The sequence below is a fragment of the Streptomyces sp. SD31 genome, from assembly GCF_052068475.1.
Taxonomy (GTDB): Bacteria; Actinomycetota; Actinomycetes; order Streptomycetales; family Streptomycetaceae; genus Streptomyces.
This window is the reverse complement of sequence record NZ_JBQHCX010000010.1, coordinates 229612-285403: the sequence shown is the minus strand read 5'-3', so window position 1 is coordinate 285403 and position 55792 is coordinate 229612. Positions and strand designations below refer to the sequence as shown.

Sequence of the window (55792 nt, the reverse complement as noted above, 5' to 3'; positions counted from 1 at the left end):
CGTCGTTCAGCTCGCGCGCGACTCCCTCCGTGCTGAACCTGCCGAGGTGCCGTACGGATCCGCCGCGGCGCAGCGGGCCGAGGATGCCGAGGACCAGGCCGTGGACGTGGAACAGGGGCAGCCCGTGCACGAGGACGTCCTCGCCGGTCCACTGCCAGGCGTCGGCGAGCGCGTCCAGGGTGTGCGTGACGGCCCGGCGCGGGATCACGGCGCCCTTGGGCGGGCCGGTGGTGCCGGAGGTGTAGACGATCAGGGCGGGGTCCTCGTCGGACACCGACGGGGCGGACACCGAAGGGGCGGGGAGCGGGCCGGTGGCGTGCGCGTCGACGTCGATGCGCACCAAGTCGCCCAGCGGAGAAGGGAGTTCGTCCCCCGCCGCGGCCAGCACCAGCTGCGGCGCACAGTCGGACAGGATGTGCCCGAGCTCCTTCTCCCCGGACTTGGGGTTGAGCGGCACGGCGGCGACACCGGCCTCCAGCGCCGCCACCACGGCCACGGCCGTCTCCAGCGCCGGGGTCGCCCAGACGGCCACTCTGCCCGCCCCGCCGATCCGCGCCGCGAGGGCACCGGCGGCGGCGCCGAGCTCGCCGTACGTCAGGGAGCGGTCGCCGAACCGCAGGGCGGGCCGGTCGGGCCGGCTGCCTGTCAGGGCGGGGAAGAGAGAGGACACGCGTCGTACTCCTTAACTGTTCAAGGGACACCCGGCTGCTGTCGTCTGTCGGCCTACCCCCAGCCCGGCACGACCATCACCAGCCACACCACCGCGGGCACCACCGCCACCACGATCCCTCCGTACACCATCAGCTGCCGGAAGAAACGCTCACGGTCCACGTCCGGTGCCGCGGCCAGCACCAGCGCACCATTCGTCGAGAAGGGGCTCACGTCCACGACCGTCGCCGACACCGCCAGCGCCGCCACCATCCCGACGGCCCCGATCTCGCCCTGCGCCAGGAACGGCACGGCCAGCGGAATGAGCGCGCCCATGATCCCGACGGACGAGGCGAACGCCGAGACGATGGCGCCGATGTAGCAGAGCAGTACGGCGGCCAGCAGCGGGACGCCGATTCCGCCGACGCCCTCGCCGGCCCAGGTGATGGTGCCCATCTCGTCCAGGACGCCGACGTACGTCAGCACACCGCAGATCAGCAGCACCGTCGGCCAGGCGATCTCGCCGACCGCCTTCCGGCTGTCCTCCGGCCACGCGGTGCTCAGGAGGACGGCGAGGGTGATCGCGGTCAGACCGGCATCCAGGTCGAAGGCGAGGACGGCGACGACGAGGGCGACCAGGGAGAGGAGGGTGGCGGTGCGGGCGGGGGTGAGGGGGGTGGTGGCGACCGGGGTGGCGGTGGGGGCGGGGCGGGTGACGGTGGTGGCGGCCTCGGCCGCGCCCCCGCCGCCGGAGGGGGACTCGCCCGGAGTGTCCGTGGCGGCGTCGGTGGCGCCCTTGCTGTGTCCGTCCGGTGCCGTGTCCGCCGAGGTGTCCACCGCCCCCTGCGCCCACAGCTTCAGCCCGCCGAAGAGGACGAACACGACCGCCGCGATGAGGATGTTGACGATCAGGGAGGCCAGGAAGAGCGCGATCTCGTTGCCCGGCAGCTTCTCCCGCTCGACGATGCCGTTGACGATCGAGCCGTAGATGCTGATCGGCGAGAAGCCGCCGCCCTGCGCGCCGTGCACGACCATCGCGCCCATCAGCAGCGGGCTGATCCCGTAGCGGGCGGCGAAGCTCAGCGCGATCGGCGCGACGATCGCGACCGCGGCCGGACTGACGGCGCCGATCGCCGTGAGTGCGCCGGTGAGCGCGAACATCACCCAGGGGATCAGCGCCACGCGCCCCCGGACGAGCCGGATGGAGGCGTGCACCAGCCAGTCGGTGGTGCCGTTGGCCCGCGCGATGGCGAAGAGGTACGTGACGCCGACGAGGACGACGAACAGGTCGCCGGGGAAGCCGGCGAAGATGCCGTCCGCGTCGAGGTCGGCGACCAGGGTGCCGACTGCGAAGGCGGCGGCGAAGGCGAGCGCGCCCATGTTGATCGAGCGGGTGGTGGCGATGACGAACACCACGGCGAGGACGAGGATCGAGATGAGTTCGGGGGACATACGGGCTCCCGTCTCTGGGTCCCGGAGCGGTTGCGGGTAGACGCCCCTGAGTGGCCGAGTGGCTGAGCCAATTCCGGGGCGCTGGCTGGAAAGCGTGGGCTCGCGAGGGCGGGACGTCAAGGGGTCGCGCCAGAATTGGCTCAGCCACTCGGCCACTCGGCCACCGAGCGGCCCGGTGTTACGCTCCCGGCGAGAGGGGGACCCCGTGACCGACGCCCTGCGCCCCATGACCAAGCAGCGCCTCTACGAGCAGGTGCTCGACCGGCTGCGCGCGTACGTCGCCGAGGGCGGCCTCGGCGCCGGGGACCGGCTGCCGACCGAGCGCGACCTGGCCCAGCGGCTGGGGGTCAGCCGGGCGTCCGTGAAGCAGGCGATCGTGGTCCTGGAGGTGCAGGGCCTGGTGGAGGTGCGGCACGGCGGCGGCACCTACCTCGTGCGCGACAGCCTCGACGTGGAGCCGGTGGAGCGGATGGTCGAGCGCCGCCGACGCCTCCCCGACGTCCTGGAGGCCCGCGAGGCGCTGGAGACGAAACTCGCCGAACTGGCCGCCGAGCGCCGTACGGAGGAGGACCTCGCGGCGATGAGGTCGGCCCTCGCGCACATGGCCGAGGAGATCGAGGGCAACGGCCACGGAGTGGAGGGCGACCGCCTCTTCCACGCCGCGGTCACCGCCGCCGCGCACAGCAGCATCCTCGCGGAGTTCATGCGCTCCATCGCCGGCCAGATCGCCGAGAGCCGCACCGAGTCCCTCCGCCAGCCCCACCGCCCGGGCCGCTCCCTCGCCCAGCACCAGGCCATCCTCGACGCGATCGCGGAAGGCCGCCCCGCCCAGGCGGCCGCGGCGATGCGCCGCCACGTCCGCACGGTCGCGAAGGTGCGGCTGCTGGACTGGGAGCCGGACGGGGAGAACTGACCGCGCGGGTGCGCGCCTCAGTTCGGTGTGCATGTATGTGGGTCCAATCCTGTTCGGATGTGGGGGGGGAGGACCTTTTGTCGTACGTGTGCCGTAGGTCGCCACAAGGCCACGTCCGATGGGGCGTTACGAGGTTGGTGCCCGGGTAGCCGCCGTCGGCGATCGTCACGGTGTTGCCGACGGCGGCCTTGGCGCCGGATTCCTCCCATGCCTTGCAGTCATTGCGGTTGCCGGGCACTGGCTGGCCGACCACCACGACCCGGCGGCTGCCTCACCCTCGCCGGATAGACGGGCAAGCAGGACAACGACCGACCTCGCCCAACCCCATTCGAAGATCAGTTACGGGACAAGCCTTAGCCTCCGCCTTTCACCTGCCGCGGCGTAAGGAAACGGCCTAGGGCCACGGGCACAGTCACGTCCCTGACGGTCGCGGTTGTTCCGGTGGTACCGAGCTCTCGGCGACCGCCATCCACTGGTCCAGGTCGGCCTGGGTGAACTCTGCCCACGGGGGGATCTCGGGGAGCTGGCGGAGGAGGTCGTAGGCCTCGGAGATCTTGGGGCCGCGGAGGACCGGGGAATGGCAGCCGGCGATGACCTCGGCGTTCAGGCGTTGGAAGTCGTCCACGACCGTCCGGAACTTCTGGGTGTCCAGCAACGCGACCCAGGGAGAGACCAGCCGTCCGCCGAAGAATTGGCCGTCGCGGAACTCGTCCGCGGACAACGCCGCTATGTCCGGCATCGGGGTGGGTACGTTCGTGGCGAAGGTGTCGACGGCCCACAGGACGTTGGTCTTCGAGTCGAAGAGGGCGCGGGTTGTGGGATTGTCGTACAGGGGCGGTCGTTTGGCGACCAGGGTGCGGTCGCCCGCCTCGATCGTGTCGCCGTCGGTCATGAAGCGGCACCGGTTGATGGGGGTCTCCCACTCCTCGGCCATGCGGCCGATGGAGAACCATGTCGTCAGCAGGGTCGCGTTCGGGCATTCGGCGAGGACCGCCAGGAGGTTGCCGGCGTGGTCGCGGTCGTCGTGGGTGAGGAAGATCCACCGTACGTCCAGGGGATCTACGACGGACCAGGCTGCCTCCAGCCACTGGGAGCGCACTGCAGGCGCCCCGGTATCCACGAGGACCGGTTCGGCTCCCCGGATCACCATCGAGTTCATCGGGAAGTGACCGAGCGGCGGGGCCTCAAGGGCCCACGGGATGACGAACGTCTCCTCGGCGATCTTGTACGGCTGCAGAAGGTTGAACGTTTCCATGGTTGTCATCGCTGCTCTCCCTAGGACGGAGTCGCCGCAGCATCCATGAATCCAGTGCAGCCCCGTGGCGGGCCATCGTCAAACGCAGAACGTTCATGAGTCCTCGTTGCTGTGCCGACGGGGACTCTGCGTTTGCGAGGTGCGGTCTTTTCGGGGCTGGGGCAGGTTGACGGCCCGGTTGTCGCGTCGGGTGGGCGCCGGATTCCACTTTCCCGGTGTGGTGGTGCGGATCGTTGGGGCGGTCGGTGTGGCTGGTCAGCCGGGGCTCGGCAAGGCGTTGAGCCGGTCGACTGCCCGGGTGATCTCGTCGGTCCAGGGCCACCGGGTCGTGAAGCGGAGCCAGCGGCGGCGGCCGGTGGTGACGAGCTGGGCGGCGGCGAAGAACAGCCGCAGGCGGAGCTTCTTGGGTTCCCAGCGGCGGGTCTTGCCGGTCAGGGCGAGCATTGGCATCCAGGCGAGGAGGTCGAGTGCGAGTGAGACGATCTCCAGCCAGATGCGGTTCTGTGCGGTGTCGTGCAGGGGCAGGTTGCGCAGGCCGGTGTCGCGGGCGCCTCGGATGCGGTCCTCGCAGCGGGCCCGCCTGCGGTGACGCAGTTCGAGATCGGCGAGCTGGCCGCCCTTGGTGTTGGTGGCGAAGCAGGTCAGCCGCAGCCCGTCGAGGTCGGTGAAGCGCAACTGGGCGCCGGGGTGCGGGCGTTCCTTGCGGACGATCATCCTCATGCCCTTGGGCCAGGTGTTCAGGTCGGGGATGTCGGTGATCTCCGCGACCCAGGCGCCGGGTCGCTCGGTGCCGTCGGCGTCGTAGGTGGCCGCCCTGCTGCGGCCCCTGGGCGAAGTCCTCGTAGCCCTACGACCGGTAAAGGGCGTGGATGTCGATGAGGGCTGCTTCCTTACGCAGGGTGGCCCCCTGCACTGCTTCTCGCGGGCCGGGCAGCCGCTGGCACCTAGAAGTCTCCGGCAAGGCGCAGGCGTCACGGCCCCCGGCCTCCGTCGTTCCTCAGGCCCCCCGTTCCACCACGTCCGCCACCACGCAGCTGACGTTGTCCGGGCCGCCGGCGTCGTTCGCCGCGGCGATCAGGGTGTGTACGGCGGTGTCGGGGGCCGGGGCGGAGGTGAGGAGGTGGCGGATGTGGGGGTCGGGGACGACGCCGGAGAGGCCGTCGGAGCAGAGGAGGTAGCGGTCGCCGGGGGCGGCGTCCTGGAGGCGGAGGTCCGGGGTCGCGGGGGTGGTGGGGGAGAGGGCTTTGAGGAGCAGGGCGCGCTGGGGGTGGGTCTTGGCCTCCTCCGGGGACAGGCGGCCCTCGTCGATCAGTGACTGGACCACCGTGTGGTCGTCGGTGATGCGGAAGAGCGCGCCGTCGCGCAGCAGGTACGCGCGCGAGTCCCCGATGTGCACCAGGGCCAGCCGCGAGCCCGTCCACAGCAGCGCCGTCAGTGTCGTGCCGGTGTCCTCGCCGGTACCGTCCGCCGCGTCCCGGATCGCCTCCTTGGCGCCCTGCACCGCCTCCTCCAGCAGGTTGAGGACGTTGCCCGCCGGAAGCTCGGCCGTGTCCAGGAAGCGCAGCGCCTCCACGGCCGCGCTGCTCGCCGCCGCGCCCTCGGGGCCGCAGCCGTCGGCCACCGCGAGCAGCCGGGTGCCCGCGTAGGCGGTGTCCTGGTTGGCGGGGCGGACCCGGCCTCGGTCCGAGTGGGCGGAGTAGTGAAGTTCCAGCATGTTGGTGTCCTTCCTGTCGTTCCTCGACGCTGTGGTCAGCTGGTCGATCAGGAACTCGGCCAGGTCCCGCCGTACCGCCGTGTCCGCCTCCACCCGCGCCCAGTACGCGCGGATCTCCGCGGCCGCCTCCTCGGGCGCGAGCGCACACACCTCACGGATCCGCGCCAGCGGCATGCCCAAGCGGCGCAGCCACGCGACCAGACGTGCCTGCTCCAGCTGGGCGGGCGCGTAGTAGCGGTAACCCGTGTCGGGGTCGACGCGCGCCGGGCGCAGCAGGTTCAGCTCGTCGTAGAGACGCAGTGCCTTCGGCGACAGTCGGCACGCCTTCGCGAAGACGCCGATCGTGAGCATTTCCGGCCGCATGCGCACCCCCGTACCTGTCCGGTTCCGCCACCGATGCTGTGGCTTCACCGAAGGTGAAGGTCAAGCGGGCTGTTTCGGTTCCGGCGCTGGTTGTTAGCCTGCGATCCGCCTGACCGATCCGCCTGACCGATCCGCTTGACCGATCCGCTTGACCGATCCGCCCGCCCCGACCGGTCCGCCCGACCGATTCGTCCGAAGGAGCCCACCGTGCCCCGCATAGCCCTCGTCACCTGCCGTCCCGGCCCCGAGGTCGCCGTCGACCGCGACCTCCCCGTGCTGGTGCGGGCGCTGCGGGAGGCCGGGGCCGAGGCGGAGTCCGTGGTGTGGGACGACGAGCGGGCCGACTGGGGTGGGTACGACCTCGCCGTGATCCGTTCCACCTGGGACTACAGCTGGCGGGCGGCGGAGTTCCTGGCCTGGGCGGAGCGGTGCGGCAAGGTCACCCGGCTCGCGAACCCGGCCGAGGTGGTGCGGTGGAACGCCGACAAGCGGTATCTCGGCCACCTCGCCGAGGCGGGGGTGCCGGTCGTGCCCACCCGGTACATCGCGCCCGGTGACGGCATCAACGGCATCAACGGCGGCAACGGCATCGACCGCATCGACGGGCTCCCCGTCGATCACGAGTACGTCGTCAAGCCCACCTCCGGCGCCGGCGCGCGATTCGCCGCCCGCTACACGCCCGACGACCACGACACCGCCGTACGCCAGCTGTCGCGCATGCACGCGGAGGGGTTCACCGCGATGGTGCAGCCCTACCTCAAGAACATCGACGTCAGCGGGGAGCGGGCCCTGCAGTTCTACGGCGGCCGCCTGCTGCACGCCAGCCGCAAGGGCGCCGTCCTCACCCCCGGGACGCCCTACGACGAGCGCAAGGTCGCCCACCCCGGCCTCGAACCCTGGACCCCCACCCCGGCCGAACTCGCCGTCGCCGAACGCGCCCTGGCCGCCGTACCGGAGGCCCCCGAGCTGCTGTACGCGCGCGTGGACCTCGTCGACGGGGAGGACGGGCAGCCGCGGGTCATGGAACTGGAGCTCGTCGAACCGAACCTGTTCCTGTCGCTGCACCCCGGGTCCGTGCCGCGGGTGGTGGAGGCGATCCTGGCGGCGGCGGAGCAGCGGTAGCTTCTCCGGTCAGTCGCCGGAAGTCTCTCCGGTCAGTGGTCTCTCCCGTCAGTCGCCGGACTGCTGCTCGTGCCGGTGGGTGCCGCGGGCCAGCTCCTGCAGGATCTCGTGCTCCGTCTTCCCGGTCTCCCGGGCGATCTTGCGCAGCAGCAGGGCGCACAGGGCCGCGCTGCCGTCCATCAGTGCCTCGGCCGCCATCGGGTCCTCGCGGCGCCGCTCCGCCACGTACGCCGACAGAAGGTCGTTCCCGGACACGTAGGCGGTCATCAACTCGATGCCGGTACGGATGCGGTCGTAGTCGCTACTCATGTGCCGAACGATTGCACACGCCCGTCGCGCCACGTGGTTCAGCCACCGACGGCCACCGCCACCCGCTGCAACAGCCCCCACGTGAACTCGGCCACCACCTCCCGCCGCACCCCCTCCCCGTCCGGCGCCGTGAACGCCAGCCCCCAGCGCGTCGGGGCCGTGCCCTCCAGGGGGCGGGCGGGGGCGAAGGCGCGGGCGGCCTCGTCGACCGTGCAGGACCAGGGGGTGAGGTCGGCGAGGGTGCGCAGGGGCGGGCTCTCGGCGTCGGGGGCGCGGACCAGCCACTCGTTCCACACCGCGCCGTTCGGGGCGAGCAGCACCTCGAAGCGCAGGTCGGGCCAGAGCGGGACCGGCCACAGCCAGGCCTCGCACTCCAGGTCGCCGACCTTGCGGGAGATCACCGACTCGGGCTTGCCGAACACCGAGCGGTACCGGGAGGCGGCGGCGCGGGAACGGGGCGAGCGGACCATCGCCTGCCAGCGCTTGTTCGCCGCGCGCATGTCGGCGAGGGAGACGCCCAGTTCCCGGCGGGCGTCCTCCACCAGGTCCGGGGTGTGGTCGGCCATGCGGCGCAGCAGCACCAACTGGAAGTCCAGGGGAGTGAAAGGGCTGGGACTAGCGGGGCGCTTTCCGGAGGGCATGCGCTCCATCGTCGCCGATCGGGCGGCGGCCGTCGGGGAGGAAGAGGACCGAGTTGACGTATCGCGGGCCGCGGAAGGGCAGCACTCGGCGCAGCAGGCCCTGGGTGACGACGTACGAGGTCTCCGCCTGGTGGGTCTCCAGCGGGAAGCGGCTCAGGGGCACCCAGTCGCGGCCGGGCAGGACCCAGCCGTCGTAGCCGAGCAGCGACAGATACGTCACCACTGGGGCGATCGGCTGGATGCGGGACTCCAGCTCGATGAACAGGGCGGGCCGGTCGCGCGCCAGGATAGCGGTCGCGCCGCGCAGCACCGCGAGTTCGCTGCCGTCCACGTCGACCTTGATGAACCCGACGTCCTTGAGGCCGAGTTCGTCGAGGGTGACACAGCTGACCGGCAGTGCCGTGGCGTGGATGTTCCGGCGGACCAGGGAGGACACCCCCCGGTCGCCGGCGTCGTGCGGCGGCAGCCAGAGCCGGGCCGCGCCGGGGCGCTCGGCCGCCGCGGCCTGCACGACCCGGACGTTGGGCGGAGCCGTCGCCGCCAGGAGCCGCGCCAGATGAGGGACCGGTTCCACGGTCACCACCCGGCGGGCCCGCCGCGACAGCCGCCGCGTCCACGGGCCGTACCAACCGCCGACGTCCACGGCCGTGCCGCACTCGGCGGGACACAGCTCCGCCAGCCGGGCCAGCTCCGGCTCGAAGCGCGGGTACACGGCCCGGGCGACGGCGGCGACCAGGCGGGTGGGCAACAGAGGGGCGAGGTGCGCGGCCAGGGTCATGGGGCCATCCGTTTGAGGAGTTCCTCGTGCTCGTCGTCGGAGACCTGCTCCCCGGAGGCCGGCAGCAGCTGAGGGATGCCGTCGACGATCGGGTAGCGGCGGCGCAGACGGGGGTTGTACAGCGCCTCGGCCGCTTCTTCCGTCTCTTCCGCTTCCTGCGCTTCTTCCGTATCGGCGGGGCCGCTCGGTACGACGAGGTGCAGCTGCCCCTTGTCGAGGGGACACGCCAGGATCTGGAGCAGGGGGTCGTCGGGTTTCATGGTGGCGTCAACTCCTTTGCGCCGATGGGGGGTTGGGGAGACGGCGGTGGTGCCGGCGGGTCGTGCCTCGGCATCGACAGCAGTACGGCGAGCGCGAGCGCCGTACCCGCGATCCGCAGCGCCAGCCGCAGTGGGTCCTCGGGCAGTGCCTCGCCGAACGACAGCGTGCCGAGCACGGCCGTGTACAGGCACGTCACCGTCGTGCACACCGGCACGATCAGCGAGGCCCGGCAGCGTTGCAGCGCGGCCTGCGACATGACCAGCCCGAAGGCGCCGGTGAACAGGAGCAGATACGGGTACGGGGAGCGCAGCAGGTCAAGGAGCGCGCCGCCGATCCCGGTCGCCGTCAGGTAGCTCGACACCCCCTTGATGGCCAGCGAACTGACCCCGTACAGCAGCCCCACCGCCACGCCGTACTCGACGCCGGTCGTCGGCAGCCGGTGCCGGTGCCGGGCCCTGCGCTCGGCGGAGTTGTACAGCCACACGCCCGCCGCCAGCGAGGGCACGCACACCAGCAGGATCAGCGGATACGGCGCCTCTTGGCTGACGGTCTCCGAGCCCTCCCGCAGCGACAGCACCACCATCAGCAGCGCGGCGAGGATCGCGCCGATCGCGTACCGCTCCCGCCCGCTGGTCTCCTCGCCCAGCAGCCGCGCCGACAGCAGCACGAGGAGGACCAGCCCGGAGACGAAGATGCCCTGCGCGGCGGCGATCGGCAGGGTGCGGTAGACGACGAGCTGCGCCCCGAAACCGGCGGCGAGGGCGAGCGAGCCGCCGATCCACAGCGGGCTGCCGAGCACCAGCCGCAGCAGCCGGGCGGGTTGCCGGATGCTCACCTGCGGAAGTGCGGTGAGCGCCCGTTTCTCCAGGACGAAACCGAGGCTGTACAGGGTGTTCGCCATCAGGGCCGCGGCCACTCCCCACCACATGGTCCAGCCCCCCCTTACGTCCTTCGCGCGTGCAGCAGCAGGATCGAGGCCAGCGACGGTCTCGCGCAGGCCAGCCGGTCGAAGGGCCGGAGCGGACGCGGTACGCCGTGGAAGGGCGCGCCCGCGAGGCGTACGACCTCGAAGCCGGACGCGGCCACGAACTCCCGTAGCGCACGGGCGGTGTAGAGCCGCAGATGCCCCACGACCTCCTGCCCCGGCCGGCCGTGGATGGCCCGCAGGCTGACCTCCGAGAACACCGGCTGCACCCCGGCCAGCAGCAGGGCGCGGTTGTACCAGGCGGCCAGGTTCGGCGTGGAGAGCATGAGGTGGCCGCCGGGGCGCAGCACGCGGCGGATCTCGTCCAGCGCGGCGTCCGGGTCGACGAGGTGCTCGATGACCTCGCTGAACAGCACGGCGTCGGCGGAGGCGGACCTGAACGGCAGCCCGCCGTCGGTGAGTTCACCGCGGACGGCGTACGGGATCCGGGTGCGGGCCCGGCGCAGGGCGTCCTGGGACCAGTCGATGCCGATGATGCGGTGGCCGGGGAGGAAGGGGGCGGCGGTGGCCGCGGCGGTGCCGTCGCCGCAGCCGATGTCGAGGATCGTGCGGGTACGGCCGTCGGTGGTCGCCGGTCCCAGGGCTTCGGCGAGCATGCGGGCCTGGCGGCGGCTGCGGGGGGTGCCGGAGGCGACGGGGACGGCGGGGTTCTCGTAGAAGTCGCGCAGTTCCGGGGGCTTCACGGGGGAGGCCGTGGTCATGGGGTCACCTCCGTGGTGTGCAGGTGGTGCTCGAAGAGGTCCCGGAGATGGGCGCCGTCGCCCTGGCCGAGCAGGGCCCGCGACCAGCGCAGGGCGAGGTGGAGGCGGCCCGCGGTGGAGGCGGTGGTGACGGTGAGGCCGCGGGGCATCCGGGCCGGCGCCGAGAACCACACGGCGTGCGCGCGGCCGGCCTCCTCGCCGAAGTCCAGGGGGTACGGGATACGGCCGATGTTGCTCAGGAGGGTGGTCGAGGTCCAGGGCGCGGCGGCCCTGCGCAGGCCGCGGGTGAGGGCGGCGCGGACGGCGACGGGGGCCCACGGGGCGGTGAGGAGGGAGGCGCCGTGGCCGAGTTGGGGGCGGGGGAGGGATCTGAGGGCGCGGGTGCGCAGTGCCGTGCGGCGCAGCAGGCCGGGCATGTCGTCGTCAGCCTGCTGCAATTCGTCGGGGCTGAAGGGGACTTCGACCAGTCGGGTGCCGTTGCCGATGGGCATGGTGGCGTCGCGGGGGCGGTCGTCCACGGGCATGGTGATGCGCAGGGGGCGGGGGTGGGCGCCGTGTTCTCTGTTCCAGTGGGCGATGGTCAGGGCGGTGGTGACCATGAGCTGGTCGTTGACGGTGTAGGGGGAGCCCTTGGGGCGGTGGGGGAGGGGGAGTTCGGTGACGAGCATGCCGTTGCCGGGGGAGGGTTCGGGGGTGCCTTGCGCTACCCGCGCGGGGTGGGACCAGTTGGAGGGGAGTTCCTCGGTGGGGGGTTGGGGTTCGATCGTGCGGGTGGGCGGGGCCGCGGGGGAGTTGTCCTGGCCGCCGTACAGCTCCGCGGCGGTGGCGAGGACGCGGAGGCAGGCGGGGCCGTCGAGGGCGGTGTGGTTGATGGTGAGGAAGAGAACGGTCCCTTGGGCCGGGCGTGGCGGCGGACCGTCGGCTCCGCGCGGCTGGACACCTACGGCATCCGTAGCCTCGCTCCCCTCGACCGGCCCGCTCCCCTCCACCACCTCCAGCCGTATCGGCGGCGACAGGGTCAGCGGCGGTGCCTCCGTCAGTGCCCGCGTGCGCGCGTCCCGCAGCGCGTCCCGCCCCGGCACCGGGAAGCTCACCACCTCCACGTCCGGCTCCGCCGTCAGCTCCCACTCGTACCGGCGCCGATACCACGGCCCCGGCGCCTCCCGCATGAGGATGCGGGGATGCCGACGCAGCGCCTGAGCGAAGGCCGCACGCAGGCGCCCCGCGTCCAGCCGTCCCGGCAGGTGCACCTCGATGTGCACCGTCTCCGGCTCCTCCTCCTGGAGGCAGTGCCGGGCGACCTCGTCCACGACCGGGAACGGGACGCGTACCGGCGGACGCAGTGGCCCCTCGGCGCGTGCGGGCTGCTGCAGTGCGGTCATGTGGCTTCGCCCTTCCCGGTGTCGTCGGGCTCCGGAGTGTCGTCGGGGCGGCTCGGTCGGAACCTCGGCTTGCCGAACCCGATGCGCGCCGTCGGCGGATCAGGGTCCGGCCCGCCGGGGCCGCGTGCGGAGACGGTCGGCCCCGACTCGGGCCGGGGTGGTTCCGTCGGACCCTGGCCGTAGGGCTCGGTCCCCAGTGGACTACGCCCCCGCTCCCGCTGCGGCAACGGCCGCGTCGGCGCTTCCGGGACGCCCGCCGGAACACCGCCTCCAGCGCCCGCCGGGACACCTCCTCCGGCGACAGCCGGCACCCCGGCCGCCCCTTCCCGCCCCCGCTCCCGCACACCCACCACACCCGCGAACAGTCCGATCAGCGCCAGCAGTTGAGCCACCGGACCGAAGGCGCCCTCTTCCGCCCCCACCGGCTCCCCGGCCCCCATCGCGGCGGCGACTCCCGCCCCGGCGAGCGCCGCCACCGCGATCGGCACCAGCAGCGCATGCCGCCGCCATGCCACCACGGCCAGCGCGGGCACCAGCAGTGCGAACCATCCGGCGATGAACACGCCCACCACCGTCACGGCCACCGTGCCCAGCCACAGCCCGGGCAGCGGCGCAGCGGCCTGCGGCTCGTCGGGATTCGGCGCCCGCCGACGCCACAGCGCCAGCCCGGCCAGCAGCGCGAGCGCCACCGCACTGCCGATCAGCCCGCCCTCGTACAGCACCGCCGGCTCGTACGACAGCTCGACCGTGCCACCGGCGCCCGCCGGGATCCGCCAGCCCTGCTGCCAGCCGTCCAGCCGTACCGGCGACAGTTCCTTGCCGTCCAGCGTGGCGCGCCAGCCGTCGTTGAAGTTCTCGTACATCGTCAGGTAGCTCGCCGCCCCCGTGCCGACCGTCACCGCGCGCCGGTCGCCGAGCCAGTCCCGTATCTCCAGCTCCCGCCCTGCCGTCGCGGCCTCGGCGACCGTGCCGCGGGTCAGTGTCACGTCGGTGAGCGTGAGGGGCCCGCCGTCCCCGGCCTCGACCCGATGGTCACCGGCCGACAGCGACAACTCGGCGTCACCCCGGCCTTGCTGACAGAGCGTCACATCGATCTGCCGCCGCTCCATCAGATCCCGTACGGTCCCCCGCGCGCTCGTCTCGTACAGCTTCCCGTCCACCGACACCACCGGCCCCTTCCCGCACGGCAGCGAGAACGGCCGGGATTCGCGCGGCTGTGGGGTGCGGTACTGGTCGAGGGCCGGGATGTAGGCCTCCGTCAGGCCCGCCGGCAGCTGCAGGTCCTCGTCCACCATCGGGTTGTAGAGGGTCAGCGGCGCGGTCTGCGTGATCGTGATGTCCAGGCGGTCGGTGGTGATGGGAGGGAAGCGGACCCAGCCGTTCTCATCGACTCCGGCGATCACCGCACCGTCCGGGGAGCTGATGTGCACCTCGGTCGGACGCGTGGTGAGGCCGCCCGCCGGCGCGAGCACGATCTCTCCCACCGCCTGCTTTCCGGGCCAGCGCAGATGGATCGTGGGCCGGTCGCCCGCGATCCACGCCGTGGTCAGGTCGCCGTCGGTGAGGTTGCGGGGGGACAGGCCCGTCCCCAGTCGCGCCGTGGAGTCGGCGGTCGCGACGATCCGGTTCTGCTGGTCCGGCGCCACCTCGTACAGCAGCCGGTCCAACTCCTCGCCCGCCACCGGCACCGCGCTCGCCCGCATCTCGTACGTGCCCGTGGTGGACGTGGTGAAGCTGCGGTGCAGGCCGGCCTCCGTGCCCGTCGGCGACAGCCCGGTGGGGTCGGCCGTACGGGACAGGGAGACGATCTCGGCGGCGGTCGAGGAGTCCTCGGCGTCGGTGGGCAGCCGCAGCAGGCGGGTCACCTGCACGTCCGGCAGGGCGATCTCGGAGAAGCCGGCCCCGGTCAGCCCGCCCCGCCGTGACACCGAGTCCGTGATCGTCAGCTTCATCCAACTCGTCGCGCCCGCAGGCGCCTTGACCGGCTGCGTCGAGCCGTCCGGCCGGAGGAAGGAGTTCACCGCCCCCTTCTCCGTCTCCACCCGCACCCGCGTCGGCGCCTCCCGCACACCCTCCTGCGGCAGCGGCGTCACCTTGAACGACGTCGGCATGTCGTACGACCCGCCCGCGAAGGCGATCCGCAGCCACTCCCCGTCCGGCGACCCCTCCGAGCCCTCGGTCCATGCCGTGTCCGGGTTGCCGTCGAAGGCGTTGACCGGGTCGAACTGCGGGAGATGGAAGAGCCAGCTGCCGTACGAGGACGCGGTCACCGACCGTGCGCCGCGCAGCTCGGCCACCGTCTGGTGGTCGAGGCCTGTCGTCGGCAGGATCTGGTGCGGTTTCTCGCCCGCGTCCTGGGCGGCGTCCGGCGCATTGCGCTCATCGCGCGTGTACGTGTACGACGTGTTGGCGTTGATCAGCCCGAACCGCGTGTCCGCGCGCCGCAGCCCGTCGCCGACCACCTGTACCTGCGGTGAGCCGAGCCCGGGATGGTTGTCGCCGGTCAACACCGTTGCCCGGCCCCGTAGTTCGGACGCCAGCGGCAGCAGCGCCTCCGGACCGCCGGACACCACGGCCGTGTCCGCGACCGGCTGCAGCCCCGCCTGATGGGGGCGCGGCACGTCCTCGCTCACCGGCTTGTAGATCTCCACCGCCCGCTGCCGTGGATACAGCCCCTCCACCTGGAGCGGGGTGCCCGGGGCGATCGTCCCGCCGGTCATGACCGGCCCGAGGCCGGTCACCCGCTCGTACCCGGACTGCTCCAGGGTCCGCTTCACCGTCGTGGTCGGCACCTGACCGATCTGGTCGGGGTCGAGGTCGTTGCGGACGACGACGTAATGGACACCCGCCCGGCTCAAGTAGTCGGCCAGCCCAGGCACTTCGGCACCGCTCGTCAGCGCCTGCTCGACGGCGTCCATGGCGCGCCGGTTGCCGGGGGTGCCGAAGGGGACGTAATCCCGTTGCGCCCAGCGCGAGTTGGCGACGACGTCCAGGGGCTGGTCGATGGTGGAGCCCCAGGTGTAGATGCCGTGCGCGGTGGCCGGGACGACGAGGGCGCGGGCGTCGGGGGAGTACTTCTCCATCCAGTCGGCCGTGGCCTGCCAGTACTTGGGGATCTCCTTGAAGGAGCCGGGGTTGAGGATCGAGCCGTTGAGATACGGCCACATCAGCCCCGGCAGCACCAGCACGGCGGCGATCAGCGGCGCGAACCGCCGCCACCGCACCGGCCGCGCCCCGCGCGCCTCGGCGGCCACGCCCACCAGATGGGCGAGCCCCAGTACCAGCGCCAGGGCCAGCCCCGGCTGGAACTTGTAGATGTTCCGGAAGGGGACAAGACCGCCGTCCAGCCAGTCCTGCACGACCCCGTGGAAGGGTGCGCCGAACGCACCGCCGTACCCGGCGAGCAGGATCAGCGCGACCGTCACCACGGTCAGCACCAGCCACCGCCGCTCCGGCATGTCCCGCCGGGCCAGCCCGGCGAGCCCCAGCCCGGCCGCGAGCGCCGAGCAGACGATCACGACGACGGAGGCGGCCACGGTCCAGCCGGCCGGCAGCCAGGACTCCCCGAAGTGCAGATAGGCGACCCAGTTCCCGGCGCCGCGCAGCGCCTCCGTCGCCGACATGGTCTCGGTGGTGGTCTGCGAACTCTCCACATACGGAAGGAAGTTCTCGCCGTACGTGCCGAGCAGCAGAAGCGGGATCACCCACCAGGCGGTCGCCAGTACGACACCCGGCACCCACCACGCGATCAGCTTCCGCTGCCGTGGCCCGGGCGGGCGGGAGAGCAGATACAGCCCGACGGGCAGCAGCGAGGCCAGCGTCGAGGCGGCGTTGACGCCCCCCATGAAGGGGATGATCAACGCCGACCGCAGGGCGGCGACGCGCGCGGCATACCGCTCATTGGTCAGCGGAAGCAGCACCCACGGCAGAAAGGCACCCGGCAGCGCGGCGGCGGACGTGGACCCGACCACGATGGTGAAGACGGGCCACAGCGCATACACGACGGCGCCGAGGAGCCGCGACGCCCCGCTGCCCACCCCCAGTCGCTCGGCCAGCCGCAGGGCACCCCAGAAGGCCACCGACACGATCAGCGACAGCCACAACCGCTCCGCCAGCCACACCGGCAGCCGTACGGCGTCGGCCAGCCAGTAGAACGGCAGCATCGGCCACAGATAGCCCGAGTACTGATTCTGGATCCCGCCGAAGCTGCCCTGGTCGGACCAGAGTTGCCCGAGGTCGGACAGGAACCGGCCCGGATCGACGGTCACACCCAGCTTGGTGTCGAACGTCTGCCGCCCCGGCTGCACCGCCAGCAACAGCACGAACACCACGGCCCAGAACCCCAGCAGCCAGCGCCGCGAGCGCGGCCCCTCCGGCGGCCCCGAGGCGGGCGCGGAGGTGGGCACGGCTGCCGGGGGAGGAGCCTGGACCGTGGTCGTCGTCATGGTGGACACCGCCTGAGGATGAGGAGGAGGTTCCAGGTGGCGAACTCGCGCAGGCCGGGCACCTTCACGACGCCCTCCGCGAGGAACGGCCAGTAGCGGGAGCGCGCCGAGACGATCTCCACGTCGTCCCGGGCGCGGACCTGCCGCAGGGTGGCGCCGATGTGCACGGCGAAGAGGTTCTCGCCGAGGGTGTGCTTGGCGGGCCGCCCGGTACGGCGCTGGTAACGGGCGCGGGCCCGCTCGGCGCCGAGGTAGTGCCAGGGCGCCCACTCATGGCCGCCCCAAGGGGACAGCCAGTTGGTGAACGACACATAGATCAGTCCACCGGGCCGGGTCACGCGCGCCAGCTCACTGAGGAACGTCTGCGGATCGGCGACATGCTCCAGCACATTGGAGGAGAAGGTGACGTCGGCGACCCCGTCCCGCAGGGGCAAGAGATAGCCGTCGGCGACAACGGCCCCGTCGGGAGGCTTCTCCCCGAGCTCGCGCATGTCCGGTTCGAAGAGGTAGGCCTGCGCACCTCGCCGCCGGAACTCCTCGGTGAAGTACCCCCCGCCCCCACCGACGTCGACGACGGTACGCCCGGCGACGGGGCCGTCGTAGGCCTCGACTTGATCGGCGGCGTCACGGGCGAGGAGCGAGTAGCAGGCTTCGGGGTCGTCCTGCTCATGCAGGAAGGCCCGAAAGAGAGCGAGGGACCGCTGAAGAGAGGGATCCTTCATATCGCCGGGTGGTGGGGCGCCCCTAAAGGGGCGCGGGGCTGTTGTCGATTTGCGGCTACCGCCGCGTGGGCGCGACCAGCCACGACGGACCGCCACTCGCGAGACGGCCTCACCAATACGGCGTTTAGGCGTCACGGCGCCGCACCGCCTCCGCGGCCACGGCACGGAACTGCGTAACCGTCCGATCCCAGCGATAGCGCGCCGCCCGATCCCGCGCAGCCTTCCCCATCAACTCCCGCCGATGCCCGGACAGCGCAAGCGTGCACCAGGCAGCCGCGAACGACGACTCCCCGCCCGCGAGCACCCCGGTCTCCCCGTCCACGACGGAATCCCGCAGTCCAGGCACATCAAAGGCAATGGTCGGCGTCTCACGCGTCGCGGCCTCGGTGACGACGAGCCCCCACCCCTCCACGGCGGAGGGATGAAGCAGCAGCCACGCCGCGCACAGCAGCCGATGCTTCTCCGCCTCCGAGACATGGCCCACGAACTCGACGCCAGGACCGGCGAGTTGCTCGAGAGACGGCCGCTCAGGCCCGTCTCCGACGATGACCAGCCGCCCGCCGGTGACGGGCCGCACCCGCTCCCACAGCCGCAGCAGCAGATCGATCCGCTTGTACTCGACGAGCCGTCCGACGGCCACGAACAGCGGCTCCGGCGAGCGGTCACCCAGCGGGCCCGGCTCCTCGACCCCGTTGTGCACCACACGGATACGCTCCCGCTCGACGCCGATCCCGCGGAGCGCCTGCGCCGTGGACGGGGACACGGCGACCATCAGGCTCCGATGCTGCGCACCGGTCAACGCCCAGTGCTCAAGTCTTCGGCCGAGCCGAGCCGCAGGCGCCAGCGCCCCGCCGAACCGCATCTTCCACAGATCGGTATGCACATGGTTGACCAGGCACAAGGTCGGCCCGCGATGCCAGAGCGGGGCGAAGTACGGCATCCCGTTGCAGACCTCGACCAGCAGATCGCAGTCGCCGACCTGACGGGCGAAGGCAGATCTGGCGCGCAGGTAGTGGCCGTAGGAACCACCGGCTGACACGACCCGGTAGTCCCGGTACGCCGCCGGGCCCCCGCACAGCAGGGTGACCTGGTGGCCGAGCCGGGTGAGCCCGTCAGCGAGGCGGTCCACCAGCAGCTCGGAGCCGCCGGCGGCCTCGTTGCCCAGGTCACGGTGGGCGAGAAAAACGATTCGGCGCGGATGTGGGGGGAGCGCCGGGGGGTGCTGCTGCGACGCCCAGGGGAGGGTGGCGCGCAGCGGGGAAGGCACGTGCTGGGGCATGGGTGCTCCAACTCGTCTCAGGGTGCGGAACTCAGCGTGGGGGTGGGGGAGGGTTCGGGTACCCGGAGGGTTTGGGTTCCCGTGGGGGAATTCAGGGCTTCTCGGTCACTTAGGGTCGTTGTGCGTGGGGTGTGGACAGGCTGTGTCCGGGTGGGGTTGGACAGTTTTCGCCCAGCCGTTCGCCACGGCTACTCACCGGCGTGACAATTTCGGGCTTTATTAGAGCTGACGTCACGTCACATTGTGAGCGAGGGCTGGGGCATCTCGACCGTAGCCGGTGATTCCGGGCGCCTGCGCCCCCGTACCACCAAAACGCCACCCACCACCGCAAGCACGAATCCCGCCCCAGCGGCCCCGATCGGCAACGTCTCGCCCACCATGCGCAGCTGACCGCTGTCCCGCTTCGCCTGCCGCACGGCCTCCTTCTGTGTGGCCGTGGTGAACGAGATCTTCTCGCTGTCCAGCAGCACCGCCGCGTCCTTGTCGCCGCCCGGCGCCCGCAGGGTGCGGCGCGGGCCGGTCTGGGCGTAGATCACCCGGCCGGTGCGCTGGTCCACGACCAGTTCGAACCCATGGTTGGAGTACCACTCCTCGGCCAGCACCTGCGGGCGCTTCGGCTCGTCGACGAGGCTGCCGGGGACGAGCCGCGTGCCGACCTTGCGGGGCGCGACCGTGGCGGTGAACCGGTAACCCGTGTACCCCTGGATCTTCTCGGTGCCGTCGTAGCGCATGGTGACCGTCGTGCCACCGGTGTTGTCCCACCACTGGTAGGAGCGCTTCTCGACGTCGAACGGGAACTTCAGATAGGCCTCGCCCTCGATGTACGGCGTCTCCTTGCAGCAGTGCACCGGTTTCGTCGTCTTCCGGTCCATCACCCAGCGGTGCGGGGTGAAGTCCAGCGCGTCGTGCGGATCGGCGGCCGGCAGCGACTTGTCGGTGTCGACGGTGGTGATCACGTCCCATACGGCATTGCCGCTGCGCTCACTTTCGGCCACATTGCCGCGCACCCGCTGGGTGACGGTGATTTTCTGGTCCGGCACGGTCTCGATCTTGTCGGTGTCGAAGACACTGCCGGTGCCTTCGTAAACGGCGGTGGTGTCGATGTCGATGGGGTTCACGGCGGCACGCGGGGCCACGTACCAGGCCAGCATCGGCGCCAGTACCAGCAGAAACGTGCCGATGCCCAGCAAAATCAACGAGAGGGGTGAGGCTGTACGGCGCATCCGGCACTCCTGGGGGATTGGCGCATGGTCGATGCACGCTCAGTGCACAGTCGGTGCACGGTCGTTGCCTGGCCGTTCTTGGGCCGGGAACCGTAGGCGTCCCTTGACGGAGTGTCAATGTCTTGACGTGCTGACCCGGCTTGTCGAGACTGAACCGACAGGCAGGGGTCGGATCAGGCTGGCACCACCGGGGTGGGGACGACCTCCGGATGCAGAGAGGCTGACCCTGCGATGTCCAGACTGCTCGCCGCCACGCTGACCGTCGCGCTCGCCGCCGTACTCGCGGTGGGTGCCGCGCTCGGCGTGGTCGCGCTGCTGGAAGCGACGCCCGACCAGCCGAACACACCCTTGATCACATACGAGCAGGCGGGCCAGGGGAGTTGACCGTGGCAGCCATCCGCTCCACGACCTCGACGGCTTCTGCGGACGCTACGCATGCGACGGCCGCTACGCCCGCCACGGCCTCCACACCTGGGACGGCCGCCACGGCCTCCCCGGCCGGCACCACGCGCTCGGCCTGGCGCGACGTGCCCCGCTTACAGGTGCGCCGTTTCGCGGAGCTGGCTCTGGCCGAGGCCCCGGCCCTCGCCGAGGAGATCCTGCGCGAGATCCGCCGTGAGTACCCGCATCTGCCGGTCGTCCTGGACGAGTCGGGCGAGCCGATGGCCATGGTCGGCATCCGGCGTGCGATCGAGGTCTTCGTCCAGCACCTGGAGACCTCGGAGGGCCGCCCGACCGTCCCGCCGGGCGTCTTCCAGGAGTTCGGCCGCGGTGAGGGCCTGCACGGCCGCTCCCTGGACTCGCTCCAGGCGATCTACCGGATGGGCGTACGCCTCGCCTGGCGTCGTTTCGCCGAGATCGGCCAGCGCGTCGACATTCCGCCGCCCGCGATGTACGAGCTGGTGGACGCGGGCTACGAGTACCTGGACGGCCTCGTCGACCAGTCGGTGCGCGGCTACGCGGAGGCGGCGGCACGCCAGGCCGGCGAGCGGTTACGCCTCCAACGCCGCCTGATGGAGCTGCTGTTGGCCGAACACCACCGTGGCGATCCGGCGGACGCCCTGTCCGAGCGGGCGGCCCGGATCGGCTGGCCGCTGCCGGAGAAGGTCGCGGTGGGCGTGCTGCTGCGCCCGGCGCGGGAGGCCGTGGCCCCCGCGGTGGGGCAGGGCGTCCTGCTCGACATGGAGTACGAGCAGCCGCGCATGGTCGTCCCCGAACCGGACGCCGCCGGCCGCCCCGAACTGCTGCACCGGGCCCTGACCGGCTGGGCGGGCGCGATCGGCCCCCCGGTCCCGCCGGCCGACGCGGCGAAGTCGCTGCGCTGGGCCGAGGCCGCCGTACGCCTCATGGAACGGCGGCTGCTGCCGGCCGGCGAGGTCCTCTACTGCACCGAGCACACGGAAGCCCTGGTCCTCCTGCAGCCGGAGGAACTGATCGACGACCTGGCCCTGCGGTGTCTGGCCCCGCTGGAGCACTGCGGGCCCACGCACGGCCGGCGGCTGGCGGAGACGTTACTGGCGTGGCTGGAGACCAGGGGCGGGGCGCCGGAGGTGGCGGCCCGTCTGGGCGTCCACCCCCAGACGGTCCGGTACCGGCTCCGTCAGATCCGGGAGTTGTGGGGCGACGAGATGGACGACCCGGACCGGCGGTTCGAGTTGGAGCTGGTGTTGCGGGCGCAGCGGTTGAAGGGGGTGTTGGGGGAGACGCGTCGGTAGGAGGCCCAGCTGTGCGCCTCAGTGGCCGAGTCAAAGGGGCTGAGATCAGCGGGCGGCGCGCTCCCGGGTGGTGCGGCGCAGCCCGATGAGTTCGGCGACCGCCTCCAGCCAGCGGGCCACGACCTCGTCGCCCTCCACGGGCCGGGCCACCGACGCGGCCGCATCCAGCCAGCCGCGCACCAGGTCCGAGGCCGCCGGCTTGGGCAGCAGCTCCGGCAGCCGGGCGGTGTAGCCGGTGCCACCGCTGCGGACGGTCCTGCCGAGGAACGCCACCGAGCGGGGCTGCACCCCGAGGCGGTCGAGCGTGACCGCGGCGCCCACGGCTCCGTCGCCGAACAGGGCGCTGCGACGCGGGCCCTGGGCGCCGACCCCGTAGCGCAGGAGCATGACGACGTCGGCCCGCGCCGACTCTTCGTCGGTCTTGCTCGGGTTCATCGGTACCTCCGTTCCGGTCATCGCACGGTGACCGTGTAGATGAAGTACGCCGGGTCGTTGCCGGGGCTGCCCGTCGCGGTGCGGTCGTCGCCGTCGGGGCAGACGCCCAGGACGCAGTAGCTCATTTTGATCTTCGCGGTGCCCGCGGCAATGGCCTCGAAGGTGAAGGTCTGCGTACCGTCACCACCCCCGTCGACACCGCTGTCGCCCCCGAAGTCCTCCTCCCGGCCGCCCTCCTGGCGCACCGTGGCACGGTCGGGACCGGGTTCCACGATGCTCCAGTCCTGGCCCATCGAGGGGTTGGCCGGGAGCGTCAGCTCGAACGTGTCACCCGCGTCCACTTCGATGGACCGGTCGTCGGCCTCGAACGTCTCGGGGCCGAAGAGGCCGCAGCCGGACAGCATCACGGCCGTCAGCGGCAGGGCCAGGGCGGTGGACAGGCGGTGGCTGGACTTCACGGGGATCGGCCTTCCGTTCACTGGGCGGGCAGGTGGACGCCGTAGGCGTCGGGCAGGTCCTTGTCGGAGGCCTTGCCCATGTTGCCGTTGACGAAGTCGTCCTCGCTGACCCACGTGGTCGTCCCCCAGGGGTTGTAGACCTGCAGCATGTCGCCCTCCTGACCGATGATCATCATGGAGTGGCCGACCCGGTCGCCGTTCTCGTCCTTGCCCTCGACGCCGATCGGCACCGGTCTGCCCTCGGCGACGGCCCGCTCGATGTCGGGCAGCGCGTCCCGGCGGTCGTCCGCGCTCCGGATCTCCTGGAACTCGTACTCGCCGCCCGTGTGCGGACTGATCTCCTTGTTGGAGATCTCGGTCTTGCCGTCGTTGTCCATGCCGTCGGGTGTCGAGCCGAAGGGGAAGTCGTACTCGTCGTTGCCGTCGCCTTCGTCGTGCATCCGCAGCTGCTCGTCGCGCAGCCGCTCACGGAAGGCGTCAGGGTCGTCCTCCTGCCCGGACGGGCCACCGGTGAGTTCGAGGGCGTACACCGGATCGACCATGGCGCGCCCGGTGACGACGGTCGAGGGCACGCAGGTGTTGCCTTCCTGCGACCACCTCTCGCCGTTGAACGTCTGCTGGTCCGTGTTGTGGTTGGAACCCTTGTTGGGGCCGCTGGTGTTGATCCCCTCGTCCTTCATGCTGTCCCCGGCCGTGGTGACCGGCGTCAAGTGCCGCTGCAGCCAGTCCGGGTCCTTGCCGTGGATCTTGTCGCGGAACTCGCCGACCTCCTTGACGTCGTACCCGGCGGCCAGCGCCTTCACCAGGTACGCCCGTTCCTGCGGGGTCTTCGCCTCGGCGAGCATCCGCTCGAACTCGGCCTCCTCGCGGGCATTGAGGCGCTCCATCGCGCGGCCCGAGCGCTCCAGGTCGTTCGCGGTCAGCAGCTCGTTCATCTCCGCCGGACCGCCGGGGCCCGCGATGTCGGCGAGCACGAGGCGGTCGGCGGCGGAGATGTTGTCGGTCTTCATCTGGCCCGCCCGGGCCTCGGACGCCAGCTTGTTGAGGTCGCGCGCCGCGGCCCGCGCCGCGTCGTCGGCCACCTCTGCCGCGGTGTGCATCGCCTTGGCGCCCGCGGCCGCGATGTTGCGGGCCCGCAGCCGCTCCGCCTCCTCGGCGTCCTTCTCCACCATGTCGTCGAAGAAGCCGTCCTCACCGCCGAGCATGCCGAGCGCCTCGCGCAACTGCTCGCGGCCGCCCGCGTCCTGGGCCTTGGCATTGGTCAGCGCGTCGGCCAGGCGGAACAGGGCGCCGGCCGCGCCGATGAACGCCTGCTCCATCTGCTCGGCGGAGCGCGCCGCCGCCATCACCACCTCGGACGCCCGCGCCCCGGTGCTGCCCACCCAGGCGTCGGGCAGGCCCTCGCCCGCGACCTTCTGCACCCGTCGCTGCACGTCGGCGACTTCGTCGATCTGGTTGCGGTAGGTCTTGGCGAGACCCTCGATGATCCCGGGTTCACCGACCGGCGCCGAGACGCCCAGGGCGTTGTTGATGGCCCCGATGAGATCGTTCTTGCTGTCGGCCGAGGAAATGGAGTCGTGGTACTCGGCGAGCTTCTGGCGGCGGTCGGTGGTGGATTCGCCTGCGTCGGGCATGACGGTGCGGCCTTCTGTCGTGGTGAGGGCAGGAGTGTGGACTCGTACGCGGTACGAGGGTCGCTCAGCCGAAGTCGGACAGGCCGCGCGGCGGCGTGCCGGGCGCGGGCATGGTGCGGTGGCCCGGCGCGGGAACATCCCCCGCGGGCGCGGGCATCGTCGTCACGCCCTCCCCGCCGGCCGCGCTCATGCCCCGGATGGAGGCGTGCTCGGCGCCCTGGTAGTTCGCCTTGGACACCCGCACCTTGTCGGCCAGTTCGTGCAGGGCGCTCTCCAGGACCTTGGCCTCTGCCTGCCAGTCACCGGCGAAGTTGTTGTAGGCGGGGCCCGCGTCGGAGCCGCCGAGTGCGTCCGAGGTGTAGCAGGCGGTGTCCTTGACCGCCCTGGCGATGGCACCGACGTCGTCACCCGCCGTGTCGAGTGTCTGCGCCTCGCTGTTCATCGCGCTCGTCTGGACGCGATAGCCCCCGGCGTGCCCTTGCACGGTCATGTCCGGCCCCCGTTTTTTCTGATCTTGAGGGCGCAATCTAGCAAGGGGACGGTGGCATGACCACAACGACCTTCACCGCCGCCATCTGCTCGACATGGCACCACAAGCGCAGCGGTTGGGGTGGGGAACAGAGGGGACTCACGGTGCGGGAAACCGGGCTTGAAAGCAGGTCATGCCTCGACGGACTGTGGCCGGGCGTGGGGCCGGCGGCGTCCCCGGCGGTTCACGGTCGCTTCAGGCTGTCTGACGTGCGCGTTCGGCACTCATCGGCCTGTGCGCGGCCGACCGCTGCCTTCGGCCGCGTCGCGTCAGCCCCCACGGCTTCAGGACCGAGATCACCGTCATGAAGACGTACGCGGACAGCGACACGATCGGCCCCATCATGAGGTCCCCGGCGTCGGGCAGTGCGCCGCCCGCGGCGACCGCGTCGACCGTGGAGCTCAGGCCGGGGCGCAGGGCGAAGGCGGTGGCGGTGGTCGTGGCGAGGGTCAGCCAGAACTTGGTGTACACCCACCGGTGCCGGGCCAGCCCCCACTGCGTACCCAGGGACAGCACCAGCCCACTGACCAGCGTGAGGAAAGCGACGGGCAGCAGGAGCCAGTCCGCGAACAGCTTCATGGCCCGCACCGACGCCTCCACGGTCACCGCGGACCCGGTGGTGGCCGCGGTGACCGCGAGCGCGAGCAGCCCGAGCGTGAGCCCGAGCCAGCTCGCGGCGGCGACGACATGGACGACGAGGGAGGCCCGGCGGGCGGGCCGGCTCAGTTTCACGGGGGACGTGGAGGACATGGAGGACGTGGAAGACATGGAAAACACCGTGCCGGGCGCGAGCGGCGAGGACGTCTGACAGGGGGAGTAACCCCTTGTACTTGCGTGGGCGTACCCGGCGACGCTCCGGCTGCTCCGTCCGAGCCGGATACCCGGAGACACTGAGCTTCACAACAGAGGAGACCCGATGCGGCAACCGACCCCTCACCCCGCCCTGCGGCAGCTGGACGTGTTCGTCGGCGAGTGGGACATGTGGGCCGCCGGCCACAGCGTCGGCCCCGTCCGGACGGAGTTCGCCTGGCTGGAGGGCGGCGCGTTCCTCGTCCAGCGCGCGGATGTCGCCCCCGAGGCGTCCCTCCCCGGCGAGTGGGCCCAGCACGCCCCCTTCCCCACCGTCGCCCTGACCGGCTACGACGACACCACCGAGGAATTCACCGTCCTCTACGCCGACGGCCGCGGCGTCGCCCGCGTCTACCGAGGCAGCATGATCGACCGCACCTGGCGCCAGTGGCGCAGCGCCCCCGCCTTCCACCAGCGCCTCACCGCCACCGTCAGCCCCGACGGCAACACGATCGAAGGCCGCTGGGAGCAGTCACCGGACGGCGAACAGTGGACGACGGACTTCGATATGACGTACACACGTGTGGGGGGACCGCAGCGCTGACGGAGACTGGCCGGTCCCGGAGAGCTTTCGAGCCGGTTCCGCCTGCCCATTGCCCGGGCAAACGCACTTTGAGTAATGTGTTCGTTATTCCGATCGACTGTTGAAATCTCGAACACAGTCACCGACACTCAAGGGAGGGGGCCGGACGTGGGACGCCTCGTACCAGCCGTGACCCGAGCTCTCGACATTCTCGAGCTCTTTCTCGACGGGGACGGCACGCTCTCCGCCCCCGACATCGTGCGCAAGCTCCAGCTGCCGCGCACCACCGTGCACGAGTTGGTCACCACGCTCGCCGCCCGGTCGTACATCGTCCAGGTTCCGGGTCAGCCAGGACGGTACCGCCTCGGCGTACGGCCTTACCAGCTCGGCAGCCGCTACGCCGAGCAGCTCGACCTCGCGGCCGAGGGGCAGCAGGTCGCCCGGTCCGTCGCCGAGACCTGTGACGAGACCGTGCACGTGGCGATCCTTGAGGGCACTGACGTCATCTACATCGCCAAGGTGGACTCCACGCACGCCGTGCGCATGGTGTCCGCCGCCGGTCGCCGGCTGCCCGCGCACTGCACGTCGGTCGGCAAGATGCTGCTGGCCTCCCTTCCCGAGCCCGAGCTCACCGCCCGGGTCCCGGACGGGGCCGAGCTCGTCGGCATGACACCGAACAGCATCACCGACCCGGTCGCCCTGCGCGAGGCCCTTGCGGAGATTCGGGAGCGGGGGATCGCCGTCGAGAGGCGGGAGTCCAACCCGGACGTGTCGTGCGTGGCCGCTCCCGTGCGGGACCGTACCGGGCAGGTCGTCGCCGCCCTGTCCATCTCCGTCCCCATGATCCGCTGGAGCGACGACCGGCGCGCCGAACTGGAGCAGCTCGCCGCCAAGGGGGCCGCCGAGCTGTCGGAGCGTCTCGGACACCGGAGCGTGGCATGACGGAGCGGGGCATGGCCAAGCGTGGTGGCACCGCGTACGAGGTCGCCATTCAGGCGGAGGCCGAGCTCGGTGAGGGGCCGACCTGGGATCCGGGCAGCGGGCGGCTGATCTGGATCGACATCCTGGGGTCCCGGATCCACACCTACGACCCCGTCTCCGGGCGGCGCTCGGTCCGTACCACCCCGCAGCACATCGGCGCCGTCAAGCCGCGCGCCGGCGGCGGCCTGGTCCTCAATCTCCGGGACGGCGTGGGACTGCTGGACCCGGACGACACCTTCCGCTGGCTGCACCACGAGCCCGTCCCCGGCCGCCGTGCCAACGACGCCGCCGTCGCCCCCGACGGCTCCCTGTGGGCGGGCACCATGCGCTACGACGAGGCACCGGGCGGCGGCACCCTGTCCCGGGTCACCGGTGACGGTTCGGTCGAGGTGGTCCTCGACGACGTGGCCGTGAGCAACGGCACCGGCTGGAGCCCGGACGGCAGCCTCATGTACTACATCGACTCGCCGACCCGGCGCGTCGACGTCTTCGACCATGAGGACGGGACCGTCGTCAATCGGCGGCCGTTCGTCGAGATCGAGGACGGCGCCGGGTTCCCCGACGGGCTGACCGTCGACGCCGAGGGGTGTGTGTGGGTGGCCCTGTGGGAGGGCTCGGCCGTACGCCGCTACACGCCGGACGGTGAGCTGGACCGGGTGATCCCGCTTCCGGTGCCCCGGGTGACGGCGTGCGCCTTCGCCGGGCCCGAACTGACCGACCTGTACATCACGACGGCCCGCGTCGGACTGGCGTCACCGCCTCCGCTGGCGGGGTCGGTGTTCGTCGTGCCGGGGGCGGGGAAGGGGCTGGCGCAACCCGCGTTCCAGGGCTGAGCCCCAGCCCGCCGCGCCCACCTACCGCAGCCCCGCCGCCTTCCGCTCCTCCGCCGTGAGCGGCGGCCCGCTCAACGCCGGCTTGAGCGGGCCGACCGCGGCGGCCAGCAGCACGGCCGGGGTCAGCAGCACCTGGGCGCCGCGCTCCAGCGATGTCACATCCGTCACGCGCCGCGCGATCCGCCCGTTCCCGGTGGCGGTGTGCATCAGCCGGTCGACGTACGCGGCCACGAGCCGTTCCCTGAGCGTGGGCCCGTTCTCGGTCGCGCCCGGGTAGAACACGTCCTGCCCGATGGCCAGGTCCCAGGCGGCGCCGACGGGCCGGGCCACCGCCTTCTGGACACGGCGCGCCAGGCCCGGCGCCGCCGATCCATGACGCCGTGTCATATCCCGCAGGATCAGGGCGCTTTGGGCGGCCACCGCCAGACCATGCCCGTAGACCGGGTTGAACGCGGCGAGCGCGTCGCCGAGGACGACGAAGTTCTCCGGCCACACCGGCATCCGCTCGTAGAAGAAGCGGCGGTTGACGGTGGTTCGGGTGACCGACACGTCGGACAGCGGCTCGGCGTTCCCGAGCAGCTCGCCGATCAGGGGGTGCCGCAGCTCGTCGCGGGCGAACCGGACGAAGTCCTCGGCCGCCGCGGTGGGTTCGCCGCCCCGGGTGCCGGACAGAGTGACGATCCACCGGCCGTTCTCGATCGGCAGCAGGAATCCCGCCCGGCCCGGCCCGCCGTCCCCGGGGTCGGGCTGCACGTTGACGACCGGGAAGCCGTCCCGGGCGTGCTCGGGGGCGAGGTAGAGCCGACTGGCGTACACCAGGCCGGAGTCGACCTCACGCCGCTCGGGCGCGGGGAGGCCGAGGGCGGTGAGCCACCGGGACGTCCCGGAGCCACGGCCGGTGGCGTCCACGACCAGGCATGCGTCGAGGGTGCGTTCGGCGCCGTCGTGGGTCCGGATGCGCACGCCCGTCACGGCGGCGTCCGTGCCGGCCAGTCCGACCGCCTCCGCCCGCTCGACCAGTTCGATCCGCTCGTCGGCGAGGACACGCGCGCGGATCGTCGCGTCCAGCAGGTCCCGGCCGGCCAGGATCACGTGATGCGACTCGGGCCAGCGCCGGAACCAGCCCCGCGCCGACAGGGCGACCACGTCCGTGGTGACCGGCAGCCGCTGCGCCCCGGCACCGCGGAGCGTCTCGGTGATTCCCGGCAGCAGCTCCTCCATGGCCCGCACCCCGCCCGACCACAGCATGTGCGCGTGCCGTGCCTGCGGCAGCCCCTTGCGGGGCTCGGGGCCACCGGGCAGGGCGTCCCGGTCGACGACGACCACACGGTCGACGAACCCGGCGAGCGCGCCGGCCGCGAGCATGCCGGTGTGGGATCCCCCCAGGACGACGGCGGTTCTGACGTCTGGGGCGGGGCGTTCGTTCATGCGGGGGCACTCTCTGCCGGGGCGGCCGCTCGGGCGCGTACCGCCTCGATGTCGTCGGGATGACGCAGGGCTCGGGACACGGCCTGGATCTCCCGCAGCAGATACGCGGTGTCCGGGCCGGACGGGGAGGCGTCGACGTCGGCCTGCGGGGACCGCTGCCGGGTGTCGACGGCGTCCAGGATCGTCACGGCCGCGGCGAGGGCCGCCGCGCGGGCGGGCTCCGAGCCGAGGGCGAGGGCCGCGTCGTACGACCGCCCGCGCAGGTCCTCGTCGAGGTACCGGGACACCTGCAGGAGCCCGTCGCGGATGAACGTCTCGCGGCGGATCAGCCGCAGCTCCGCGGTGCCGCGCAGGGTGACCGGTTCGCGTGCGCCGGTGACGGACCGCATCAGCGCGGAGAGGGGACGCAGTTGCCGGTGGCGCTGCCACAGGCGCCAGCGCTCGTGCAGGTACTGGCCCGCGTGCGGGATGATGAAGCCCACCGCGACCAGGGAGGCGGAGACGCAGGCGGCCGACGGCGCCAGATAGGTGCTCAGCCAGTCCAGGTCGTGGCCCGTCCACCGGGCGACCACGGCGGTGAGCTTGGACGCGTCGAAGAGCAGGTTCGTCGCGTAGCCGACGCCCAGGAACCTCAGGCCCCAGCGCAGCCAGGCGTCGAGCCCGTCGGTGCGGATCCAGTCCCAGATCAGCCGGGCCGTGATCGCGCAGGCCACGGTGTGCGCGAGCAGGTAGAGCAGGATCTGCTCGCGCATGAAGGGCGTGGTGGCGTAGTACGTGTCCAGGTCCCGCAGCCGTTCCACGGGGGCGTCCGCGAGGGCGAAGAGCACCCACAGGGCGATGACCACACCGGCGTAGACGGAGACGACCCAGCGGGTCGCGCGGCGCGTCGCGGCCGAGCGGTTGGCCAGGCCGTTGCGCCAGGCGATGATCAGCAGCAGCCAGGACGCGCACAGTGCGGTGAGCAGCGAGTACACCCAGGGCGCCGAGATGTTCGGTACGCCGGTGACGCGGTTGGTCCAGGCGATGGTGCGCGGGGCGGCGAAGACGAACACGGCGCACGCGAACAGCAGCAGGCCGCCGACGGCGCGCAGCAGCGGGTCCCGCCAGAGCCGGATGATGGTGGGCAGCTTGATCGCCAGGGCGGCCGTCAGGACGACGGTCGGGATCCAGAACGAGATGGACATGTCGCTGAGCAGGTCGGACGGGTCCGCCGCGAGCCCGGTCACCGCGCCGTCCTCCCGCTCTCGCGGTAACCCGCCGTCCTCCCGTTCCCGCGATAGCCGAGCGAACGCTGCACGGGTCCGAGCGGCGCGTCCGACTCCCGCCCCGACAGCAACGGCCGGAAGGCGGCGGCCAGTCGGTGCCCGAAGTCGTCGGCCTCGGCCTCGTCCCGCTGCCGGGAGCCGTCGCGGGCGGCCACGGCGAGGGCGATGTCCTGCCACCCGGGCCGCTCGGCGAGAGCGTGCGCGGCCGCCGTACCGGCCGTGTGGTCGTGGCCGTGACCGGCGTGCAGGTGCCACAGCTCATGGCCGAGGATGACCAGTTGCTGCATCGCCTCGGCCCGCTCCTCGACGATGACCAGGTCGAAGTCCTGGAACTCCACCCACAGTCCGGTCACTTCGATCTCGTCGGGGAACCGCTCGAAGCGCAGCTCGACGGGCCGCCCGCCGCGCCGCGTGCTCATCTCCGCGCACAGCGTGTGGCACAACTCGCGTACGTCGGCCGGGGGATGGGGTCTGGACCGCACGGCGGCGCTCAGATCGGAGGCCAGGTCGCGCATGCCGGAGGCGGCGGGAGAGCGCCGCAGTCGTAGCGCCGAGGCGACTCGGGCCGCCCTCTTGCGCGCGCCCGCGATGTCCATCGCATCCCCTGTTCCCCCGCCGCTCGGCGGGCCGTTCGAGCCTATGCGACCCGAAGTGTCCGCGTCATGCGATCCGGCGACCGTTGTTCAACCGGGAACCATGCGCTCCGCGGGTGGGGCCGGGATGGGGCGTCGGTCGTCTGCGGGTGCGTTGTGGCTGGTCGTCGGTCGTCTGCGGGTGCGTTGTGGCCGGTCGCGCCCACGCGGCGGAGCCGCATATCGATACGGCCCGCGCCCCTTAGAGGTGTTGCCGGACCGTAGGCGGCTTCGTGCGGGGCGCTCTGCGCTCGGACGCGGCTTCGAATTCGTGCACGACCCATTGACTAGAAAGCGCTTGCAGCTTACGGTCCCGTTCGAAGTTACGGGCGTGATCCGGTATCTCGAACAGTTAGGGCGGGGAATGGGACGACCTGACCTGAATCGCAGGCAACTCCTCGCCGCGGCAGGCGGCTTGGCGGTGGCCGGCAGCTTCGGCTTCGCGGCGCTCGGGACCGGGGCCGACGCGCTCGCCTCCAGCGCGGACACCCGCGTGCGTTACTGGAACCTCTTCAGCGGCGGCGACGGCGCCAACATGATCGCGATGCTGGACGCTTTCCGTAAGGCGAACCCCGGTATCGACGTCAAGGACTCCACCCTCCAGTGGGGCAACCCCTTCTACACCAAGCTCGCCATGGCGGCCGCCGGCAACCGCGCACCCGACCTCGGCGTCATGCACATGGGCCGTGTCACCGGCTTCTCGCCGGGCCGCCTCCTCGACCCGTGGGACGTCGACCTGCTCGCCAAGTACGGCATACGGGAACAGGACTTCAACCCCAAGCTGTGGCAGCGCGGCGTCATCGACGGCAAGCTCTACGCCCTCCCGCTCGACGTCCACGTCCAGCTCTGCTTCTACCGCAAGGACGTACTGAAGAAGGCCGACCTGCTCGGCGACGACGGCCGGATGATCCCGGTCACCTCCACCGACGAGTGGTTCGACGTCCTGAAGAAGGCCAAGGCCGCCCAGAAGAAGGGCCTCCAGACGATCGGCCTGTGGACCAACGACCAGAACTTCCAGTGGTGGTTCTTCGTCGCCTTCTACACCCAGCTCGGCGGCCAGTGGTTCAACGAGGCCAACACCGAGGTCCTCTTCGACACCGACAAGGCCACCCAGGTCCTGGAGTTCCTCCGCAAGCACGTCACCGACGGGTACGTCATCCCCGGCGCCCCCACCGGCGAACAGTTCGTCAACGGCGCCCCCTTCACCTGGGAGGGCAACTGGTCCGTGCCGGTCTTCTCCGGTGCCGAGCTGGACTACGGCGCGACCCCGCTGCCGCCCGTCTTCGGCAAGCAGGCCACCCACGCCGAGTCGCACGCCTTCGTCCTGCCCCACCAGTCGGACCGCGGCGGCGCCGCCAACGAGGGGGCGCACCAACTCGCCGCGTACGTCGTCAAGCACGCCCTGCAGTGGGCGGCCGGCGGCCACATCCCCGCCTACACGCCGACGCTCTCCACGGACGCGTACCAGAAGCTCACCCCGCAGAACGAGTACGTGAGCGCCATGGACCACCAGGCCACCGAGCCGAAGGTGTGGTTCGCGGGCTCCACCGGCGTCCTCGCCCAGGACCTCGGCCCGGTCGTCGTCTCCTCGACCATGGGCTCCGCCCAACCGGCCGCCGTGGCGAACCGCATGAAGAGCCGGCTCACCAAGCTCCTCGCCTCGAAGAACCCGATGGACGGCAGGACCGCCGCGCAGGGAGGTGCGGTCGCATGACGACCAGCGCTCAGACCGTCGTCGCACCGGCACGCGCCAGGACCGCGACCGCCACCGCGACCCTCCGCCGCAAGCAGGGCTTCCAGCACGGAGGCTGGTTCGTCGCCCCCTTCCTGCTGCTCTTCGTACTGTTCGTCATCTGGCCGCTGCTGCGCGGCGTCTACCTCAGCTTCACGGACGCCAACATCTCCGGCGAGGGTGCGAGCTTCGTCGGCCTCGACAACTACCGCGAGGCCCTGAACGACTCGGCGATGTGGGACGCGCTCGGACACAGCGCCTACTTCACGCTGCTGGTCGTCCCGTGCATCACGGTCCTCGCCTTCCTGCTCGCGATGCTCGCCCACCACATCGAGCGCGGTAAGTGGCTGTGGCGGCTGTGCTTCTTCGTGCCGTTCCTGCTGCCGTCGACGGTCGCCGCCAACATGTTCCAGTGGCTGTTCACCCAGGGCATCGGCCTGATCAACGAGACCTTCGGGCTCGACACGCCGTGGCTGACCGACAAGTCGTACGCGATGCCCGCCATCGTCATCGAGACTCTGTGGTGGACGGTCGGCTTCAGCTTCCTGCTCTACCTCGCCGCCCTCCAGGGCATCCCCGACCACCTGTACGAGGCCGCGAAACTCGACGGCGCGAACGCCTGGCACCGCATGGTCCACATCACGCTGCCGATGCTGCGCCACATCACCGGCCTGGTGATCGCGCTCCAGATCCTCGCCTCACTCCAGCTCTTCGACCAGGCCGTCGTGATGATGGACTTCTCACCGGGACCGGAGCTCAGCACCCGCTCCTTCGTCCAGTACACCCTCGAACAGGGCTTCACCAGCTACCGCGTGGGCTACGCCTCCGCGATGTCCATCATCTTCTTCGTGATCATCGCAGTCGTCGCCCTGACGCGGATGTGGCTGCTGCGCAACCGTGAGGAGGGCGGCCGATGAGCGCCACTCAGATACGGGTCAAGTCCCGAAAGCCCTGGACGCCCAGCCAGATCATCCTCACGCTGATCGGCGTCGCCGTCTCCGCCGTCTTCGTGGCGCCGATCGCCGCGGCCCTGCTCACCTCGTTCAAGTCCGAGGCGGAGGCGGCCTCGATCCCGCCGCACTGGCTGCCGAAGGTCTGGACGACCCAGGCGTGGACGTCGCTGTGGGAGACCGGCAACGTCACCAACTGGTTCGTCAACTCCCTGGTGGTGTCGGTCTGCGTCACCTCCGTCGTGCTGACGGTCAGCGCACTCGCCGGATACGGCTTCGCCCGCACCGAGTTCCGCGGCAAGAGCGTGCTCATGGGCATCGTCATGTCGGGCCTGATGATCTCCCCGGCGGTCCTCGGCGTCCCCCTGTTCACCACGGTCCAGCAGATGGGGATGGTCGACACCTACTGGGGCATGATCCTGCCGCAGTGCGCGCCCGCCGCGATGGTCTACATCCTCTACAAGTTCTTCCAGGGCATCCCGCGCGAACTGGAGGAGGCGGCCTTCATCGACGGCGCCGGGCGCTGGCGGGTCTTCTTCACCATCGTCGTCCCGCTGGCCCGCCCCTCCCTCGCCGCGGTCGGCATCTTCACCTTCATCGCCTCCTGGAACAACTTCCTGTGGCCCTACATGGTGACCAACAACCCCGACCTGATGACCATGCCGAACGGCATCGCGACCGTCATGAACTCCTACGGCATCCAGTGGGCCCAGCTCATGGCCGGCGGCCTCATGGCGGGCCTGCCGCTGATCGTCGTCTTCGTCTTCTTCCAGCGGCAGATCGTGGCGGGCGTCGCCCACACGGGATTGGCGGGACAGTGAGAGTGCACAGAGCGGTGACGGCCGTGGTGGCGGCGGTCCTCCTGGCCTTGCTCCCCAACCTGGCGCAGGCTGAGCAGAGTTACCCCGATCCGCAGCCCCTCACCGGGCAGGAGATCATCCACGACCCCACGGTCATTCACCTCAAGTCCGGCGGCTACGTGGCCTATTCGACCGGCGGCATCATCGGAGCCCGCCTCTCGAAGGACCTCAAGCACTGGGACGACGCGGGCAACGCCTTCGCCGAGCCGCCGAGTTGGTGGTACGAGTACAACGACACGGGCGACCCCTGGGCGCCGGACATCTCGTACCGCGCAGGCAGGTACTGGCTCTACTACGCCGTCTCGTCCTGGGGCACCAACCACTCCGCGATAGGCGTGGCGACCTCCGCGTCCGGCCTCCCCGGCACCTGGACCGACCAGGGCAAGGTCTTCACGTCCGAGCGGACGGACGAGTGGAACGCCATCGACCCCGCGCTGATCAAGGCGGACGGAAAGCTGTGGATGTCGTTCGGCTCGTACTGGACCGGCATCCGCATGGTCGAGCTGAACCCGAGGACGGGCAAGGCGGTCGCGGGAGCGCCGGTCCACCACCTGGCGACGCGGCCGGACGCGCCGTACGCGGTGGAGGGCCCCTACATCGTCAAGCACGGCCGCCACTACTACCTGTTCGCTTCCTACGACCAGTGCTGCTCGGGCGTGAACTCGACGTACAAGATCAGGGTGGGCCGCTCGACGTCGGTCACCGGCCCGTACGTCGACAGCACGGGCAAGCCGATGCTGGAGGGCGGGGGAGACCTGCTGCTGGCGGGCCACGGTAAGTACGTGGGCACCGGCGGCGAGTCGATCTTCAAGGACCGGGGAAGAGACGTCCTGGCGTATCACTACTACGACGCAGAGGACTCAGGCACACCAAAGCTGGGCCTGAACCCCCTGAGCTGGACAAGAAACGGTTGGCCAAGGGTCTTTTAGGGGCGCGGGGAACTGCGCGACCAGCCACGAACCACCTGCAGACAAGACTGAACCCGAAAGGCGCTCATGAGCACGACGGCCCGCTTCACCCTCGACCCCGCCTTCACCGTAGGCGAAGTGAACCCCCGCCTCTTCGGCTCCTTCGTCGAACACCTCGGCCGCTGCGTCTACACCGGCATCTTCGAACCGGACCACCCCACGGCCGACGACAAGGGCCTGCGCCAGGACGTCCTGAACCTGGTCCGCGAACTCGGCGTCACCGCCCTCCGCTACCCCGGCGGCAACTTCGTCTCCGGCTACAAGTGGGAGGACTCGGTCGGCCCCGCCGAGGACCGCCCGCGCCGCCTCGACCTGGCCTGGCACTCCACCGAGACCAACCGATTCGGCCTGTCCGAGTACATCGACTTCCTCCGCAAGGTCGGCCCCCAGGCCGAGCCCATGATGGCCGTCAACCTCGGCACCCGAGGCGTCGCCGAAGCCCTGGAGCTCCAGGAGTACGCCAACCACACCGAGGGCACCGCCCTGTCCGACCTCCGCGTCTCCCACGGCGACAAGGACCCCTTCGGCATCAGGCTCTGGTGCCTCGGCAACGAGATGGACGGCCCCTGGCAGACCGGCCACAAGACCGCGGAGGAATACGGCCGGGTCGCCGCCGAGACGGCCCGGGCCATGCGCCAGATGGACCCGCGCGTCGAACTCGTCGCCTGCGGTTCCTCCAGCCAGTCCATGCCGACCTTCGCCGAGTGGGAGGCGACGGTCCTGGAGGAGACGTACGACCTCGTCGACTACATCTCGCTGCACGCCTACTACTGGCCCGAGAACGGCGACATCGACTCCTTCCTCGCCTCCGCCGTCGACATGGAGTCCTTCATCGACAACGTCGTGGCGACCGCCGACCATGTGGGCGCCCGGCTGAAGTCGAAGAAGAAGATCAATCTCTCCTTCGACGAGTGGAACGTCTGGTACCTGCCCGAGTGGGAGGCGCGCGCGAAGGAGTTCGAGCAGGACGACTGGCCCGAGGCGCCCCGCCTGCTGGAGGACAACTACAGCGTCACCGACGCCGTCGTCTTCGGCTCGCTCCTCATCGCGCTGCTGCGGCACGCCGACCGCGTCACCGTCGCCTGCCTCGCCCAGCTGGTCAACGTCATCGCCCCGATCATGACCGAGCCGGGCGGCCCGGCGTGGCGGCAGACGACGTTCTTCCCCTTCGCCCAGGCCTCCCGGTACGGCCGCGGCCAGGTCCTGGACGTCCGCGTGGACTCACCGACGTACGAGACGAAGAAGTACGGCGAGACCGACCTGCTGCACGCCACCGCCGTGCGCGCCGAGGACGGCACCGTCACCGTCTTCGCGGTCAACCGCAGCCGCACCGACGTCCTCCCGCTCGAAGTCGCCCTGAACGGCCTCGACCTGACGCGGGTCGTCGAGCACAGCGCCCTCGCGGACGCCGACCCGGACGCCCGCAACACCCTCGACGACCCCGAGCGGGTCGCCCCGCACCCGGTCGAGGGCACGGCGCTGACGGACGGCCGCCTCACCGCCGTACTGGAACCGCTCTCCTGGAACGTGATCCGGCTGAGCTGATGCCCACACCTGAGCCGATGTCCACACCCCGGACACTTGTCCACACCTTGGACACTCTCGGCTCGCCCTCAGTTTGATGCCCTAAGGTCGGGTCCCGTCCATCCCTACCAAGCCGGTAGGAAACCTAGGGAAGACGGGACCGGCCGCATGCGCACGCTGATAGTGCTCGCCCTCGCGGGCCTGGGGGCCCAACTCGTGGACGGCAGCCTCGGTATGGCCTACGGCGTGACGTCGACCACCCTGCTGCTGGCCATGGGCACCAACCCGGCCGCCGCCTCGGCCACGGTCCATCTCGCCGAGATCGGTACGACGCTGATGTCCGGCGCCTCGCACTGGCGCTTCGGCAACGTCGACTGGAAGGTCGTCGGGAAGATCGGTGTGCCCGGCGCGATCGGTTCCTTCCTCGGCGCGACCGTCCTGTCGAAGCTGTCGACCGAGGTGGCCGCACCGCTGATGTCGCTCATCCTGCTGGGCCTCGGCGTGTACGTCATGTCCCGCTTCACCTTCCGCGGCCTGCCCAAGGACCGGGTGGGCCTGCCTCTGCGGCGCCGCTTCCTGACCCCCCTCGGCCTGGTCGCCGGGTTCCTGGACGCGACGGGTGGCGGGGGCTGGGGGCCGGTCGGGACTCCCGCCCTGCTCGCCTCCGGGCGGATGGAGCCGCGCAAGGTCATCGGCTCGATCGACACCAGCGAGTTCCTGGTCGCGGTCGCCGCGAGCCTCGGTTTCCTGCTCTCGCTGGGCTCGCAGGGCATCGACTTCGTGTGGGTCGCCGCCTTCCTCCTCGGCGGCCTGGTCGCCGCGCCGATCGCCGCCTGGCTGGTGCGTATCCTGCCGCCGCGGGTGCTGGGCTCGGCGGTGGGCGGCGTCATCCTCGTCACCAACGTCCGCACGCTGCTGAACAGCGACTGGCTGGCGGTGTCCGGGGTGACGGCCGTGGCGGTGTACGTCGCCCTGTACGCGGTGTGGGCCGCCGCCCTGGCGTACTCGATCCGCGCCCACCTGACGGAGGGGAAGGCGGCCGGGATCGAGTCCGCCGAGGAGCGGCAGCCCGTCAGCGCCTGATCGATCGGCTGTCAGGCGGTGCTGACGCCTACTGTCAAGGTCGCCTTGTAGCCGTCCGAGACGCTGTCACCGAGCGCGGTCAGGGTCAGCAGACCGGAGGACGCGCCGCCGTCGTCGTAGATGCCGTCGTCCGCCAACCGCGTCTCCCGCGTGGTGTTTTCGGAATACGGCGAGGTCGCCTGGATCTCCGTGTCGACGTCCGGGTCGAAGAACGGCTGCCCGGTGTGAATGATCTCGCCGCCTGTGTACGAGTCGCCGGTGAGCGTCACATCCGTGTGCACTCGCGTATGGACGTGCACCACGCGCGACACGTAGTTGCCCCGGCCGGATGGACGTGATGGTGCACTGGCCGTTGCCGCCGGCGAAGCCGGAGTACTGGCCGAGGTGGACGCCTCCGTCGCGGCGGAGGTCGACGTCCCGCTCTCTTCGGCGGGGGTGTGGGCCGAGGCGATCCCGGCGACGGCCGGACCGCCGACCACGGTGACACCGCCACCGCCGATCAGGACACGGCGACGCTTCACTGGGGCACGCCGGTGCGTGCCGGGGTGTGCGGCTGTGAATGACCTGGGAACGCATCACTCAACTCTGCTGTAAATGGCTGGAGTTGGCCCCTGTCGACCGCACGTGCGACTCCTACGATTCGTACGCCTCCGGCCTTCACAGAAACGTCACCGTTTCTTCAAAGCTTCAACAGGGCTGCACGGGTCGGGGGCGTAGCCACCCCCCAACCCCGAGGAGAGCTCCATGGCACGTGGACTCCTGAGATCCCTGCTGAGCGGAGGCGCGCTGGCCGCCCTGCTCACCATGGCGTTGCCCGCGCAGGCGGCCCCCGCGTTCGAAGACCCGCCGCCGGACAAGATCGTCATCAAGGTCGCCACGGTGAACGGCTCCGGCTGCCCCCAGGGCACCACCGCCGTCGCCGTCTCCGAGGACAACACCGCCTTCACCGTCACCTACAGCGACTACCTCGCCCAGGTCGGCGGCAACTCCGACCCCACGGCGTTCCGCAAGAACTGTCAGCTCAACCTGGTCGTGCACGTCCCGCAAGGCTTCACCTACGCCATCGCCAGCGCCGACTACCGCGGCTTCGCCGCCCTGCAGCCCGGCGCGAGCGCCATCCAGAGAGCCTCGTACTACTTCCAGGGCTCCCCGAACACACAGTTCCGCAACCACTCCTACCGTGGCCCCCTCAACGACAACTGGCAGGCCACCGACAGCACCGACTGGGCCCAACTGGTCTGGGCGCCCTGTGGAGTCCAGCGCAACTTCAACATCAACACCGAGCTGAGGGTCAACGCCGGCACGTCCTCGCCGGACAAGGTCAGCTTCATGACGATGGACTCGACGGACGGGGACATCAGCACGGTGTACCACCTGGCATGGAAGGAGTGCCCGGAGTCCTAGAGCGGACCCGGACCCCGGGCACTCCCGGTGAACTGGCGCTGGGGGTACGTCAGCTGCTCTCGACCCCCAGCGTCAGCGTCCCCGTGTATCCCGCCGACGGCGAACTGCCCAGTGAAGGAGCCGTCGGAGGTGAGGGTGACGTCCGTGTGCACCTTGACGTGGGTGTGAAGGACTGATCACAGCGGCGGGCCGCTCGTCCGGGCAGCACACCAGGCTGTCGATATCCTCGTCGTGCAGGGTGTGCCGCGGCACGGGGGAGGCCGAATGACGATGAGACGGATGATCGCCGCCTTGAGCGCCGCGGCAACGGTGGTGCTCGGCGCGGTGGTCGCGCTGCTGATGGAGCAGCTGGATGCCGGTTGGGGCTGGTGGGTCGCGTTTGCGGTGGCCGTGATCCTGTCGGCGGCGCTGGCCGGGTGGCTGGCGTTGCGTCAGCAGCCGGCGCTGCTCGGTGTGGGCGGTGTGCGGGCCCAGCGGGACATCAAGAACTCGGTGTCCACGAGGGTCACCGGCCTGCCGGCGGACGTTGACACCGCCGGGGGAGCGGGCGCGGTCGAGGCGGGCCGGGACATCGACGGCGAGGTCTCCACCAGGGTGGACTTCGCGCCGCCGACCGGGGACCAGGGTTCGTGAAGGGCGAGCTCGGCCCCGGCGCGGTCGGCGCGGGCCGGGACATCAAGGGCAGGGTGTCGACGGAGGTCGTCGGGCTGCCCCCGGACGCGGTGGCGGGTGCCGGGGCGGTGACCGCCGGGCGGGACATCAACGCGCCGGTGACGGTGTCGATCGGGGTGGGCGCGTTCGAGCGGGTGACGGACGCGATCGTCGACCCGACGCCGCTGCTGAACGACCTCGACCTGGACCACTTCACCGGTCGCGGCTGGCTCATCGAGCGGATCGACGAGGCGATCTCGCAGCGGGACAAGGGATATGTGCTCGTCCTGTCCGAGGCGGGGATCGGCAAGACCAGTCTCAGTGCCCATCTGGCGCGGACCAGGCGCTGGCCGCAGCATTTCAGTGCCTTCGCCGGCGGTGGGCACCCGGAGACCGCCCGCAAGAACCTCGCCGCCCAGCTCGTGCGCCGGTGGCGGCTGGAGGACAGGCTGTGCCCCGGCGGGCTGCTGCCCGAAGGCGCGGAGCGCCCGGACTGGTTGGTGAAGGTGCTGCACGCGGCCGCGGCCGAGCGGGACCGCGTGGCGCCGGCGACGCCGCTGGTGCTGCTGGTCGACGGCCTCGACGAGGCCGAACCGCCGGCGCGCGGCAGCGACACGGGCATCCCGTTCGGACTGCCCAGACCCCAGCATCTGCCGCACGGGGTGCACATCGTGGCGACCAGCAGGTTCGGAGTGAACCTGTCGAACCTCCGGGCGCAGACCGACGTCCTGGAGATCCACGTGGACGGCCCGGAGAACCGCAGCGACCTGCTGGCATACCTGCGGATCCGGGTCGGTGAGACCGACACCAGCCTGTACGACGCCCTCCGCGCCCACCGGGTGCCGGCCGACCGGTTCGTGGACTCGCTGGCCGAACGCTGCGGCGGGGTGTGGATCTACGCGCGATACGTGCTCGACGAGATCGCCCAGGGCACCCGGTCGCCGGACGAGGTCGGCCGGCTGCCGGACGGGCTCGCCGGGTACTACGAGGAACAGATCGGCCGATGGCGGGAAACCGCCGACTGGGACGGCGTCGGCGAACCGGTGCTCGCGACGCTGGCCGCCGCGCAGGCACCCGCCGAACCGGACGTCCTCGCCCACATCGCCGGAGTCGACCAGCGGCCCGCGCGCCGGTGGCTGGACCGGGCGTTCCGGCCCTTCCTGAGCCGGGAAAGCGGCCGGTACTCGATCCGCCACCAGAGCCTGCGGGACCTTTTCGAGACCGGGTCCGACGACGAACTGGACGCGGGCCTGCGCCAGGAGCTGAACGAGGCGCTGGAGAGGGCACACGGCCGCCTCGTCGACACGCAGATGGCCACCGACGACGACTGGTCGAACGTCAGCGACTACGGCCGGTTCTGGCTTCCTCGGCACGCTTCCGCGTGCGGGCGGCTGGACGAACTCGTCGGGAAACCAGGGTTTTTGCTGACGGTCGAGCCACCGGCGCTGCTGCGCCACCGCCGGGATCTCACCACCGTGACCGGCCGCCGGGCGCTCGGCGCGTACGAGCTGGCGCTGCACGACTGGCGACGGGAACCGAGCGAGGAGCGCCGGCGGTGGTGGCTGCACGTCCACGCCCGCCGCAACCGCAGCGCCGAGTTGGCCGAGGCCTGCGCCGCCGGACAGTCATGGCCGTGGCGGCTGCGCGCCGCGTGGTGGTCCGGTGTCCCGCACCGGGTCATCACCACGGACTCCCCGCACTACGCGTGCGCCGTGCCGGTCGGCGGTCGAACCCTGCTCGCGACGGGTCGCATCGACGGGTCGGTGTCGCTGTGGGACCCGGACTCCGGTGACCTGCTCGCCGTCTTCACGGGCAAGAACGACGCGGCGGACGCCCACCGCCCGCCGTTCGAGCGCACCTCACGCTGGGTTGAGGCCCTGTGCGCCCTGCCCGTCGCCGACGGCCGCACGCTGCTCGTCGCAGGCCGCGAGGACGGCTCGGTGCCGGTATGGGACCCGATCACGGGCGAAGAGGTCGCGAACCTGGCGGGCAACGGTGAGTCCGTCACCTCCGTGTGCGCGCTCCTCGACGTGGACGGTCGCACGGTGCTGGCCACCGGGGACAAGGAGGGGGTGCGATTCTGGGACCCGGACACCTGGAGGAAGATCCGCGAATGGCCGCAGGGCGACTTTCTGGCCAGACGCATGTGCGCGGTGCCGGGGGCCGGCGAGAGCACCCTTCTGGCCGTTGTCGAGTCCGGACAGGTCCGGCTGCTGGATCCCGCCACCGGACAGTCGGTCGGTGCCTTGCGAACCGACTACGTCACGACGATGTGCGTGGTGTCCGATGTGGGCGGCCGCACGCTGCTCGCCACGAGTGGTGGCCGTGACGGGCGGATCGTGTTGTGTGACCCGGTTTCCGGGCAACCGGTCGGCACGCCGTTGAGCGGGCAGGCCGACGAGGTGACCGCGATGTGCGCGGTGCCCGGCGCCGACGGTCGCGCACTGATCGCTGCGGGCGGCCGCAACGGGGCGATCCGGGTGTGGGATCCGGCGAGCGGCGAACCTGTCGGGGCGCCGCTGACGGGACATATCGGGGACGTGAGGTCCTTGTGCGTCATCACCTCCGGCGACGGCGGTGCTCGGCTCGCGAGCGTCGAGCACGGCGGGCTCAGCGACCATGGATCGGTACGGCTGTGGGACCTGACGGACGAGGGCGCGCCCGGCACGGGGTCGGACGGGCATGGTGGCTGGGTCAGGACGATGTGCGCGGTGCCCGCGGTCGGCGGTCGGACCTTGATCGCCAGTGGTGCCCATGACGCCTCGATCCGGTTGTGGGATCCGGCATCCGGCGACCTCGTGCACGCCTGGCTCGACATTCCCCGTGCCGACGGACGTCGCGACGACGGCGACCGTCGCGCGAGCAACTGGACCATGGCCGTGTGTGCGGTCGAGGACGTCGGCGACCGTACCGTGTTGTTCAGCGCGCACGAGGACAAACGTGTGCGGCGGTGGGACCCGGCCACCGGCGACCAGATCGGCACCCCCGCCCGGAACCGCTGGGACGATGCGTCCGTGATGTGCGTGGTGCCCGATGCCGGCGGCCGCACGTTGCTCGCCACATCCAGCTACCGCACGTTGCTGCAACTGTGGGACCCGGCCACCGGGCAACCCGTGGACGAGCCGTTCGAGAGCGTCGGAACGACCGAGCGCGCCACCGTATGCCCGGTGCCCGCTGTCGACGGCCGCACGCTCGTCGCCGTGGTCTCCGGCAAAGCGACCGTGCAACTGTACGACCCGCTGACGCGCCGACAGGTCGGGACGAACATGGAGCCCGCCAGCGATTTCGACTTCAACTGGGTCGAGGCGTTGTGTGCCCTGCCCGGCACCGACGGCCGCACCCTCCTCGCCAGCGGCGGCCGAGACGGGCTCGTGTGGCTGTGGGACCCCACCACCTGCGAGCCCGTTGCCGAGCCCCTTCACGCCCACAACTGGGTGACGGGCATGTGTGTGTTGCCCGGTGCCGACGGAGCCCAACTGGTCACCATCGGCCATGACGGCCTGCTACGTCTGTGGGATCCGCGCACCCTCCAGCCGATCGGCGAGCCTCTCAGTGGCCACAGCGACAGTTGGCTGAACGCGGTGTGCGCCGTACCGGATGTCGACGGGCGCACCATGCTCGCCACCGGCGGCCGCGACCGCGCGATCCTGCTGTGGGAGCCGGCCGACCCCTAGTGTCCCGGGGCGTCGGGCCCGAACCTGCGGCAAACGTCCACACCAGCGCGCCAGATGTTCATGCCGGGCCTGGCCGCCCACCACATCCCTGTCGCCGCGTGCCGTCTTGTCGCCGAAGTGTCCGCCTTGGAAACCGGGTCGCAACAGTCAGGTACGCAGTAAGGCGGCAGGTCCCGTGAAGAAGTTGGCGTATTCGGTAACCCTGCGGTCATAGCGGTGAAGCCTGCCACCGGAATACGTAGTGCAACGCCCCGGCGCGGCTGGCCGTCTCCTCTTCAGCATGCTTTGATCCTGCGCACGGATGGAGGCGTCGGGAATGGATTCCGGCCCGGGAATCGGGTAGCCACCGCCGTATTTTGCAGCATGTTCACGCGAAGGGAACCGCAGGTTATGAGCTTCACCTCTCAGGTTGAAACGGCCGAGATCACCGACGCCGTCCTGGACAACATCGCTGGTGGTCAGGCGGGCGCCGCCGCCTCCGCCGGTCTCGCGGGCACCCTCTCCGGCGGTGTCGCCGGTCTCTCCGAGACCGTGTCCGCCGTCGCCTGCGCCGATGTCTTCGCGGCGGTTTCGCCCGAGGGCGTCGCGCTGGGCGTGCACGCGCACGCTGCCGGTCACTGACGCAACATGTGCGACGGGCCCTGGATCATTTGATTCCGGGGCCCGATTTTTTTTCTAGCCTTTCCCGCAGTGGCGGACAAACGCCGCCCAGGCTTCTGTCGTAAGCGCCAACTGGCGTTCCTGCGGGGCCTTGGAGTCGCGCACGTGGATGGTGTGGGGGCAGGTGGCGACCTCTACGCAGTCATCGCCGTCTCCGCCGCTGTAGCTGCTCTTGAACCAGGCAAGTTCGGGCGTGCTCATAGCTCTCCTCGCATCCGCTGCAACAGGCTCACGGAGTCTTCAAGGGTGAGAGCCTGCGAACGCATCCTGGCATACCTCCTCTGGAGGACGCTGACCTCCTTCGGGTCAGAAATGAGCACACCGCAAACCGCCGGTTACCGTACGTGTGTTCACCCAGCGCCTCAGCGCGACCCCGCGCGGCGCCCGCCTGGCCCGGCACCTCGCCCTGGCCCAACACCACGCCTGGGGCGTCCCGGACGGCAGCCGGGCCTCCGAGGCCGTCGCCGTGATCGTCGCCGAGCTGGCCGCCAATGCCGTCACCCACGGCCGCGTCCCCGGCCGCGACTTCGAGCTGCGTCTGTCGCTCCCCACGGGCAGCATCCGCGTCGAGGTCAGTGACACCCGTACCGAACCCCGCCCCCCGAAACCCGGCGACGTACAACCTCCGCACCCGCTCGACGAACACGGCCGCGGTCTCGTCCTCGTCGAGGCGCTGGCCGACCGGTGGGTGGTGCTGGACCGCGAGCCACCCGGCAAGACCATCCGTGCGGAGGTGGACCTGCCGGGGTGGCTGTCACTCGTCGGTCACTGCTCGCTGGGCTAGACGACAGGGCCTAGTTCGAGGCGCAGGCCAGGCGCCAGATGCCGTACGAGTTGTCGACGAAGTTGCCGTTGTCGACGAGGCCCGCCCGGAAGTAGAAGCAGGCGTCCTCGTCGATCTCGGTGTTGTAGACGCCGGCGTTGTCCCAGTCGTAGCCGGTGTAGCCGCCGGTGTAGTCGTGGTGCCACTTGGCGTCGCTGGTGGACGGGACTCCCGTCGTCGGGTTCGTGGCCTGTACCCGCACGCCCCTGCCGTCCCTGCAGATGTCGAGGAACCGGAAGACGTCGCCGTACCTGCTGAAGCCGACGGAACCGCAGACGTCGGCCGTGTTCGTGTAGTCGTCGATGGTGGCCGCCTGGGCCGAGGTGGCCGTCGCGACGGTGAGGGCGGACGCGGCGAGGGCGGTCACGACTATGCGTCTGAGCTTGGGCATGCCTGTTTCTCCCTGTGGATCCCAGGTGGCGCGGTGTTCACAAGATCTCCGCGATGGTGAACGGACTATGCCCAATACTTGATCTCTGAACAACCCCTGCGGTGCTGTCGACTTTCTGTGTCTGCGCGGACCGTTGACGCGCAAGTGATTCGATTCTACGGTCCCGTCCGAAGTGACGATCGATGATCGAAATGTCGAACGCCACATGAACTCCCCCCACCGCAAGGAGGATCCACGTGAGCCGCACCTCCCGTACCTCCCGCACTTCCCGCAGGTCCCGTACGTTCGGTACCTCCCGCCGAGCCGCCCTCTTCGCCCTCCCCGCCGCCGCCCTGCTCGCCCTCGTCCCGTCCTCGGCGTCGGCGTACCCCAACCCCGGCCGGGTCACCGGCTCCGTCATCACGCACGACCCGACGATGATCCGCACCTCGTCCGGCCAGTACCTGCTGTACGCCACCGGCGGCGGCATCGCCAGCAAGACGTCGTCCGACCGCACCGCCTTCAGCGCGGGCGGCGACGCCTTCGGCAGCCGTCCCGGCTGGTGGTCGACGTACTCCTCCGTGCCGGAGGCCTGGGCGCCGGACATCTCGTACCAGGGCGGCAAGTACCTGATGTACTACTCCGTCTCGAAGTTCGGCTCGAACACGTCCGCCATCGGCCTCGCCACCTCCAGCACCGGCCGGCCGGGCAGCTGGACGGACCAGGGCATCGTCTACACGTCCAGCTCCTCCAGCGACTACAACGCCATCGACCCCAACCTCTTCGTCGACAGCGACGGCAAGTGGTGGCTGTCCTTCGGCAGTTGGTGGACCGGCATCAAGATGATCCAGATCAACCCGTCCACCGGAAAGCAGCTGTCGAGCAACACCACCCGCTACTCGCTCGCCTCCCGCCCCACCGGCACCAAGGCCGTCGAGGCGCCCTACATCGTCAAGCGGGGCAGCTACTACTACCTCTTCGCCTCCTACGACACCTGCTGCGCCGGCACCAGCAGCACCTACAAGGTGAAGGTCGGGCGGTCCACCAGCGTCACCGGGCCGTACGTCGACAAGAACGGCGTCTCGATGATGAACAACGGCGGGACGCCCGTCCTCGAGTCGCAGGGCAGCGTCATCGGCCCCGGCGGCCAGTCGATCATGAACGACGCCGACGGCGACCTGATCGTCTACCACTACTACGACGGCAACGACAACGGCACGCCCAAACTGGGCATCAACCTTCTGAACTGGAGCACCGGATGGCCCGTCGCATACTGACCCTGCTGGCAGCGCTGCTGCTGGCACTCTCGATCGGGCAGCCGTCCGCGAGCGCGGCCTCCTTCGCCAACCCGGTCAAGACGCAGAAGGGCGCCGACCCCTGGATCTCGTACCACAACGGCAACTACTACATGGTGACGACGAGTTGGACCGACGTCATCACCATGCGCAAGTCCACCACCCTCGCCGGCCTCGCCACCGCGCCCAGCGTGCAGGTGTGGAAGGGCGACGCGGCGAACCGCTGCTGCAACATCTGGGCGCCCGAGATGCACTTCATCAACGGCCGCTGGTACATGTACTACGTCGCCGGCCAGAACGTCTCCGACTACGTCCCGACGCAGCGCACCCATGTGCTGGAGAGCGCCGGGTCCGACCCCATGGGTCCGTACACCTACAGGAACCAGCTCAACTCGGCCTGGATGCTGGACCCGAACGTGGCCACCATCAACGGTCAGCTGTACCTCTTCGGTAGCGCGAACGGCGGCGGCACGCAGAACATCGTCGCGGCCCGCATGTCGAACCCGTACACCCTCGCCACCGGCTTCTCGACCGTCTCCACGCCGACCTACGACTGGGAGCGCAACGGCACGGTCAACGAGGGCCCGGAGATCCTCCAGCGCGGTGGGAGGACCTTCCTCATCTACTCGGCCAGCGGCTGCTGGACGCCCGACTACAAGCTCGGCCAGCTGACCCTGACGGGCTCCAACCCGCTCTCGGCCTCCTCCTGGACCAAGAAGTCCACGCCCGTCTTCCAGCGCAGTGACGCGGGCGGCGTGTACGGGCCCGGCCACAACGGCTTCTTCACCTCGCCCGACGGCACCGAGAGCTGGATCGTCTACCACGCCAACGACAGCGCGAGCGACGGCTGCGACAACGGCCGTACGGCACGGGCGCAGAAGTTCACCTGGAACTCCGACGGCACGCCGAACTTCGGAACCCCGGTGCGGCTCGGCGCGTCCCTCACCGGCCCCTCCGGGGAGCCGTCCAGCGCCTCCACGACGTACACCATCAGCAACCGCAACAGCGGCAAGTGCCTTGATGTGGCGGGGAGTTCGACCGCCGACGGCGCCAATGTGCAGCAGTGGGCGTGCAGCGGCGGCAACAACCAGAAGTGGCGCCTGGAGGACCTCGGGGACGACACCCACCGTCTGGTGAACGTCGCCACGGGCAAGGTCCTCGACACCGAGAACTGCTCCAGCGCGGATGGCGCGGACCTGCGGCAGTGGTCCTGGATGAACAACACCTGCCAGCGCTTCCGCTTCATCGCCACGGACAGCGGCTACGTGCAGATCGTCAACCAGGCCACGGGCAAGGTGGCCGACGTGGCGAACTGCGGAACGGCGGACGGGGCGGACGTACGCCAGTGGAGCCGGCTGGGCAACAACTGCCAACAGTGGCGCCTGAACCCGGCCTAGCGAGAAGGCGCTACCCGACCTGCCCCATCCCTGCCGCATTGGGCCAACTCTGACTGTTGGGCCACCCGGTCGTCGCGGCCGGAGTAAGTCCCGGCCCGGTCGTCCCCCGCACCTGCGCCGCCGTAAGCCCACCCCGAGCCGGCACCCCCGGCGGGGTGGGCCCGGGCATCGCCGCCGGGGCCGCCGCCGCAGCGGGCGCCACAGGCGACGGGAACGGCATCGGCGAGGGGGCGGGCATGGGAGCGGGTGCCGGGGCGGGGGCCGGAGCCACCGGAGCCGGAGCGACCGGAGCCGGAGCCACCGGAGCCGGAGCCGGCATCGGCATACCGGCGGGTTGAGCCGCCGCAGGCATCCCGGCACTCATGGCCTGCGCGGCCAGCCCCTGCATACCCGAACCGTTGGTGGAGCCGACCAACCGGTCCACGGCCGCCGTACCCGAGCTGTAGTGGGTCCCTGTACCCAGCTCGGGTACGGCGGCTCCCCTCCTGGACCCGTAGAGCACCTGCTCCAGGCCGGACACCAGGCGACGCACGTCCGTCTGGGGGCGCACCACGAGTCGCAGGAAGCGGCTGGACGAACCGATCTTGTTGCCGCACTCGCGGACCAGGATCCGGTGCTCGGTGAGCAGCCGGTCGCGGACCACGGTGCCTTCCGCGCCGACGGGGAGGCGCACGAAGAGGAAGTTGCCCTGGGACGGGTACACCGTCAGACCGGGCAGCGCGGAGAGCTGGCTCGCCATGTCGAGACGGTCCCGCCGCACCTGGTGGAGGCTCTGCGCGTACTCGGCGCCGTGGTTCTTGAGCATGAACACCACGTGCTCGGCGAAGGCGTTGAGGTTCCACTTCGGCAGCATCGAGCGGACCATGCCCGCGAGCGCCGGGTTGGCGACCAGGTAGCCGAAGCGGATGCCGTGCAGGCCGAAGTTCTTGCCGAGGGAGCGCAGCACGATGACGTTCGGGCGCAGCATCGCCTCCTGGACCACCGACGGCTCCTGCTCGGCGTCGGCGAACTCCAGGAACGACTCGTCGATGATGACCAGGTCCAGGTCGGCCATCGCGTCCATGAACTGCACGAGCGCGTGCTTGTGGAGGTAGCCGCCGTCGGGGTTGTTCGGGTTGCAGATCACCGCCACCCGCGTCCCCCTGGCCCGGATGAACTCGGCGTACTGCGCGAGGTCCAGGGCGAATCCGCTGGACTCCTGGAGCGGGAACATGTCGACCCGCTTGCCGGTCTCCATCGGCTGGTCCGTCCAGCGGCCGAAGGTGGGGACGGGGATGGCGAGGGACTCACGGACCAGGAGGTGGTCGATCCAGGTGATCAGCTCCGTGGAGCCGTTGCCCATCGCCACGCACTGCGGCGGGAGCTGAAGCAGGCTGCACAGCTCGGCCGTGATGGTGTCGGCGCTGCTCGGGTAGTAGGTGATGATGTCCCGCAGCCGCGCCCCCATGTCCTGGAACATCTCCGGCGTCGGGAAGTACGGGTTGCAGGGAATGCAGAAATCGACCGGACCGGCCCCGTCGCCGCCCTCCCGCGTCAACGCCGCCATCGACGGGCTGTGTGCCGCGGTACTGCGGAACAGCGAGGTGACGGTGTCGGCCATGGAACCTCCGTATGAGGGCGGGCCCGGCGGGGAAGACCGGGCCCGTCGTCTTGGGTGGCCCGCGCGGGGGAGCACGGGCCGCCCTTACATACGAAGGCTGGGGTGGCGCTGTTCAACCACTGAGCAACCGGTGTGAACTTGTGTGCCACCTGTGAAGGTCCGTCAGAGCGGACGTCAGAAGAGACGTCAGAAGAGACGTCAGAAGAGACGTCAGAAGAGACGTCAGAAGAGACGTCAGAACAGACCTCGGATGAGACGTCAGCGGCTGAACGAGTGGACCGTCGTGGACCGGTACGTCTGTCCCGGCCGCAGCACCGTCGACGGGAACGACGGCTTGTTCGGCGAGTCCGGGAAGTGCTGCGTCTCCAGGCACAGCGCGTCGCCCTGCCGGTAGGTGCGGCCGCTCGGGCCGACCAGGGTGCCGTCGAGGAAGTTGCCCGAGTAGAACTGCAGACCCGGCTCGGTGGTCGCCATCCGCAGGGTGCGGCCGGAGGAGGGGTCCTTCAGGGTCGCGCACCACTCGGGCTTCGGCGAGATGCCCTTGTCGAGCACCCAGTTGTGGTCGATGCCCTTGGCGTACAGCAGCTGCTCGTGCGTCTCGCGGAGGTTCTCGCCGATGCGCTTGGTGCGGCGGAAGTCGAAGGGGGTGTCCGCGACGGGGGCCGGCTCACCGGTGGGGATGAGGCCCGGGTCGACGGGGGTGTAGCGGGACGCGGCGATCTTCAGCTCGTGGTTCTCGATCGTGCCGCTGCCCTCGCCGGCGAGGTTCCAGTAGACGTGGCTGGTGAGGTTGACGACGGTGGCCTTGTCGGTGGTGGCCTCGTAGTCGATGCGCCAGTCGCCGTGTTTGGTGAGGGTGTATGTCACCTTCACCTTGAGCGTGCCCGGGTAGCCCATCTCGCCGTCGACGGACGTGTAGGACAAGTACAGGCCGACGTCGGAGCCCTTGGTGAAGGGCTCGATGTCCCACACCTGCTTGTCGAAGCCCTTGGCGCCGCCGTGCAGGCTGTTCACGCCGTCGTCGACGTCGACCTGGTAGGCCTTGCCGTCGAGGGTGAACCGGCCCTTGCCGATGCGGTTGCCGTACCGGCCGATCAGGGCGCCGAAGTACGGGCTCCCCGTGACGTAGTCCTCGATGGTGTCGAAGCCCAGGGAGACGTTGGCGAGCCGGCCGTGGCGGTCCGGGATCTCCAGGGACTGCACGATGCCGCCGTAGGAGAGGACCGTCATCCGCGTGCCGCCGTTGGCCAGCGACCAGCTGTGGACCTCCGTGCCGTCGGCGAGGATGCCGAAGAGGGACTTCACCGGCGTGTTGCCTCCGTCGCTGAAAAGAACAGGGCCCCGCCTTCCGGCGGGGCCCTCCTGCTGCATTTACGAACCGACCTTGCGCTTGTTCCATACGTCGAACCCGACCGCCGCCAGCAGCACCAGGCCCTTGATGACCTGCTGCCAGTCGGTGCCGATGCCGACGAGGTTCATGCCGTTGTTCAGCACGCCCAGGACCAGGCCACCGATGATCGCGCCGAGGACGGTGCCGACGCCGCCGCTCATCGACGCGCCGCCGATGAACGAGGCCGCGATCGCCTCCAGCTCGAAGTTGAGGCCGGCCTTGGGCGAGGCCGCGTTGAAGCGGGCGGCGAAGACCAGACCCGCCAGGGCCGCGAGCATGCCCATGTTCACGAAGATCAGGAAGGTGACCTTCTTGTCCTTCACACCCGACAGCTTGGCCGCGGGCAGGTTGCCGCCGATTGCGTAGATGTGGCGACCGATGATCGCGTTGCGCATCACGTAGCCGAAGCCGACGAGCAGCACGCCCAGGATGAGCAGCACGATCGGGGCGCCCTTGTAGCTGGCCAGCAGCATCGTCAGCGTGAGGATGGCGGCGCCGAGCGCGACCAGCTTCAGCAGGAAGAGGTTGAAGGGCGGGACGTCCAGGTTGAACTCCTGCTGCCGGCGGCGGTCGCGGAACTCCTGGAAGACCACGAACGCGATCATTCCGAAGCCGAGCAGAAGTGTGAGGTTGTGATAGTTGGTGTTCGGGCCGACCTCGGGCAGGAAGCCGTTGGCGACCTTCTGCAGACCCTCCGGGAACGGGCCGAGGGTCTGGCCCTCGAGGAAGATCTCCGTCAGACCGCGGAAGATCAGCATGCCCGCGAGGGTCACGATGAAGGATGGTATGCCGCCGTACGCGATGAAGAACCCTTGCGCGGCACCTGCGACGGCGCCCATGGCCAGGCAGAGGATGACGGCGACGGGCCATGGCAGGTCGTTCTTGACCATGAACACCGCGGCCATGGATCCGATGAACGCTGTCAGCGATCCCACCGACAGGTCGATGTGACCCGCGATGATGACCAGCATCATGCCGATCGCGAGGATCAGGATGTAGCTGTTCTGCAGCACCAGGTTGGAGACGTTGCGCGGCAGCAGCAGGTCACCGTCGGTCCACACGGCGAACAGCGCCACGATCAGGCCGAGGGCGATCAGCATGCCGTACTGCCGCATGTTGCGGCGCATGCCGTCCAGCACCAGCTGGAGCAGGCCGTCGGCCGCGGCCCCTCCGCTCTTGCCCGGCGGCGCGGGGGCCGGGGTCTTGGCGGTCACATCCGTGCTCATCGGGATACCTCTTTGTCCTTTGTCATCTGACGCATCAGCGATTCCTGCGAGGCCTCGGCCCGCGAGAACTCGCCGGTCAGCCGCCCCGCGGCCATCGTGTAGATGCGGTCACACATACCGAGCAGTTCCGGCAGCTCGGAGGAGATGAAGACGACCGCCTTGCCCTGGGCGGCCAGCTGGTCGATGACCGTGTAGATCTCGTACTTGGCACCGACGTCGATGCCACGCGTCGGCTCGTCCAGGATCAGCACATCCGGACCCGTGAAGATCCACTTGCTGAGGACGACCTTCTGCTGGTTGCCGCCGGACAGCTTGCCCACCGGCTCGAAGACGGTCGGCGCCTTGATGTTCATGGACTTGCGGAAGCCCTCGGCGACCTGCCGCTCCTCGTGTTCGTCGACCACGCCCCGCTTGGCGACCTTGCCCAGCGCGCTGAGCGAGATGTTGCGGTTGATGGTGTCGATGAGGTTGAGGCCGTAGTGCTTGCGGTCCTCGGTGACGTACGCGATGCCGTGCTTGACCGCCTCGGGGACGGACTTCGTACGGATCTCCTTGCCGTCCTTGAGGACCTTGCCGTCGGCGTAACGGCCGTAGGTGCGGCCGAAGACGCTCATCGCGAGTTCCGTGCGGCCGGCGCCCATCAGGCCCGCGATGCCGACGATCTCGCCGCGCCGCACGGACAGGGACACATCGTCGACCACCTTGCGCTGCTGGTCGATCGGGTGGTGCACGGTCCAGTTGCGGATCTCCAGCGCGGGGGCGGAGCCCGCCTCCGGCTCGTGCGGGGTGCGGTCGGGGAACCGGTTCTCCAGGTCGCGGCCGACCATCCCGCTGATGATCCGGTCCTCGGTGGTCTCCGGCGCCTTCACATCGAGGGTCTCGATGGTCTGGCCGTCGCGGAGGATCGTCACCGAGTCGGCGACCTTGCGGATCTCGTTGAGCTTGTGCGAGATGATGATCGAGGTGATGCCCTGCTTCTTCAACTCCAGGATGAGATCCAGGAGTTTGCCGCTGTCCTCGTCGTTCAGGGCCGCGGTCGGCTCATCCAGGATGAGCAGCTTCACCTTCTTCGACAGCGCCTTCGCGATCTCCACGAGCTGCTGCTTGCCCACGCCGATGTCGGCGACGCGGGTGTCCGGGTGGTCGCTGAGCCCGACCCGGCGCAGCAGCTCGGTGCCGTGCCGCAGAGTCTCTCTCCAGTCGATGAACCCGCTCTTGGCGTGCTCGTTGCCGAGGAAGATGTTCTCCGCGAGGGAGAGGAACGGCGACAGCGCCAGCTCCTGGTGGATGATGACGATGCCGCGCTGCTCGCTGGCCCTGATGTCCTTGAACTCGCAGACTTCGCCCTCGAAGAGGATGTCCCCTTCGTAGGTGCCGTGCGGGTGGACGCCGGAGAGGACCTTCATCAAGGTCGACTTGCCGGCGCCGTTCTCCCCGCAGATGGCGTGGACCTCGCCCTGTTGGACGGTCAGTGTGACGTCCGACAGTGCCTTGACGCCGGGAAAGGTCTTGACGATCGAGCGCATTTCCAGGACGGGTCCCGCCATGGTCGTGCCTTCCAATCAGAGTGGGCGGGTGGTTACTTGAGGTCGCTTTCCTTGATGTAGCCGGAGTCGACCACCGTCGCCTTGTAGTTGGCCTTGTCCACACTGACCGGCGTGAGCAGGTAGGCCGGGACGACCTTGGCGCCGTTGTCGTAGGTCTTGGTGTCGTTGACCTCGGGCTTCTTGCCGTTGAGCGCCGCGTCGACCATGTTCGAGGCCACCTTGGCGAGCTCACGGGTGTCTTTGTAGACGGTCATCGACTGCTCGTCGGCGATGATCGACTTCACCGAGGCGACCTCGGCGTCCTGACCGGTGACGATCGGCCACGGCTTGCTCTTGGAGCCGTAGTCGTCCGACCGCAGGGCCGAGAGGATGCCGATGGAGATGCCGTCGTACGGCGAGAGGACCGCGTCGACGCGCTCGCTCTTGTAGGCCGACGTCAGGATGTCGTCCATGCGCTTCTGGGCGGTGCCGCCGTCCCAGCGCAGGGTGGTGACCTGGTTCAGGGCGGTCTGCTTGGAGCGGACGACGAGCTGCTTCTTGTCGATGTACGGCTGCAGGACGTTCATGGCGCCCTGGAAGAAGTAGCGGGTGTTGTTGTCGTCGTTGGAGCCGGCGAACAGCTCGATGTTGAACGGGCCCTTCTTGGAGCCGTCCTTCAGGCCGAGCTTCTCGACGATGTAGTTGCCCTGGAGCTCGCCGACCTTCTCGTTGTCGAACGACGCGTAGTAGTCGACGTTCTTGGTGCCGAGGATGAGTCGGTCGTAGGAGATCACCGGGATGTTGGCGTCGGCGGCCTGCTGGAGCACGTTGTTCATCGACTTGTTGTCGATGGCCGCGACGATCAGCGCCTTGACGCCCTGCGTGATCAGGTTCTCGATCTGCGAGACCTGCTGGTCAGGGTCGTCCTCGCCGTAGACCAGCTGGGTCTTGTAGCCCTTCGACTCCAGGTCCGCGACGACGTTCTTGCCGTCGGCGATCCAGCGCTCGGAGGACTTGGTCGGCATCGCGATGCCGATGGTCCCGCCCTTGGTGTCACCGCCTTCCTCCTTGCTGCCGCCCTCGCCGCTCTGGCCACAGGCGGACAGGGTCAGGGCGAGGGAGGCGGCTCCGGCTATGGCGGCGAGTGCGGCTCGGCGGTTACGCATGGTCATCATCCTTGATGT

General features: G+C 70.3%; 50 protein-coding genes and 4 pseudogenes (1 of these 54 cut by a window edge). 20 read left to right on the top strand and 34 right to left on the bottom strand.

Translation table 11 applies throughout. From position 1 onward, the window contains the following. Window positions 1-670: the 5' end (the start) of an acyl-CoA synthetase gene (locus ACTMVF_RS23350; protein ID WP_441273037.1), read on the bottom strand. It extends 791 nt beyond the left edge of the window; only the first 670 of its 1461 coding nucleotides appear in the window; the start codon lies at window positions 668-670; its stop codon lies beyond the left edge, outside the window. A 53-nt stretch (window positions 671-723) separates the two neighbouring features. After that, entirely contained in the window at window positions 724-2100 is a 1377-nt protein-coding gene (locus ACTMVF_RS23345) for an SLC13 family permease (protein WP_441273036.1), read from the bottom strand. 205 nt (window positions 2101-2305) lie between these two features. Between ACTMVF_RS23345 and ACTMVF_RS23340 the strand changes: the two genes are divergently transcribed. Next, window positions 2306-3013: a FadR/GntR family transcriptional regulator gene (locus ACTMVF_RS23340; RefSeq protein WP_441273035.1), complete on the top strand. Its 708-nt coding sequence runs from the start codon at window positions 2306-2308 to the stop codon at window positions 3011-3013. Window positions 3014-3128: 115 nt separating this feature from the next. Here ACTMVF_RS23340 and ACTMVF_RS23335 read toward each other — a convergent pair. The 4 genes and pseudogenes from ACTMVF_RS23335 to ACTMVF_RS23320 all read right to left on the bottom strand — a co-directional run. Then, window positions 3129-3281 (bottom strand): annotated as a pseudogene (locus ACTMVF_RS23335) (IS5/IS1182 family transposase); the annotation flags it as partial. Window positions 3282-3425: 144 nt separating this feature from the next. Next, entirely contained in the window at window positions 3426-4277 is an 852-nt protein-coding gene (locus ACTMVF_RS23330; RefSeq protein ID WP_441273034.1) for an MBL fold metallo-hydrolase, read from the bottom strand. Between the two features lie 246 nt (window positions 4278-4523). After that, window positions 4524-5072: pseudogene (locus tag ACTMVF_RS23325) on the bottom strand (transposase); the annotation flags it as partial. 193 nt (window positions 5073-5265) lie between these two features. Then, window positions 5266-6345 carry a MerR family transcriptional regulator gene (locus ACTMVF_RS23320; RefSeq protein ID WP_441273033.1) on the bottom strand — a complete coding sequence of 360 codons (1080 nt, stop codon included), beginning with the start codon at window positions 6343-6345 and terminating at the stop codon, window positions 5266-5268. A 207-nt stretch (window positions 6346-6552) separates the two neighbouring features. On the opposite strand from ACTMVF_RS23320, the gene ACTMVF_RS23315 reads away from it, so the two are divergent. Beyond that, window positions 6553-7467: an ATP-grasp domain-containing protein gene (locus tag ACTMVF_RS23315; RefSeq protein WP_441273032.1), complete on the top strand. Its 915-nt coding sequence runs from the start codon at window positions 6553-6555 to the stop codon at window positions 7465-7467. 48 nt (window positions 7468-7515) lie between these two features. On the opposite strand, the gene ACTMVF_RS23310 is transcribed toward ACTMVF_RS23315, so the two are convergent. From ACTMVF_RS23310 to ACTMVF_RS23260, 11 genes are all read right to left on the bottom strand, one after another. After that, the gene (locus ACTMVF_RS23310; RefSeq protein ID WP_302000958.1) at window positions 7516-7776 is read right to left on the bottom strand and encodes a hypothetical protein; all 261 of its coding nucleotides are present in this window, start codon (window positions 7774-7776) and stop codon (window positions 7516-7518) included. A gap of 38 nt (window positions 7777-7814) precedes the next feature. Next, complete coding sequence (locus tag ACTMVF_RS23305) at window positions 7815-8426, bottom strand: hypothetical protein (protein ID WP_441273031.1); 612 nt, start codon at window positions 8424-8426, stop codon at window positions 7815-7817. Continuing rightward, window positions 8392-9195 carry an FkbM family methyltransferase gene (locus ACTMVF_RS23300; protein WP_441273030.1) on the bottom strand — a complete coding sequence of 268 codons (804 nt, stop codon included), beginning with the start codon at window positions 9193-9195 and terminating at the stop codon, window positions 8392-8394. The genes ACTMVF_RS23305 and ACTMVF_RS23300 overlap by 35 nt, the downstream gene beginning before the upstream one ends. Further along, entirely contained in the window at window positions 9192-9455 is a 264-nt protein-coding gene (locus ACTMVF_RS23295) for a Trm112 family protein (RefSeq protein ID WP_441273029.1), read from the bottom strand. Before ACTMVF_RS23295 ends, ACTMVF_RS23300 begins: the two co-directional genes overlap by 4 nt. Continuing rightward, the gene (locus tag ACTMVF_RS23290; RefSeq protein ID WP_441273099.1) at window positions 9452-10372 is read right to left on the bottom strand and encodes a hypothetical protein; all 921 of its coding nucleotides are present in this window, start codon (window positions 10370-10372) and stop codon (window positions 9452-9454) included. The genes ACTMVF_RS23295 and ACTMVF_RS23290 overlap by 4 nt, the downstream gene beginning before the upstream one ends. 26 nt (window positions 10373-10398) lie before the next feature. Further along, on the bottom strand, window positions 10399-11142 hold the full coding sequence (locus tag ACTMVF_RS23285; protein ID WP_441273028.1) for a class I SAM-dependent methyltransferase: 744 nt from the start codon (window positions 11140-11142) through the stop codon (window positions 10399-10401). Next, entirely contained in the window at window positions 11139-12524 is a 1386-nt protein-coding gene (locus tag ACTMVF_RS23280; RefSeq protein ID WP_441273027.1) for a condensation protein, read from the bottom strand. Before ACTMVF_RS23280 ends, ACTMVF_RS23285 begins: the two co-directional genes overlap by 4 nt. Next, window positions 12521-16969 carry an alpha-(1->3)-arabinofuranosyltransferase domain-containing protein gene (locus ACTMVF_RS23275; RefSeq protein WP_441273026.1) on the bottom strand — a complete coding sequence of 1483 codons (4449 nt, stop codon included), beginning with the start codon at window positions 16967-16969 and terminating at the stop codon, window positions 12521-12523. Before ACTMVF_RS23275 ends, ACTMVF_RS23280 begins: the two co-directional genes overlap by 4 nt. Next, window positions 16966-17691, bottom strand: a complete 726-nt coding sequence (locus ACTMVF_RS23270; RefSeq protein WP_441273025.1) for a class I SAM-dependent methyltransferase — start codon at window positions 17689-17691, stop codon at window positions 16966-16968. The genes ACTMVF_RS23275 and ACTMVF_RS23270 overlap by 4 nt, the downstream gene beginning before the upstream one ends. A gap of 124 nt (window positions 17692-17815) precedes the next feature. Continuing rightward, window positions 17816-18970: a glycosyltransferase family 4 protein gene (locus tag ACTMVF_RS23265; RefSeq protein ID WP_441273024.1), complete on the bottom strand. Its 1155-nt coding sequence runs from the start codon at window positions 18968-18970 to the stop codon at window positions 17816-17818. A gap of 236 nt (window positions 18971-19206) precedes the next feature. Beyond that, window positions 19207-20193, bottom strand: coding sequence for a DUF3068 domain-containing protein (locus ACTMVF_RS23260; RefSeq protein ID WP_441273023.1), 987 nt, complete (start codon window positions 20191-20193; stop codon window positions 19207-19209). Window positions 20194-20424: 231 nt separating this feature from the next. Between ACTMVF_RS23260 and ACTMVF_RS23255 the strand changes: the two genes are divergently transcribed. Then, window positions 20425-20577 (top strand): hypothetical protein, encoded by a 153-nt coding sequence (locus ACTMVF_RS23255; protein WP_167364376.1) that lies wholly within the window; start codon window positions 20425-20427, stop codon window positions 20575-20577. A 143-nt stretch (window positions 20578-20720) separates the two neighbouring features. Then, the gene (locus ACTMVF_RS23250) at window positions 20721-21908 is read left to right on the top strand and encodes a helix-turn-helix domain-containing protein (RefSeq protein ID WP_441273098.1); all 1188 of its coding nucleotides are present in this window, start codon (window positions 20721-20723) and stop codon (window positions 21906-21908) included. Window positions 21909-21953: 45 nt separating this feature from the next. Here ACTMVF_RS23250 and ACTMVF_RS23245 read toward each other — a convergent pair whose 3' ends face one another. The 5 genes from ACTMVF_RS23245 to ACTMVF_RS23225 all read right to left on the bottom strand — a co-directional run bounded on the left by ACTMVF_RS23245 (window position 21954) and on the right by ACTMVF_RS23225 (window position 25732). Then, window positions 21954-22343 (bottom strand): hypothetical protein, encoded by a 390-nt coding sequence (locus ACTMVF_RS23245; RefSeq protein WP_441273022.1) that lies wholly within the window; start codon window positions 22341-22343, stop codon window positions 21954-21956. A gap of 17 nt (window positions 22344-22360) precedes the next feature. Further along, window positions 22361-22801: a protease inhibitor I42 family protein gene (locus tag ACTMVF_RS23240; protein ID WP_441273021.1), complete on the bottom strand. Its 441-nt coding sequence runs from the start codon at window positions 22799-22801 to the stop codon at window positions 22361-22363. A gap of 17 nt (window positions 22802-22818) precedes the next feature. After that, window positions 22819-24435 carry a WXG100 family type VII secretion target gene (locus tag ACTMVF_RS23235; RefSeq protein WP_441273020.1) on the bottom strand — a complete coding sequence of 539 codons (1617 nt, stop codon included), beginning with the start codon at window positions 24433-24435 and terminating at the stop codon, window positions 22819-22821. A 64-nt stretch (window positions 24436-24499) separates the two neighbouring features. After that, window positions 24500-24925, bottom strand: coding sequence for a WXG100 family type VII secretion target (locus ACTMVF_RS23230; protein WP_441273019.1), 426 nt, complete (start codon window positions 24923-24925; stop codon window positions 24500-24502). A gap of 234 nt (window positions 24926-25159) precedes the next feature. Then, window positions 25160-25732 carry a DUF2269 domain-containing protein gene (locus tag ACTMVF_RS23225; protein ID WP_441273018.1) on the bottom strand — a complete coding sequence of 191 codons (573 nt, stop codon included), beginning with the start codon at window positions 25730-25732 and terminating at the stop codon, window positions 25160-25162. Window positions 25733-25880: 148 nt separating this feature from the next. Here ACTMVF_RS23225 and ACTMVF_RS23220 point away from each other — a divergent pair, with 148 nt between their 5' ends. From ACTMVF_RS23220 to ACTMVF_RS23210, 3 genes are all read left to right on the top strand, one after another. Continuing rightward, on the top strand, window positions 25881-26357 hold the full coding sequence (locus ACTMVF_RS23220) for a hypothetical protein (RefSeq protein WP_441273017.1): 477 nt from the start codon (window positions 25881-25883) through the stop codon (window positions 26355-26357). A gap of 147 nt (window positions 26358-26504) precedes the next feature. Further along, on the top strand, window positions 26505-27278 hold the full coding sequence (locus ACTMVF_RS23215) for an IclR family transcriptional regulator (RefSeq protein ID WP_441273016.1): 774 nt from the start codon (window positions 26505-26507) through the stop codon (window positions 27276-27278). Between the two features lie 11 nt (window positions 27279-27289). Further along, window positions 27290-28150 (top strand): SMP-30/gluconolactonase/LRE family protein, encoded by an 861-nt coding sequence (locus ACTMVF_RS23210; protein ID WP_441273015.1) that lies wholly within the window; start codon window positions 27290-27292, stop codon window positions 28148-28150. Between the two features lie 21 nt (window positions 28151-28171). Here the strand turns inward: ACTMVF_RS23210 and ACTMVF_RS23205 are convergent, their stop codons facing one another. Genes ACTMVF_RS23205 through ACTMVF_RS23195 form a run of 3 tightly spaced genes read right to left on the bottom strand, consistent with a single transcriptional unit; the run spans window position 28172 to window position 31439 of the window. Then, window positions 28172-29578: an NAD(P)/FAD-dependent oxidoreductase gene (locus tag ACTMVF_RS23205; RefSeq protein WP_441273014.1), complete on the bottom strand. Its 1407-nt coding sequence runs from the start codon at window positions 29576-29578 to the stop codon at window positions 28172-28174. Next, window positions 29575-30762, bottom strand: a complete 1188-nt coding sequence (locus ACTMVF_RS23200; RefSeq protein WP_441273097.1) for an MAB_1171c family putative transporter — start codon at window positions 30760-30762, stop codon at window positions 29575-29577. The genes ACTMVF_RS23205 and ACTMVF_RS23200 overlap by 4 nt, the downstream gene beginning before the upstream one ends. 38 nt (window positions 30763-30800) lie before the next feature. Continuing rightward, window positions 30801-31439 carry a toxin-antitoxin system, toxin component family protein gene (locus ACTMVF_RS23195; RefSeq protein WP_441273013.1) on the bottom strand — a complete coding sequence of 213 codons (639 nt, stop codon included), beginning with the start codon at window positions 31437-31439 and terminating at the stop codon, window positions 30801-30803. Between the two features lie 400 nt (window positions 31440-31839). Here ACTMVF_RS23195 and ACTMVF_RS23190 point away from each other — a divergent pair, with 400 nt between their 5' ends. The 6 genes from ACTMVF_RS23190 (at window position 31840) to ACTMVF_RS23165 (ending at window position 38592) form a co-directional block, all read left to right on the top strand. Beyond that, window positions 31840-33189: an extracellular solute-binding protein gene (locus tag ACTMVF_RS23190; protein ID WP_441273012.1), complete on the top strand. Its 1350-nt coding sequence runs from the start codon at window positions 31840-31842 to the stop codon at window positions 33187-33189. Next, complete coding sequence (locus tag ACTMVF_RS23185) at window positions 33186-34124, top strand: carbohydrate ABC transporter permease (RefSeq protein WP_441273011.1); 939 nt, start codon at window positions 33186-33188, stop codon at window positions 34122-34124. The genes ACTMVF_RS23190 and ACTMVF_RS23185 overlap by 4 nt, the downstream gene beginning before the upstream one ends. After that, window positions 34121-34978 (top strand): carbohydrate ABC transporter permease, encoded by an 858-nt coding sequence (locus ACTMVF_RS23180; protein WP_441273010.1) that lies wholly within the window; start codon window positions 34121-34123, stop codon window positions 34976-34978. The genes ACTMVF_RS23185 and ACTMVF_RS23180 overlap by 4 nt, the downstream gene beginning before the upstream one ends. Beyond that, on the top strand, window positions 34975-35946 hold the full coding sequence (locus tag ACTMVF_RS23175; RefSeq protein ID WP_441273009.1) for an arabinan endo-1,5-alpha-L-arabinosidase: 972 nt from the start codon (window positions 34975-34977) through the stop codon (window positions 35944-35946). Before ACTMVF_RS23180 ends, ACTMVF_RS23175 begins: the two co-directional genes overlap by 4 nt. A gap of 66 nt (window positions 35947-36012) precedes the next feature. Continuing rightward, complete coding sequence (arfA, locus tag ACTMVF_RS23170) at window positions 36013-37530, top strand: arabinosylfuranosidase ArfA (RefSeq protein WP_441273008.1); 1518 nt, start codon at window positions 36013-36015, stop codon at window positions 37528-37530. 147 nt (window positions 37531-37677) lie between these two features. Beyond that, the gene (locus ACTMVF_RS23165) at window positions 37678-38592 is read left to right on the top strand and encodes a sulfite exporter TauE/SafE family protein (protein WP_441273007.1); all 915 of its coding nucleotides are present in this window, start codon (window positions 37678-37680) and stop codon (window positions 38590-38592) included. An 11-nt stretch (window positions 38593-38603) separates the two neighbouring features. Here the strand turns inward: ACTMVF_RS23165 and ACTMVF_RS23160 are convergent, their stop codons facing one another. Next, window positions 38604-39113, bottom strand: coding sequence for a hypothetical protein (locus ACTMVF_RS23160; RefSeq protein ID WP_441273006.1), 510 nt, complete (start codon window positions 39111-39113; stop codon window positions 38604-38606). A gap of 223 nt (window positions 39114-39336) precedes the next feature. On the opposite strand from ACTMVF_RS23160, the gene ACTMVF_RS23155 reads away from it, so the two are divergent. From ACTMVF_RS23155 to ACTMVF_RS23140, 4 genes are all read left to right on the top strand, one after another. Continuing rightward, on the top strand, window positions 39337-39996 hold the full coding sequence (locus ACTMVF_RS23155) for a DUF4360 domain-containing protein (protein ID WP_441273005.1): 660 nt from the start codon (window positions 39337-39339) through the stop codon (window positions 39994-39996). A 264-nt stretch (window positions 39997-40260) separates the two neighbouring features. Then, window positions 40261-40629 carry a hypothetical protein gene (locus ACTMVF_RS23150; RefSeq protein WP_441273004.1) on the top strand — a complete coding sequence of 123 codons (369 nt, stop codon included), beginning with the start codon at window positions 40261-40263 and terminating at the stop codon, window positions 40627-40629. After that, window positions 40626-44321 carry a hypothetical protein gene (locus tag ACTMVF_RS23145; protein ID WP_441273003.1) on the top strand — a complete coding sequence of 1232 codons (3696 nt, stop codon included), beginning with the start codon at window positions 40626-40628 and terminating at the stop codon, window positions 44319-44321. The genes ACTMVF_RS23150 and ACTMVF_RS23145 overlap by 4 nt, the downstream gene beginning before the upstream one ends. A gap of 390 nt (window positions 44322-44711) precedes the next feature. Then, complete coding sequence (locus ACTMVF_RS23140; RefSeq protein WP_441273002.1) at window positions 44712-44942, top strand: hypothetical protein; 231 nt, start codon at window positions 44712-44714, stop codon at window positions 44940-44942. Between the two features lie 54 nt (window positions 44943-44996). Here ACTMVF_RS23140 and ACTMVF_RS23135 read toward each other — a convergent pair whose 3' ends face one another. Both ACTMVF_RS23135 and ACTMVF_RS23130 read right to left on the bottom strand, forming a co-directional pair. Continuing rightward, window positions 44997-45182 (bottom strand): DUF397 domain-containing protein, encoded by a 186-nt coding sequence (locus ACTMVF_RS23135; protein ID WP_441273001.1) that lies wholly within the window; start codon window positions 45180-45182, stop codon window positions 44997-44999. After that, window positions 45179-45304, bottom strand: a pseudogene (locus ACTMVF_RS23130) (transcriptional regulator); the annotation flags it as partial. The gene ACTMVF_RS23135 and the pseudogene ACTMVF_RS23130, both read right to left, overlap by 4 nt. A 23-nt stretch (window positions 45305-45327) precedes the next feature. Between ACTMVF_RS23130 and ACTMVF_RS23125 the strand changes: the two are divergent. After that, on the top strand, window positions 45328-45765 hold the full coding sequence (locus tag ACTMVF_RS23125; RefSeq protein WP_441273000.1) for an ATP-binding protein: 438 nt from the start codon (window positions 45328-45330) through the stop codon (window positions 45763-45765). 10 nt (window positions 45766-45775) lie between these two features. Here the strand turns inward: ACTMVF_RS23125 and ACTMVF_RS23120 are convergent, their stop codons facing one another. Continuing rightward, window positions 45776-46195: a hypothetical protein gene (locus tag ACTMVF_RS23120; RefSeq protein WP_441272999.1), complete on the bottom strand. Its 420-nt coding sequence runs from the start codon at window positions 46193-46195 to the stop codon at window positions 45776-45778. Window positions 46196-46431: 236 nt separating this feature from the next. On the opposite strand from ACTMVF_RS23120, the gene ACTMVF_RS23115 reads away from it, so the two are divergent. Both ACTMVF_RS23115 and ACTMVF_RS23110 read left to right on the top strand, forming a co-directional pair. Continuing rightward, a complete protein-coding gene (locus tag ACTMVF_RS23115) occupies window positions 46432-47451 on the top strand; it encodes an arabinan endo-1,5-alpha-L-arabinosidase (protein ID WP_441272998.1) in 1020 nt (339 codons plus the stop codon). Further along, entirely contained in the window at window positions 47433-48866 is a 1434-nt protein-coding gene (locus tag ACTMVF_RS23110; protein ID WP_441272997.1) for a family 43 glycosylhydrolase, read from the top strand. The genes ACTMVF_RS23115 and ACTMVF_RS23110 overlap by 19 nt, the downstream gene beginning before the upstream one ends. Before the next feature lie 10 nt (window positions 48867-48876). Here ACTMVF_RS23110 and ACTMVF_RS23105 read toward each other — a convergent pair whose 3' ends face one another. From ACTMVF_RS23105 to chvE, 5 genes and pseudogenes are all read right to left on the bottom strand, one after another. Beyond that, the gene (locus tag ACTMVF_RS23105; protein ID WP_441272996.1) at window positions 48877-50466 is read right to left on the bottom strand and encodes a pyridoxal phosphate-dependent aminotransferase; all 1590 of its coding nucleotides are present in this window, start codon (window positions 50464-50466) and stop codon (window positions 48877-48879) included. 258 nt (window positions 50467-50724) lie between these two features. Continuing rightward, a pseudogene (locus tag ACTMVF_RS23100) lies at window positions 50725-51786 on the bottom strand (aldose epimerase family protein); the annotation flags it as partial. A gap of 51 nt (window positions 51787-51837) precedes the next feature. Further along, the gene (gene mmsB / locus ACTMVF_RS23095) at window positions 51838-53082 is read right to left on the bottom strand and encodes a multiple monosaccharide ABC transporter permease (protein ID WP_128428198.1); all 1245 of its coding nucleotides are present in this window, start codon (window positions 53080-53082) and stop codon (window positions 51838-51840) included. Beyond that, window positions 53079-54629 carry a multiple monosaccharide ABC transporter ATP-binding protein gene (mmsA, locus tag ACTMVF_RS23090; protein ID WP_441272995.1) on the bottom strand — a complete coding sequence of 517 codons (1551 nt, stop codon included), beginning with the start codon at window positions 54627-54629 and terminating at the stop codon, window positions 53079-53081. Before mmsA ends, mmsB begins: the two co-directional genes overlap by 4 nt. Before the next feature lie 32 nt (window positions 54630-54661). After that, on the bottom strand, window positions 54662-55774 hold the full coding sequence (gene chvE, locus ACTMVF_RS23085; RefSeq protein ID WP_441272994.1) for a multiple monosaccharide ABC transporter substrate-binding protein: 1113 nt from the start codon (window positions 55772-55774) through the stop codon (window positions 54662-54664). Window positions 55775-55792: the final 18 nt, after the last annotated feature.

Bases quoted from the DNA above. Each gene is read 5' to 3' on its own strand.
- ACTMVF_RS23235 (WP_441273020.1), bottom strand. From the start codon at position 24,435: ATGCCCGACGCAGGCGAATCCACCACCGACCGCCGCCAGAAGCTCGCC.
- ACTMVF_RS23320 (WP_441273033.1), bottom strand. From the start codon at position 6,345: ATGCGGCCGGAAATGCTCACGATCGGCGTCTTCGCGAAGGCGTGCCGA.
- ACTMVF_RS23110 (WP_441272997.1), top strand. From the start codon at position 47,433: ATGGCCCGTCGCATACTGACCCTGCTGGCAGCGCTGCTGCTGGCACTC.
- mmsA (WP_441272995.1), bottom strand. From the start codon at position 54,629: ATGGCGGGACCCGTCCTGGAAATGCGCTCGATCGTCAAGACCTTTCCC.
- ACTMVF_RS23260 (WP_441273023.1), bottom strand. From the start codon at position 20,193: ATGCGCCGTACAGCCTCACCCCTCTCGTTGATTTTGCTGGGCATCGGC.
- ACTMVF_RS23275 (WP_441273026.1), bottom strand. From the start codon at position 16,969: ATGACGACGACCACGGTCCAGGCTCCTCCCCCGGCAGCCGTGCCCACC.
- ACTMVF_RS23265 (WP_441273024.1), bottom strand. From the start codon at position 18,970: ATGCCCCAGCACGTGCCTTCCCCGCTGCGCGCCACCCTCCCCTGGGCG.
- ACTMVF_RS23300 (WP_441273030.1), bottom strand. From the start codon at position 9,195: ATGACCCTGGCCGCGCACCTCGCCCCTCTGTTGCCCACCCGCCTGGTC.
- ACTMVF_RS23180 (WP_441273010.1), top strand. From the start codon at position 34,121: ATGAGCGCCACTCAGATACGGGTCAAGTCCCGAAAGCCCTGGACGCCC.
- ACTMVF_RS23285 (WP_441273028.1), bottom strand. From the start codon at position 11,142: ATGACCACGGCCTCCCCCGTGAAGCCCCCGGAACTGCGCGACTTCTAC.
- ACTMVF_RS23155 (WP_441273005.1), top strand. From the start codon at position 39,337: ATGGCACGTGGACTCCTGAGATCCCTGCTGAGCGGAGGCGCGCTGGCC.
- ACTMVF_RS23135 (WP_441273001.1), bottom strand. From the start codon at position 45,182: ATGAGCACGCCCGAACTTGCCTGGTTCAAGAGCAGCTACAGCGGCGGA.
- ACTMVF_RS23150 (WP_441273004.1), top strand. From the start codon at position 40,261: ATGACGATGAGACGGATGATCGCCGCCTTGAGCGCCGCGGCAACGGTG.
- arfA (WP_441273008.1), top strand. From the start codon at position 36,013: ATGAGCACGACGGCCCGCTTCACCCTCGACCCCGCCTTCACCGTAGGC.
- mmsB (WP_128428198.1), bottom strand. From the start codon at position 53,082: ATGAGCACGGATGTGACCGCCAAGACCCCGGCCCCCGCGCCGCCGGGC.
- ACTMVF_RS23190 (WP_441273012.1), top strand. From the start codon at position 31,840: ATGGGACGACCTGACCTGAATCGCAGGCAACTCCTCGCCGCGGCAGGC.
- ACTMVF_RS23330 (WP_441273034.1), bottom strand. From the start codon at position 4,277: ATGACAACCATGGAAACGTTCAACCTTCTGCAGCCGTACAAGATCGCC.
- ACTMVF_RS23210 (WP_441273015.1), top strand. From the start codon at position 27,290: ATGGCCAAGCGTGGTGGCACCGCGTACGAGGTCGCCATTCAGGCGGAG.
- ACTMVF_RS23270 (WP_441273025.1), bottom strand. From the start codon at position 17,691: ATGAAGGATCCCTCTCTTCAGCGGTCCCTCGCTCTCTTTCGGGCCTTC.
- ACTMVF_RS23305 (WP_441273031.1), bottom strand. From the start codon at position 8,426: ATGGAGCGCATGCCCTCCGGAAAGCGCCCCGCTAGTCCCAGCCCTTTC.
- ACTMVF_RS23295 (WP_441273029.1), bottom strand. From the start codon at position 9,455: ATGAAACCCGACGACCCCCTGCTCCAGATCCTGGCGTGTCCCCTCGAC.
- ACTMVF_RS23345 (WP_441273036.1), bottom strand. From the start codon at position 2,100: ATGTCCCCCGAACTCATCTCGATCCTCGTCCTCGCCGTGGTGTTCGTC.
- ACTMVF_RS23140 (WP_441273002.1), top strand. From the start codon at position 44,712: ATGAGCTTCACCTCTCAGGTTGAAACGGCCGAGATCACCGACGCCGTC.
- ACTMVF_RS23220 (WP_441273017.1), top strand. From the start codon at position 25,881: ATGCGGCAACCGACCCCTCACCCCGCCCTGCGGCAGCTGGACGTGTTC.
- ACTMVF_RS23310 (WP_302000958.1), bottom strand. From the start codon at position 7,776: ATGAGTAGCGACTACGACCGCATCCGTACCGGCATCGAGTTGATGACC.
- ACTMVF_RS23195 (WP_441273013.1), bottom strand. From the start codon at position 31,439: ATGGACATCGCGGGCGCGCGCAAGAGGGCGGCCCGAGTCGCCTCGGCG.
- ACTMVF_RS23225 (WP_441273018.1), bottom strand. From the start codon at position 25,732: ATGTCTTCCACGTCCTCCATGTCCTCCACGTCCCCCGTGAAACTGAGC.
- ACTMVF_RS23185 (WP_441273011.1), top strand. From the start codon at position 33,186: ATGACGACCAGCGCTCAGACCGTCGTCGCACCGGCACGCGCCAGGACC.
- ACTMVF_RS23165 (WP_441273007.1), top strand. From the start codon at position 37,678: ATGCGCACGCTGATAGTGCTCGCCCTCGCGGGCCTGGGGGCCCAACTC.
- chvE (WP_441272994.1), bottom strand. From the start codon at position 55,774: ATGCGTAACCGCCGAGCCGCACTCGCCGCCATAGCCGGAGCCGCCTCC.
- ACTMVF_RS23200 (WP_441273097.1), bottom strand. From the start codon at position 30,762: ATGTCCATCTCGTTCTGGATCCCGACCGTCGTCCTGACGGCCGCCCTG.
- ACTMVF_RS23120 (WP_441272999.1), bottom strand. From the start codon at position 46,195: ATGCCCAAGCTCAGACGCATAGTCGTGACCGCCCTCGCCGCGTCCGCC.
- ACTMVF_RS23245 (WP_441273022.1), bottom strand. From the start codon at position 22,343: ATGAACCCGAGCAAGACCGACGAAGAGTCGGCGCGGGCCGACGTCGTC.
- ACTMVF_RS23205 (WP_441273014.1), bottom strand. From the start codon at position 29,578: ATGAACGAACGCCCCGCCCCAGACGTCAGAACCGCCGTCGTCCTGGGG.
- ACTMVF_RS23105 (WP_441272996.1), bottom strand. From the start codon at position 50,466: ATGGCCGACACCGTCACCTCGCTGTTCCGCAGTACCGCGGCACACAGC.
- ACTMVF_RS23230 (WP_441273019.1), bottom strand. From the start codon at position 24,925: ATGACCGTGCAAGGGCACGCCGGGGGCTATCGCGTCCAGACGAGCGCG.
- ACTMVF_RS23280 (WP_441273027.1), bottom strand. From the start codon at position 12,524: ATGACCGCACTGCAGCAGCCCGCACGCGCCGAGGGGCCACTGCGTCCG.
- ACTMVF_RS23255 (WP_167364376.1), top strand. From the start codon at position 20,425: ATGTCCAGACTGCTCGCCGCCACGCTGACCGTCGCGCTCGCCGCCGTA.